Source organism: Streptomyces sp. NPDC005728 (genome assembly GCF_040630895.1).
In the GTDB taxonomy this organism is placed as follows: domain Bacteria; phylum Actinomycetota; class Actinomycetes; order Streptomycetales; family Streptomycetaceae; genus Streptomyces.
The window spans coordinates 1-56,099 of sequence record NZ_JBEXYL010000047.1 but is presented as its reverse complement, the minus strand read 5'-3'; the positions used below and the strand labels follow the sequence as shown (position 1 = coordinate 56,099).

The following is a 56,099-nucleotide window of genomic DNA, read 5'->3' as shown; positions in this document are numbered from 1 at the left end:
ACTGCGTACGCGCTCCGCATCCCCCGTCGGAGCGACAGACCGACGCCGGGCAGCTCCCCCCGTGGCTGCTCGGCGTCGCCTTGTTTGCACCCGCTTTGTGACTCGAATCCGTGCGAGACGAACCTGTGAGTGAGACGCCGATCTGTTCCGCCAAGGGCTGCCGTGCCGACGCCGTGTGGGTGCTGGCGTGGAACAACCCGAAGATTCATACGCCGGAGCGGCGGAAGACGTGGCTCGCCTGCGAGGAACACCGCGAGCATCTCTCGCAGTTCCTCGGGGTTCGGGGGTTCCTGAAGGACGTGGTGAAGTTCGAGGACTGGGAAGCTCCCGAAGGGGCCTGAAGCTCCCGAAGAGTCCCGGCTAGCCTCCGATCGCCGACATCGGTCGGTCCGGCTGGACGAACGACGGGTCGTCCAGGCCCGCGCCCGCCTTCTTGCCCCACATCGCCAGGCGCCAGATGCGGGCGATCTCCTCGTCGGGGGCGTCGGAGCGCAGGGCCGCGCGGAGGTCGGTCTCCTCCGTGGCGAACAGGCAGGTCCGTATCTGGCCGTCGGCGGTGAGCCGGGTCCGGTCGCAGGCCGCGCAGAACGGACGGGTGACCGAAGCGATCACGCCGACCCGCTGCGGGCCGCCGTTCACCAGCCAGCGCTCCGCCGGTGCCGAGCCACGCTCGTCCGTGCCCTCGGGGGTGAGGTCGAAGCGGGTGCGCAGGGAGGCCAGGATGTCGCCGGCGGTGACCATGCCCTCGCGCTTCCAGCCGTGCTGGGCGTCCAGGGGCATCTGCTCGATGAAACGCAGCTCGTACTTGTGCTCGAGCGCCCAGGCCAGCAGGTCCGGGGCCTCGTCGGCGTTCAGGCCCGGCATCAGGACGGTGTTGACCTTGACCGGGGTGAGGCCGGCCTCGCGGGCGGCGAAAAGGCCCTCGATGACGTCCTTGTGGCGGTCGCGGCGGGTGAGGGCCTTGAAGACGTCCGGACGGAGGGTGTCCAGGGAGACATTGACCCGGTCCAGGCCCGCGGCCTTCAGGGCGGAGGCGGTGCGCTTGAGGCCGATGCCGTTCGTCGTGAGCGACATCTGCGGGCGGGGGGCCAGCGCGGCGACGCGCTCGACGATGCCGACCAGGCCGGGGCGCAACAGGGGCTCGCCACCGGTGAAGCGGACCTCCTCTATGCCGAGCAGGCGGACCGCGATGTCGATGAGGCGGACGATCTCGTCGTCCGTCAGCAGATCGGGCTTGGCCAGCCACTGCAGGCCTTCCTCGGGCATGCAGTAGGTGCAACGCAGATTGCACCGGTCGGTCAGCGAGACCCTCAGGTCGGTGGCCACTCGGCCGTAGGTGTCGATGAGCACGTGGGCCCCCTCCCTCGATTCGCAGCACACTTGTTCCGTCACCAGCGAGCCTACGTGACACCGCTGACAACGACAGCGGCCTGATCCCACGAGGTGGGACGCGGCCGCGTCGTAGGACCGTACAGTCCTGGACGACGCGGCCGTCCGTAGGAAGCTCAGTGTGCTCCCGTCCCGGTCAGCGACCGCACCTCCAGCTCCGCGTACTTGCCGGCGTCCGGGACCTCCTTCGACAGCAGGGTGCCCAGGGCGCCCAGCAGGAAGCCGACGGGGATCGAGATGATGCCCGGGTTCTCCAGCGGGAACCAGTGGAAGTCGACGTCGGGGAACATCGAGGTCGGCTTGCCGGACACCACCGGCGAGAACAGCACCAGGCCGACCGCGGTGACCAGGCCGCCGTAGATCGACCACAGGGCGCCCGAGGTGGTGAACCGCTTCCAGAACAGGCTGTAGAGGATGGTCGGCAGGTTGGCGGAGGCGGCGACCGCGAAGGCCAGGGCGACCAGGCCCGCGACGTTCAGGTCGCGGGCGAGGGCGCCGAGGACGATCGAGACCGCGCCGATGCCGACGGTGGCGTAGCGGGCCGCGTTGATCTCCTGCTTCTCGGTGGCCTGCCCCTTCTTGATGACGTTGGCGTAGATGTCGTGGGCGAAGGAGGAGGACGAGGCCAGGGTCAGACCCGCGACGACCGCGAGGATCGTGGCGAACGCGACCGCCGAGATGGTGGCCAGCAGGATCGCGCCCCAGTTGGAGTCGACGCCGCCGAGGTGGAGGGCGAGCAGGGGTGCCGCGGTGTTGCCCGCCTTGTTGGACGCGATGATCTCGTCGGGTTTGATCAGTGCGGCCGCACCGAAGCCGAGGGCGAGTGTCATCAGGTAGAAGGCGCCGATCAGGCCGATCGCCCAGATCACGGACTTGCGGGCGGCCTTGGCCGTCGGGACCGTGTAGAAGCGGATCAGGATGTGCGGCAGGCCCGCGGTGCCGAGGACCAGGGCGATGCCGAGCGAGATGAAGTCCAGCTTGGTGGTGCCGGTGGCGCCGTACTTCAGGCCGGGCTCGAGGAAGGCGGAGCCCTTGCCGCTGTTGTCGGCGGCCTTGCCGAGCAGGTCCGAGATGTTGAAGTGGAACTTCATCAGTACCAGGAAGGTCAGCAGCAGGGCGCCCACGATCAGGAGCACCGCCTTGACCATCTGGACCCAGGTGGTGCCCTTCATGCCGCCGATGGTGACGTACACGATCATCAGGACGCCGACCAGGGCGACGATGCCGATCTTGCCGCCGTCGCTGGTGATGCCCAGGAGCAGGGAGACCAGGACGCCCGCGCCGGCCATCTGGGCGAGCAGGTAGAAGATCGAGACGACGATCGTGGAGGTGCCGGCGGCCGTGCGGACGGGCCGCTGCCGCATCCGGTAGGCCAGCACGTCGCCCATCGTGTAGCGGCCGGAGTTGCGCAGCGGCTCGGCGACCAGGAGCAGGGCGACGAGCCAGGCGACGAGGAAGCCGATGGAGTAGAGGAAGCCGTCGTAGCCGAAGAGGGCGATGGCGCCGGCGATACCGAGGAAGGACGCGGCGGACATGTAGTCGCCGGAGACGGCGAGGCCGTTCTGGAATCCGGTGAACTGGCGGCCGCCTGCGTAGAAGTCGGCCGCGTCCTTGGTCTGCCGGCCCGCCCAGACGGTGATGACGAGGGTTGCGGCGACGAACACCGCGAACAGGGTGATGATCAGCGTGCGGTGCTCGCTCGCCTCGCCGGCGGCCAGCAGGGTGTGCTGTGCGGGGCTCATGCTCCGCCCTCCATCCGGGACTTGATGGCCTCGGCCTTGGGGTCGAGCTTGGCGGCGGCGTGCCGCGCGTACCACCAGGCGATGAGGAACGTGGTGAGGAACTGGGCGAGGCCCAGAACGAGGGCCACGTTGATGTTGCCGGCGACCTTGGTGCCCATGAAGTCGCCCGCGTAGTTGGAGAGCAGGACGTACAGCAGGTACCAGGCGATGAAGGCGATCGTCAGGGGGAAGGCGAAGGAGCGGTGGGCGCGGCGCAGTTCACCGAACTCCGCGCTCTGCTGCACCTCGGTGAACTCCTCGGTGGAGGGAAGGTGGACTTGGGGTTTCGCGGGCGGCGGTGTCTCGGTAGCCACGGAGTCTCCTCGCGTCACGGACATGCGCTTACTGACTTCACAGGGACGAGATCACATTACAGGGAGTCACCGACTGACTCCTGCAGGTGATTCCGGGTGAGGGCCGCGATCCTGATGGGCCCTCCGTCCACGGTCACGGCGCCACGTGCGGGGCGGTTCAAGTCCGCCTGGCCCTTTCGGAGATCAGTCCCGGGAGATAGCTTCGCCCTGCACCACCCGTCATGTACCTGCCCGAGCAGCCACCTGTGTCTCGGGCGGTTTCGTATCCGGATGATGTGGAGATCCCATGGCTCATCTGCGCTCCAGACGGCGGCTCGCGCTCGCCGTGCCGGTCGTGCTGTCGCTGACCGCCTCGCTCGGCTTCCTGCCGGCGGCGGCCTCGGCGGCGACCCCGGCGGCCACGGCGGCGCGGGCGGCGGACGGCCCCAGCCTCGCGTACGTGGTCAACACCAGGACGGACCACCACACGATCGAGTCGGTGCAGCGGGCGATCACACGCAACGGCGGTACCGTCGTGGCGAGTTACGACCGTATCGGTGTGATCGTCGTCCACTCCGCGAACCCCGACTTCGGCCCGCAGATGCGTGCCGTCCGCGGTGTGCAGTCGGCGGGTGCCACGCGTACCGCTCCGTTGACGCCGGCGGGCACGACGGACGAGGGCGCGGTGCAGGTCCTGTCGAAGGCGGAGGTCGCGAAGATCTCCAAGAGCGCCGCAGCGGGCGAGGAGCCCCTGGAGGCGGACCAGTGGGACCTGCGGGCGATCGGCGCCGACAAGGCCGCGACGATCAACCCGGGCAGCAGGAACGTGACGGTCGGTGTGATCGACACCGGCGTCGACGACACGCACCCGGACATCGCCCCGAACTTCTCCGCGTCCCAGTCGGCGAACTGTGTGAGCGGCAAGGCGGACACGACCTACGGTGCCTGGCGGCCGGTGGACGCCGACCACTACCACGGCACGCATGTGGCGGGCGAGATAGCCGCGGCCCGCAACGGCACGGGCGTGGCGGGTGTGGCGCCGGGCGTGAAGGTCGCGAGCATCACCGTGGCCCAGCCGGACGCGAACTCGCTGTTCTTCCCCGAAAGCGTGGTCTGCGCCTTCGTGTTCGCCGCGGACAACGGCATCGAGATCACCAACAACAGCTACTACGTTGACCCGTGGCTGTACAACTGCATGGACGACCCCGATCAACGTGCCATCGTTGACGCGGTCAACAGGGCCCAGCTGTACGCACAGCGCAAGGGCACGCTCAATGTGGCCTCCGCCGGCAACTCCAACGACGACCTCGACGCGGACGCGATCGTGGACGACTCCAGCCCCGACGACTCCACCCCCGCGCCCCGGACGGTCGACCCGCACGAGTGCTTCGACGTGCCGACCCAGCTGCCCGGTGTGGTCACCGTGAGCGCGGTGGGCGTCAAGGGCACCAAGTCGTACTACTCCAGCTACGGCCAGGGCGTCGTCGACGTGGCGGGGCCGGGCGGCGACAAGTACCAGATCCCGGACACGCCGTCGAAGAACGGCCGCATCCTGTCCACGCTGCCGAACAACCAGTACGGCTTCCTCCAGGGCACGTCGATGGCGTCCCCGCACGTGGCCGCCGTGGCCGCACTGCTGAAGTCGGCCCACCCGCACGCCACCCCCGCCCAGCTGCAGGCCCTCCTGAAGGCCCAGGCGGACAACCCGGGCTGCCCGGCCGAGCCCTACGACGGGGACGGCGACGGGGTCGTGGACGCGACCTGCGCCGGCGGCAAGCGCGTCAACGGCTTCTACGGCTTCGGGATCGTCGACGCGCTGCGCGCGGTCCGGTAGACGCCCTCGGCACGGCTTCCCGCACGACACGCTCGTATCGCGAACGAACTGGAGAGACAGACACATGACAGCGCCCCAGCCGCGCTACCGCCGCGCCATGGCGATCCCCGTCGGGATGGCCATGGCCACGGCCCTCGCGTTCCTTCCCAACGTCACGGCGTCCGCGGCCGACGCCACGAGCACCACGAGCACCGCGGCCACCGACGGCCCCTCGCTCAGCTACGTCGTCAACGTCCGCCCCGGGTACGGCGTTTCGGACCACGTACAGAAGGCCGTCGCCCAGGCCGGCGGCTCGGTGGTGATCGCGTACGACCGGATCGGCGTGATCGTCGTCCACTCCTCGAACCCGGACTTCGCCAAGGAGATCCGCAAGGTGCGCGGGGTCGACTCGGCCGGCGCCACGCGCAACGCTCCGCTGCCCGCCCAGTCCACCACCGACGTCGGCACGCCGAAGGTGCTGAGCGCCGAGGAGGTCTCCGACGCGAAGGCGACCGACGGGCAGGACCCGCTGGAGCCGCTCCAGTGGGACCTGCCGGCCATCAAGGCGGACAAGGCGCACGAGAAGACCCTGGGCAGCCCGGACGTGACGGTCGCCGTCATCGACACGGGCGTCGACGACACCCACCCGGACATCGCACCCAACTTCGACCGTGACGCCTCCGCCAACTGTGTGTCGGGCAAGCCGGACACGACCGACGGAGCCTGGCGGCCGAGTGCGTCGGAGAGCCCGCACGGAACGCACGTGGCGGGCGAGATCGCGGCCGCGAAGAATGGCGTGGGCGTCACGGGTGTGGCGCCGGGCGTCAGGGTGGCGGGCATCAAGGTCGCCAACCCGAACGGGTACTTCTACACGGAGTCCGTGGTCTGCGGTTTCATGTGGGCGGCCGAGCACCACGTCGACGTGACCAACAACAGCTATTACACCGACCCCTGGTACTTCAACTGCACCACCGACCCGGACCAGAAGGCGCTCGTCGACGCCATCACCCGGGCCTCTCGGTACGCGGAGAAGAAGGGCACGGTGAACGTCGCGGCGGCGGGCAACGAGAGTTACGACCTCGCGTCCGACTCGATCACCGACCCGGTCTCCCCGAACGACGCCACCCCGTCGGACCGGGTGATCGACCCGCACGAGTGCTACGACATACCGACCCAGCTGCCGGGTGTGGTGACCGTGGCGGCGACCGGGGCGAAGGGCCTGAAGTCGTCCTTCTCCAACTACGGCCTCGGCGTGATCGACATCGCCGCCCCCGGCGGCGACTCGACGGCCTACCAGAAGCCGGAGCCCCCGGCGACCAGCGGTCTCATCCTGGGCCCGCTGCCGGGCGGCAAGTGGGGCTACATGGCCGGTACGTCGATGGCGACGCCGCATGTCGCCGGCGTCGCCGCATTGATCAAGTCAACCCACCCGCACGCCCCCGCCGCCCTGGTGAAGGCCCTGCTGTACGCCGAGGCCAACGCCACGCCGTGCACGGATCCGTACGACATCAACGGTGACGGCAAGGTCGACGCGGTGTGCGAGGGCTCGAAGAACTACAACGGTTTCTACGGCTGGGGCACGGCGGACGCGCTGGCCGCGGTGACCAAGTAGACGGGTAGGGGTTTCCGAGTAGACGGGTAGAGAGACTCCCGTCCATATATTGATTTAGTCAATACTGCATAGTGCAGTCATGACTGACATCAAGTTCGCATGGTCGGCCCTGGGTGGCGATCCCGCCCTGGCCGAACGAGCCACCACCGTGATGCGGGAGGGCGCGCTTGCGGCGCGCCTTCCCGTACGGCAGCTGGCGCGCGGGTGCGTCGGCGCGTGTGCGCTGGCCGCGGCCGAGCTGGCGGCGCGGCGGGCCGGGCGTGCCGAGGTGCCGGCCGTCGTGGTGGACGACGGTGCGGTCGCCGCCGCCTTCCACAGTGAACGGGTGCTGCAGATCGACGGGCGCACACCGGTCGGCTTCGCACCGCTGTCGCGATTCTGGCGGACGGCCGACGGCTGGCTGCGCACCCACGCCAACTACCCGCACCACCGGGCCCGGTTGCTCGGCGCGCTGTCCCTGCCGGCGGACGCCTCGGTGGAGGAGGTGGCCGGTCGACTCGCCGAGCGCTCCGCCCTGGAGGCGGAGGAGACGGTGTACGGCGCCGGAGGCCTCGCCGTGGCCTTGCGCACCCCGAAGGAGTGGTCGGCGCACGAGCAGGCCGCCGAGGTGGCCGCCCGGCCCCTGGTTGAGCGTGAGCGACTGGACACGGCACGCGCGCGCGTGCTCCCGCCGCTCGATCCGGCCGCCGCTCCCCTGTCGCCGGCCGCCGGGCTCCGCGTGCTCGACCTGACCCGGGTGCTGGCCGGTCCGGTCGCCACCCGGACGCTGGCCCTGCTCGGCGCGGACGTCCTGCGCGTGGACGCACCGCAGCTGCCCGAACTCGCCGACCAGCATGCCGACACGGGCTTCGGGAAGCGGTCGGCGACCCTCGACCTCGCCGCCGACCGGGACACCTTCGAGGAACTGCTGGCCGCGGCGGACGTCGTGGTCACCGGCTACCGGCCCGGCGCCCTGGACCGGTTCGGGCTCTCCCCGCAGGCGCTGGCCGAGCGGCGCCCCGGCCTCGTCGTGGCGCAGGTGTCGGCGTGGGGCGCGTACGGGCCCTGGGACGGGCGGCGCGGCTTCGACAGCCTCGTGCAGGTCGCCACCGGCATCGCGGTGACCGAGGGCTCGGTGGCAGAGCCGGGCGCGCTGCCCGCCCAGGCGCTGGACCACGGCACGGGGTATCTGCTGGCGGCGGCCGTGCTGCGGGCGCTGACCGAGCAGTCGTACGACGGACACGGCCGGCTCGTCCGGCTGGCCCTCGCCCGGACCGCGCACTGGCTGACCGACGGAATCCGGCCCAACCCGGCCACGGGCGGCGCCCCGTACGAGGGTCCGGACGCCTGGCTGGCCGAGACGGGCAGCGCCCTCGGCCGGCTGCGGTACGCCCGGCCGCCGGTCTCGTTCGCGGGCGGCCCCGCCGACTGGGCACGGCCCCCGGTCCCGTGCGGTTCGGATCCGTCCTCCTGGAGGTGAGCACACAGGCGGCCGGAAACGTACGTATGGGTGGAATGCCGTAACACCAGCTGTTTTCCTTGAGTTGCCCGGTTCTGCGACGGCTGGTGAGGATCACGGGGTGGCCTGCACACGACCCACCGACGAGGTTGCCGACGGCCACGACCCGGCCCCGCGGTCCGGCACCGGACGGGCCGTCGCCGTTCTCGTCCTGGTGGCCCTGGCCGCCCTGATCCCGCTGTTCGGACCGTCCGCCGCCCTGCACGGCACCGGAGAGGCCGCCGCGCCCGGCGCGGGCGGCATCGCACTGCTGCGCGGGGTGCTGTTCGCCGCCCTGTGCGTCCCGCTGGGCGAGCTGTTCGTGCTCCGGCTCGCCCGGCGCCTGCCCGGAGCCCCGCCCGAACGGCCGCGCAGCTGGGCGCCGTCGGCCACCTGCGCGGGCCTCGCGGCCGCGCTGGGCCTAGCCTCGGTGGTCTCCACCGGCAACCTGGTCCCGCACAGCCTCGGCCAGATCGATGTCGGCGGCCTGTACGACTCCCGCGACGGCAGGCTGGCACTGCTGGAGGTCAACGCCTTCCTGCTGGCGGCGCTGTGCGCGATCGCGCGCCGCCCGGCGGCCCAGGTGTGGCCGCCGGTCGCGGTGGTGGTCGCGGAGGCGCTGCGTGCACACCCCACGACCGAGCACGGCCCGTCGGCCGGCTCGGTTCTGACGCTGGTGCACCTGACCTGTGCGGCCCTGTGGGCAGGCGGGCTGCTGCACGCGCTGCGGACCCTCAGGCTGTGGCGCGGGGACCCGGCCGGGGCCGCGCTGCTGGGGCTCTACGCGCGCGTGGCCGCTGTTCTGCTCGCGGCTCTCACCGCGACCGGGGTGTGGAGTTCGCTGCGGCGCATGCCGGCGGCCACGGTCCTGGACCAGCTGACGACGACGGCGTACGGACGCACCCTGCTGGCCAAGGTGCTCCTGGTCTCCGTCGTCGCCGTGCTCGCCCTGTGGGCGCGGATCCGGCTGAGCCGGGCGGCCGACCCGCTGACCGCGTACGCCCCCGCGCGGGCCGAGGTGATCGCCCTGGGCGCGGTGGTCGCGGTCTCGGGTCTGCTCACGGCGCTGCCGCTGCCGATCCGCTGGTCGTAGGGCCGGTCACTGGTCGTTGGTGACGAGCACCTTGAGGGCGGTGCGCTCGTCCATCGCCTTGTAGCCGTCCGGCACGCTCTCGATGCCGACGCTCATGTCGAAGACCGGCGAGGGGTCGATCGTGCCGTCCAGGACGTCGGGCAGCAGGTCGGGGATGTAGGCACGGACCGGCGCGACACCGCCGCGCAGGGCGATGTTCCGGTCGAACATGACGCCGAGGTCCAGGCCGGTGCCGCTGCCGTGGGGCACGCCGACGAAGCCGATCGCGCCGCCGTCGCGGGTGATGTTCACTGCCGTCCGCATGGACTGCTCGGTACCGACCGCCTCGACGACGGCGTGCGCGCCCTGGCCGCGGGTGAGGGCGCGGACGGCCTCGACGGCCGCCTCCCCGCGCTCGGCGACGACGTCGGTGGCGCCGAAGCGGCGCGCGATGTCGGTGCGGACCTCGTGGCGGCCCAGCGCGATGATCCGCTCGGCGCCCAGCCGCTTGGCGGCCAGCACAGCGCACAGGCCCACCGCGCCGTCGCCGACCACGGCGACCGTGGCGCCCGGGCGGGCGCCCGCACCGAGGGCGGCGTGGTGGCCGGTGCCGAGCACGTCGGAGAGGGTCAGCAGGGCGGACAGCAGATGGTCGTCGGAGGCCGCCTCCTTGGGCAGCTGGACGAGGGTGCCGTCGGCGAACGGCACGCGCACGGCCTCGCCCTGGCCGCCGTCGTAGCCGACGGAGCCCCAGAAGCCGCCGTGCTCGCAGGACGTCGTCAGGCCCTCGCGGCAGTAGTCGCAGACGCCGTCGGACCACATGAAGGGGGCGACCACCAGGTCACCGCGCCGGACGGCCGACACCTCGGAGCCGGTCTCCTCGACCACGCCGAGGAACTCGTGCCCGATGCGCTGCCCGGGCTGCCGGGCCGCCTCGCCCCGGTACGCCCACAGGTCGCTGCCGCAGATGCAGGCGCGCAGGACCCGTACGACGGCGTCGGTGGGCAGCTGCACCACGGGCTCGGGGACGTTCTCCACGCGCATGTCGTACGGGGCGTGGATGGTGGTGGCGCGCATGGCGAGGATCCTTCTCGTGCGGGGTGTCGTGCGGTGTGCTCAGGGGGTGGTCGAGCGCACTTCACGGTACGCCGTCGCCACTGCGGGACGCTCGGCGAGGGTGCCTCGGACCAGCGGGTACGGCGCGGCGGCCGCGCTACACCCCGGCCGCGCCGAGCAAGCTCCCCACCCCGTACGTCACCCCCATCGCGAGCGCCCCGCCCACCACGTTCCGCAGCATCGCGCGCCTCGGGTCGGCCGCGCCCAGCCGGGCGCTGCTCCAGCCGGTCAGGACGAGCGCGGCCAGCACGGACACCACGGTGACCGGGAGCCGCCACCCGGCCGGCGGCAGGACGATGGCCAGCAAGGGGAGCAGCGCGCCCACCGTGAAGGACAGGAGACTCGCCCAGGCCGCGTGCCAGGGGTTGGCCAGCTCGTCCGGGTTGATGCCCAGCTCCACGCGCGCGTGCGCCTTCAGCGCGTCCCGCGCGGTGAGCTGTTCCGCGGCCTCCCGGGCCACGTCCGCGGACAGGCCGCGCGTGCGCAGCAGTTCGGCCAGTTCCTCCAGTTCGGCCTCCGGCTGCTCCTTCAGTTCCCGTTTCTCCACGGCCAGCGCGGCCACCTCGGAGTCACGCTGGGTGGAGACCGAGACGTACTCGCCCGCCGCCATGGACATCGACCCGGCGAGCAGACCGGCGAGTCCTGCGGTGAGCAGGGCGGCCCGGTCCTGGGTCGCGCCCGCCACGCCGACGACGAGGCCCGCGGTGGAGACGATGCCGTCGTTCGCGCCCAGCACGGCCGCGCGCAGCCAGTTCAGCCGGGAGCCGAGCGCGCCGCCGTGCGCCTCGTCGTGGGTTGCTTCCTCCGTCACACGACGGAGGATCGCACCCCGGGAGTGACCGGGCGCGCACCGACGCCCCGCACCTCACCGCACCCGCACCCGCACCCGCACCCGCACCCGCACCCGCACCCGCACCGAAATCCCCGCCTCACCACACCCGCACCCTCGCCCCCCGCGCGAACACCGGGCTCGTCGCATCCGCCGGCGGCTCCTCCAGGGGCTCGGCGATCTCCTCCACCGTCGGGCCCACCTTCGCCGCGATGGGGTCCAGGAGGTCCAGGTCGAAGCCGTAGACGCGGGCCGCGTTGCCACCGAGCACGGCCGCCAGCTCCGCGCGCGGGACGCCCGGAAAGGCGAACCGCAGGCCTTCGCGGGTGTACGGGTAGGTGCCCTCGTCGTGCGGGTAGTCGCTGCCCCACATGATCTTGTCGATGCCGATGCGGTCGCGCAGCGGGACCTCGTGCGGGCGCATGAAGCTCGCGCCGACGTAGCAGTGGTCGCGCCAGACCCGGGACGGCGCCTCGCCCATGCTCTGGGCCAGGCCGGCCCCGAACTTGGCCTCGGCGGTGTCGGCCTTCGAGGCGGCCGCGACCAGACGGCCGTGGTAGTAGTCCAGCATGTCGAGGACCCCGGGGATCCAGCCGGAGCCCTGCTCGGTGAGGACCAGCTGCAGTCCGGGGTGGCGGCGGAAGACACCGCCGAAGACCAGGTGCCACAGCGCTCGGTGGGAGAACCAGGTCGTCTCGACCATGAAGACCGCGCGGGCGGCCGGTTCGTCGCCGAGCGGCGGGGAGGCGGAGCCCGCGTGGTGGTTGACGGGGACGCCGAGTTCCGCGCAGACGGCCCAGACCGGGTCGTACGCGCGCGAGTACAGCTCGGGCAGGCCGGAGCCCGGCGGGGTGCCGGGCAGCATCAGGCCGCCCCTGAGGCCCGCCGAGGCGGCCCGGCGGATCTCCCTGACCGCCTCCTCGACGTCGCCCAGGAGGATCTGGAAGACACCGGCCCTGCGGCCGGGCGCGGCCGCGCAGAAGTCCGCCAGCCAGCGGTTGTGGGCGCGCAGGCCGGCCCAGCGCCGATCGAGGTCCTCGCCGGTCGGGGCCGGGGCCATCAGGGAGCCGGACGGGAAGAACGGCGGGATGGTGTTCGGGAAGATCACCTCCGCGACGATCCCGTCCGCCTCCAGCTCCGCGAGGCGCCGCTCGGAGTTCCAGTTCCGGTCGGCCGAGTCGGCGAGCAGGTCCTCGTGGGGGTTGACGTAGGTGGCCGCCCAGACGTCGAACTCGTCGTGGTAGCGCTTCTCCAGGTACGGCTTGTAGTCGAGGAGATCGGCTCCCGCATGGCAGTCGGCGGAGATCACCGTGTACCGGTCGCTCACTGCGTCACCCCCAGCGTCGGGAAGTCGTGGTCGGTCAGCCAGTGCCGGCCCACCTCGCGCGAGCGCGCCCAGGAGGCCTCCACGGCCGTCTGGTCGGCCGGCTGGCCGAGGTCGGCCGGTGTGGGGCCGATGCGTTCGGCCAGGGGCGTCAGCCGGCGTACGTCGAAGCCGAAGGCCTCCGCCGCGGCCAGGCCCAGCATCCGGCGCGTCTCGCTCACCGGGATGTCGTGGAAGGTGCGCCGCAGCCACGCGCGCGTGTCGGGCCAGGTGCCCTCGGGATGCGGGAAGTCGCTGCCCCAGAGGATGTTGTCGACGCCGATCTCGTACCGCTGGGCCAGCTCGCGCCGCTTGGTGTTGGTGGCGCAGACGAAGACCTGCCGGTCGAGGTACTCGTGCGGAGGGCGCTTCAGCTCCTGGAACGGCGAGAGCTTCTTGCCGCCGTGCGCCCCGAGGTAGAGGCGGTCCATGAACCACAGCAGGTTGGGCAGCCACCAGCAGCCCGACTCCGCGACCCCGAACCGCAGTCCGGGATGGCGTTCGAAGACCCCGGACCAGAGCAGGAACCACAGCGGCCGGGCGGGCCACCAGGTCACCTCGCTGACGTAGATACCGAGGTGGTCGCCGTACTCCTCGCGCGGGGCGGCGCCGGAGTGGGTGAGCACCGGCATCCCGCACTCGGCGGCGGCCGCCCACACCGGGTCGTAACGGCGGTCGTGGTAAGGCTCCCGGCCGGCCCACATGGCGGGGATCATCAGGGCGCCGAGGCCGGACTCCTTGGCCCGGTACACCTCGGCGACCACCTTGCCGGTCTCACCGGTGACCGGCAGCAGGGCCACTCCGCAGTGCCGTTCGGGGTGCTCGGACACGAACTCCGCGAGCCAGCGGTTGTGCGCCTGGGCGCCCGCCATGCCGAGGTCCGGATCCTGGTCGCCGGAGAGGCCGAGGCCCACGCCGAAGGGTGCGGCCGTCCGGCTGTCCACGGCGTCGGCGTCCGGGAAGACCACCTCGGCGGCCACGCCGTCCCCGTCCAGCTCCTTCACGCGCTGTGCGCTGTCCCAGCCGCCGCGCAGGCCCTCCTCGTTGTCGTGGAACCACTTGGCCGCGAACGTCTCGTTGCGGATGCCGAGCCGGGTCATCTCCTCGCGGCGCCGGTCGCGGCCCGCGAGGAACGCGTCGAAGTCCCGGTGGAAACGGGACTCCAGGTAGGGCCGGTACTGCTCGGTGGGCAGCCCGGCGTGGCAGTCGGAGGAGATGATCAGGTACGGGTCCTGGCTGGTCACAACAGCCTCCCGGTCAATCGAGTACGAAGCTTTCGAGGTACGTCGGGTTCGCGCGGTCCAGCATCGAGCGCGCCCGGGCGCGGATCTGGCCGTCGCTGTGCTCGCTCGCCGGCAGCAGCCAGAAGCGGTCGGCGCGGATGCCGTCCACGACCAGCCCGGCGACCTCCTCGACGGGCGTGAAGCGGACCTCCCTGCCGGCGTCGCGCATCGCCGCCTCCCACTGGCCGAGGCTGCGGTACGGCGTCTTCCGGGGCCGCTGTTTGGCGTAGCGGGCGGGCCGGTTGCGGTGCGACTCCCACAGGCCGGTGCGCAGCATGTGCGGTCCGGGGAAGAGCACCGAGGCGCCCACGCGCGCGTGCTCCGCCTTCAGGTGGGCGTACAGGGACTCGGTCATGGTGACGACTGCCGCTTTGGTGACCGCGTACACGGAGGCGGTCGGCAGGGGCGCGATACCGCCGTCACCGGAGGACGTGTTGACGACATGACCGGGTTGACCGGACTTGATCATCCGTGGCAGGAACGCCTGGACACCGTGGAAGACGCCCCACACGTTGACGGCGAAGGCCCACTGCCAGTCGTTCGGTTCGTGCTCCCACATGCGCCCTTCGGCGCCCGAGCCGACCCCCGCGTTGTTGCACAGGACGTGCACGGCGCCGTAGGTCTCGTACGCCGACTCGGCCAGCTCCACGACCTGTTCGCGCACGGCGACGTCGACCACGCGCGCGTGCACGTCGGCGCCCTCCGCGCGCAGGTCCGCCGCGGCCTTGTCCAGCGCCGCCGCCTCGACGTCGGCGAGGACGACCTTCAGGCCCTCGGCCGCGAACCGTCGTGCCATCGCCAGCCCGATCCCGCTCGCCGCCCCGGTGACGACGGCAACCTGTCCTGCCCTCAGGTCCATCACACGCTCCCTTCGGGAGGCCCGTCATGGATCTGCAGCGGGTCGTCGTAGCGCTGGTGGACGTACGGCAGCAGGGCCTGTGCGTCGACCCGTTCGACGACCCGGCCGCTCTGGTCGCTGGTCTTCTCGCCGAGGGTGATCTCCCGCAGACGCAGCACGGGGAGGTCGGCGACGGGGTCGTACAGGGACTCGCGCAGCACGACGTCGCCGGTGACGCGCTCCAGCCTGCGCACCCTCTCGTGCCGTACGCAGTGCACCAGCACGGGGTCGGCGTCGAATCCCGAACCGTCCACCGCGGGAAGGAACTTGAAGTAGAAGTCGGTCTTGCGGGACGGTTCCGGGAGGGGCAGGTCGCCGCTCACCGCGCCGCGCACCTCCACGAAGGCGATGCCGTACCGGGCCAGCGACGCCCGTACGAGGAGGCCCTCGCGTTCGACGGTCACCTCGCCGAGCTTCTTGGGCTCTCCGAAGACCTCACGGCCGCCGGTGAGGGCGCGCTCGTGGGTCATCGGCATCACCAGCGGGTACCAGCCCTCGACGCCGCCGTGCGCTGCGGCGACCGCGAAGGAGCCCGCGCCGAGCGGGTACCCGGGCAGGTCGACCTTGCTGATGTTCACCCGGACGAGCGGGCTGCCCGTGGGTTTCAGGGGTGGTGGCAGCACCGCCGCGACCGCGTCCGGGTCGGTCTCCCAGACGGCCACCACTCCGGTGGACCAGATGTCGGGGAGCCGCGCGCTCGCGGTGCTTGTGGCGGCGATCTCCCGCTCGGTCCGTGCTCCGTACCGTACGCGTGCCATGCGCCCTACCGCCCTTCTCCTGACGGGCCGTCATCTGTAACACAGTTACAGCAGCCGGGGTGCGGGGTAAATATGCGTGCACCGACGGGAGTTGGGAGGATCATGCCGAAAGGGACGCTCAGCCGGGAGGAGGTCCTGGAGGCCGCCGCCGACCTGGTGCGGCAGCACGGCCCGGACGCGCTGACCATGCGGGGGCTCGCCGCCGAGCTGGGCACCGCCGTCACCTCGATCTACTGGCACGTCGGGGGCCGTGAGGCCCTGCTGGACGCCCTGGTGGAGCGGACCGTGGCCGGCCTGGGCGAGATCCGCCCCCTGGGGCGCACGCCCGAAGAGCGGGTCGTCTCCGTCGCGCGCGCCTTGCGCCGGCAGTTGCGCGACCGCCCGCACCTGGTGGCCCTGGTGCACGAGCGCGGCCTGACCGAGCGGATGTTCCTGCCCGCCCAGCAGGCCCTGGTGCGCGAGGCACACGCGGCGGGCCTGCGCGGCTCCCGGGCCGCCGAGTTCGTGCGGGCGGTGCAGTTCCAGGTCGTCGGTCATGTGCTGGTCGAGCGCAACCGCGAGCGCGCCCCGGTGCAGCGGCCCGACGAGGAGGAGCTGTGGGGCGCGGAGGCCGCCGGCGACGACCCCGCCCTGGCCCGCGCGCTGGCCCGCCCGGTGGACGCCGAGCGGCTGTTCGTCACCGCCGTGCGGGCGCTGGTGGGGGCGCTGCTCGCACCGCACGGAGCATGCCCGGCGCCGGAATCCCGCCGGTGACGGCGCCGAGGTGACGCCCGGCCGGCGCCCCGAACCGTCCTGCGGGTCCGCCGCATTGCGGGCACGCACGCGCGTGCGGCGATCGAGCAGGGGGCCGCATGCGAGGAGCGGGGCGGGCCCCTGAGGGACAGCGCTGTCAGTCACGGCCCGTATCCTCAGTGACCATGCTCGAAGACCGTGCGACCGCAGTGTCCTCCCCCACCCAGTGGCCGGCCGCGTATCCGAAGGGATACGCGGTCGTTGACGTGGAGACCACCGGCCTGGCCCGGGAAGACCGGATCATCTCCGCGGCCGTCTACCGGCTGGACGTGCGCGGCGAGGTCGAGGACCACTGGTACACCCTGGTCAACCCGGAGCGCGATCCGGGCCCCGTGTGGATACACGGTCTGACGAGCGAGGTGCTGGCAGGGGCGCCGCTGTTCGCCGACGTCGCCGAGGAGTTCGCCGCGCGGCTCGACGGCCGAGTGCTGGTCGCGCACAACGCGGTCTTCGACTGGCAGATGATCGCGCGCGAGTACGCGCGCGCACAGCGCGAGGCGCCGGTGCGTCAGCGGCTGTGCACCATCGCGCTGTCCAAGGAGCTGGCGCTGCCGCTGCCCAACTTCAAGCTGGAGTCGCTGGCGGCGCACTTCGGGGTCGTACAGCAGCGTGCGCACCACGCGCTGGACGACGCGCGCGTGCTCGCCGAGGCGTTCCGGCCCAGTCTGCGGGCCGCGGCGGCGGGCGGTGTACGGCTGCCGCTGCTGGAGTGCCGGCCGCTGACGGAGTGGTCGGACTCGCCCCGGATCGGTCGACAGGCGAGCGGGGGTTACGGCGGCTACCGGCAGTCCGGTTGGCGGCCGTCCCGGAAGCGGCCCGCCTGCCCCTATCCCAACCCGGGGCGGTACGAAGACGGCAAACACCTCAAACAGGGCATGCGGGTGGCGTTCTCCGGGGACACCTCCACCGAGCGGGAGATGCTGGAGGACCGGGCGACCGACGCCGGGCTGCACGTGGCGACGAGTCTGTCCCGGCTGACCAGCCTGCTGGTCACCAACGACCCCGACTCGGGCACCTCGAAGGTGGTCAAGGCGAAGCAGTTCGGCACGCCGGTCGTCGACGAGGCCGCGTTCGGCCAGTTGCTGCGGGATGTCGAGCCCGCCGACGAGTGACGCCGCAGGCAGATGACCGTACAAACGGGTGATTCCCCGCGACTCGCCCGGCGCCCGTCGACCCACGGCGAGGGCGACGGCTCACCCTGTGGCGCATGGCGAACTGCGAAGTCTGCGGAAATGACTACGGGATGACCTTCGAGGTCCACGCACAGGGTTCTGTACACGTGTTCGACTGCTTCTCCTGTGCGATCCACCGCATGGCCCCCATCTGCGAGCACTGCAAGGTCTCGATCATCGGCCAGGGCGTGGAGGCGGACGGCGACTTCTACTGCGGCGCGCACTGCGCCCGCGCCGAGGGAAAGGTGGGAATTGTCGACCGCGTGTGACGCGGTACCCGCCTGAAGGCACCCCACGGCCCGGAGGTAACGTCGTGGGGTGCACCGCTACCGCTTCCTGCTGACCCGCCAGTGGGTGATCCTCACCCTCTTCGCGATCGCGCTGATCCCGACGATGATCCGGCTCGGCTTCTGGCAGCAGCACCGGTACGAGGAGCGCACCGCCCGCAACGACCTGGTCTCCCGGGCGCTGCACGCCGATCCGGTCCCCGTGGAGCAGCTCACCTCCCCCGGGCACACCGTGACCCACACCGAGAAGTACCGCACGGTCACCGCGACCGGCACCTTCGACACCTCCCGGGAGGTCGTGGTCCGGCGCCGGACCAACTCCGACGACGAGGTCGGCTTCCATGTCCTGACCCCGCTCGTCCTGTCCGACGGCAAGGTGCTGCTGGTCAACCGCGGCTGGATCCCGGCCAACGGCGTGCAGACCGCGTTTCCCAAGATCCCCGCGCCGCCCGCCGGACGCACCACGATCACCGGGCGGCTGAAGGCGGACGAGACCACCGCGGCGAGCGGCATCAAGAACGTCAAGGGCCTGCCGGACCGGCAGATCATGCTGATCAACAGTGCGGAGGAGGCGCGGCGGCTCGGCGCGAAGGTGCTCGGCGGCTACGTCGAGCAGACGGCCCCCGAGCCCAAGGGCGGCTCCCCGGAGCAGATCTCCGACCCCGGCCGCGAGGACGCCCCGCTGAACTACGCCTACATGATCCAGTGGTGGCTGTTCGCCGCAGCCGTCCCGGTCGGCTGGTGGTCCCTGGTCCGGCGCGAGATCCGTGACCGCGAGGAGGCCGCGGCCGAGGAGCAGCCGGAGGAGACGGAACCGGCCGCCGTGTGACCCCGGGCAGGTCCCGGGCCGCCGTCACTCCCCCGGCGCACCACCTGGTTGGCCCCCAGGGCCGCCGGGAACCCGCATCCCGTGAACGCGCGCATCGAGGACTACGCCCTCATCGGCGACGAACAGACCGCGGCACTGGTCGGCAGGGACGGCTCGATCGACTGGCTGTGCCTGCCCCGCTTCGACTCCGGTGCCTGCTTCGCACGGCTCCTGGGCGACGAGGACAACGGCCACTGGAGGATCGCGCCGAAGGGGGCGGACACCTGTACGCGCCGCGCCTACCGGCCCGACACCCTCGTCCTCGACACCGAGTGGCAGAGCGCCGAGGGGACGGTACGCGTCACCGACCTGATGCCGCAGCGCGACCGCGCCCCCGACGTCGTACGCATCGTGGAGGGCGTCAGCGGGCGCGTCACCGTCCGCAGCACGCTCCGGCTGCGCTTCGACTACGGGTCCGTCATGCCGTGGATGCGGCGCTCCGACGGCCATCGGGTGGCCGTCGCCGGACCGGACTCGGTGTGGCTGCGCACCGAGCCCCATGTGCACATCTGGGGCGAGGACTTCGGCACCCACGCGGAGTTCACGGTCGCCGAGGGCGAGCGGGTCGCGTTCGTGCTCACCTGGCACCCCTCGCACGAGCCGCGTCCCCGGCTCGTCGACCCCTATGACGTGCTGAGCACCAGCGTCCGGGACTGGCGGCGGTGGACGTCCCACTGCCGCTACGACGGGCCGTACCGGGACGCCGTCGTACGGTCCCTGATCACGCTCAAGGCTCTCACGTACGCCCCGACGGGCGGCATCGTCGCCGCGGCCACCACCTCGCTGCCCGAGGAGCCGGGCGGTGTGCGCAACTGGGACTACCGCTACTGCTGGCTGCGCGACTCCACCCTCACCCTCGGCGCCCTGCTCGCCGCCGGCTACCACAAGGAGGCCGAGGCCTGGCGCGACTGGCTGCTGCGCGCGGTCGCGGGCGCCCCGGCGGACCTGCAGATCATGTACGGGCTCGCGGGTGAGCGGCGGCTGCCGGAGTGGGAGCTGCCCTGGCTGTCCGGCTTCGCCGGGTCCACGCCCGTACGCGTCGGCAACGGCGCCGTCGAGCAGCTCCAGCTGGACGTGTACGGCGAGGTCATGGACTCGCTGTCGCTGGCGCGCCGCGCGGGCCTGCCCACCAAGCCGCACATGTGGTCGCTGCAGTGCGCGCTGATGACGTTCCTGCAGTCGGCGTGGCGGCAGCCCGACGAGGGCCTGTGGGAGGTGCGCGGCGGCCGGCGCCAGTTCGTGCACTCCAAGGTGATGGTGTGGGTGGCCGCCGACCGCGCCGTCCGGACGCTGGAGAAGTACCACGAGCTGAAGGGCGACCTGGAGGGCTGGCGTGCGATGCGCGACGAGGTGCACCGGGAGGTGTGCGAGCAGGGCTACGACCCCCGGCGCAGGACCTTCACCCAGTACTACGGCTCGCGCGAGCTGGACGCCTCCCTGCTGCTGATCCCCCGCGTCGGCTTCCTGCCGCCCGACGATCCGCGCGTGATCGGTACGGTCGACGCGATCCGCGCGGACCTGGGCCACGGCAGTTTCGTGCGCCGCTACGACACCGACGCGATCGGGGTCGACGGGATGCCGGGCGGCGAGGGCTCCTTCCTCGCCTGCTCGTTCTGGCTCGCGGACGCCCTGCACATGACGGGCCGCACGGACGAGGCCCGGGAACTGTTCGAGCAGCTGGTGAGCCTGACCAACGACGTGGGGCTGCTGGCCGAGGAGTACGACCCCGGCCTGGGCCGCCAGGTGGGCAACTTCCCGCAGGCGTTCAGCCACATCGCGCTGGTGAACACCGCCCTCACCCTGTTCGGGGGCGGCGGGACCACAGAGGCCGGGCACGGGGCAGGATAGGGGCCATGGATCTTGGACTGAAGGACCGGGTGTACATCGTCACCGGCGCCACGCGCGGACTGGGCAACGCCGCCGCGCGGGAGCTGGTGGCCGACGGGGCGAAGGTGGTCATCACCGGCCGGGACGAGAAGCGGGTGGCCGACGCCGCCGCCGAACTGGGCCCGGACGTGCTCGGCGTGGCCGTCGACAACGCCGACGCGAGCGCGCCCGAGCGGCTCATCGCGGCCGCCCGGGAGCACTTCGGCGGCTTCCACGGAGTCCTCGTCAGCGTCGGCGGCCCGCCGCCCGGGTTCGTCGCCGACAACACGGACGAGCAGTGGCGGGACGCGTTCGATTCGGTGTTCCTCGGCGCGGTGCGGTTCGCTCGCGCGGCGGCGGCCGAGCTGGAGCCGGGCGGGGTCATCGGGTTCGTGCTGTCCGGCTCGGTGCACGAGCCGATTCCAGCGCTGACCATCTCCAACGGGCTGCGGCCCGGGCTCGCCGGGTTCGCCAAGTCGATCGCCGACGAGCTGGGGCCGCGGGGCATTCGGGTGGTGGGGCTGCTGCCGGCTCGTATCGACACGGATCGCGTGCGCGAACTCGACGGGTTGTCCGCGGATCCCGAGGCCACCCGGGCGGCGAACGAGTCCCGGATTCCGTTGCGGCGGTACGGGAAGCCGGAGGAGTTCGGTCGGGTTTCTGCGTTTCTGTTGTCTCCGGCGGCTTCCTATTTGACGGGGATCATGGTGCCTGTGGATGGGGGGATGCGGCACGGGTTCTGAGGGTGCGTTCTGGGTGCGGCGGCGTGGGGGCTGGTCGCGCAGTTCCCCGCGCCCCTAGGTCAAGCCACCCTTTCCGCCCGGTGTTTGACTGCTCGTAGTCGCACCTCCGCCGGAAGTGATGCCAAGCCCGCCGACTCTCGTGCGTGGGTCAACGCCTGGGCCGTGAAGTCGGCCAGTGCCGTCCCCGGATCCACATCCGGCTCCAGTCGAAGCCAGGCCCGTACCGCGGGAGTCGTACGACGACCCGTCAACAGGGTCTCGATGTGGGACACGCCCTGCCCGCGGGCCGCGTCCTCGGCCAGGACGGACTCCAGGGCCTTGCCGCGCAGCAGGGCGCCCTCGCCGTCGCCGGTGTCCACCAGGACCTCGGTCAGGCGGCGCCGGCGCAGGACCGAGGTGAGCCACCACAGGGCGAGCAGCACGAGGAGGGCCAGGGCGGCGATGACTGTCGGCCACCACCAGTCGGCGTCCCGCCAACGGGTGCGCTCGGCGCTGCTGAGCAGGACGTCGTGCGGGCCGGTGTGCAGCCACCAGTGCGGTGGCGGTGCGCCCAGACCCACGGCCAGTACCGAGCCGCCCAGGGCGAGCAGCAGCAGGCCCGCGATTGCGAGCAGAACGCGGTTGACGGCACCGCCGCGCATCCGCCTCACCCCTTCCGTGCGGGGCGCCGGACCCGCACCGACAGCGCGGGCGGACGGCTCACTCCGAGCCCCCGGACCGCGTCGGCGAGCACGGCGTCCAGGTCGGCGTGCACCTCGTCCAGGTCGCGGAAGTGGGAGACCGCGCGGACGTCGGCCCGCTTGCGGCGCATCCGCACCCGTACCGCCCGCACGCCGGAGACCTCCATGGCCCGGTCGCGCAGCACCTGGGCGGCCGCCTCGCGCCGGAGTCCGGCGCGGACGTCGGGGTGCGGGCGCCGCATGGGGAGCAGGTCCCGCAGGCCCGGGGTGACGGCGAGCACGATCAGCCACAGGCCGAGAGCGGCGGCGACACCCGCGCCGGCCAGCACCCAGGTGTTGTCCAGGGGCCGCTCGGCGAGCTGCTGTGCCAGTGCGCGGCGCCAGTGCATCGCGGGACGGTGGGCGCGCACGGCGGCGATGTCGTACAGGAGGACGCCCGCGCCGACGAGGAGGAGCAGGGCGACGACGCCCGCCGGGACACGGCGCGCCGACCAGAATCGGCCGCTGCCCTCGGGAAGCAGGGACGGTGGGGCGTCGTCGGTCTTGTCGAGGTCGAGGACGGGTGGCCGGGGTTCGCTCATGGCGTCCTCCCGTGGGACGCGCCGGGTGCCGGTGTCAGATGCAGTCGCTCGACCTGGACGGCGACCTCCGGCACCTCCATGCTCACCAACACGCCTACCCGCTCCGCGACATGGCGACGCACGGCGGCGCAGCGCGCGCCCACGTCGCACGGATAGCCGAGTTCGAGATGGACGCGGACACGGGCCGTCTCGATGGGGGTCCCCCCGCTCGAGCGAAGCCGAGAGTGGGGGCGTACGACGACCGTGGCGTGCGGGGCCGCGGCGCCTTCGGGCAGCGGGGCGAGCGCCTCGCGGGCGGCCTGGGCTGCGATCTTCGCGACCACCCGGTCGGCGATCCGGGTGGCACCGCGCTCGCCGGGCGGCACGAGGTCCAGGGGCCGGCGGGTCGGGCCGGTCTCCGTGCTCACGGCGGTCACCGCCGCCGGTCGTGCCGGTCGCCGCGGGTACGGAAGAAGTCACCCAGCTCGAGATCGCCCTCCAGGAACCGGCCGGCGACGAACCCGACGGCACCCAGCGCCGCCACCAGCAGGAAGGCTCCGAACCCGCCGAAGTACCCGGCGAACCCCAGGGCCATTCCGGCGATCATGCCGACCACGGCCATGTTCATGCAGCGCTCCTCTGTTCGTCGGGTGTGCGGGGGTCGGCGGCCCGGCTCCTCACTGGATCCGGGGCGCCTCGGGCTCCTCTTCCTCTTCGTCGGGGAGCTTGACGTCGCTCACCGCGATGTTGACCTCGACGACTTCGAGTCCGGTCATGCGTTCCACGGCGGCGATCACGTTCTCCCGGACCGCGTGGGCCACATCGCCGATGGACACGCCGTAGTCCACGACGATCTCCAGGTCGAGCGCCGTCTGCACCTCGCCGACCTCGGCCTTCACACCCCGGGTCACCGACTTCGTACCGCCCGGCACCCGGTCGCGCACGGCCCCGAACGTACGGGCCAGCCCGCTGCCCATGGCGTGCACGCCGAGCACGTCCCGGGCGGCCAGGCCGGCGATCTTCTCCACGACACCGTCGGCGATGGTCGTCCGCCCTCGGGTCGCCGGGTCTCCTCCGCCGCGTTTGGTGGCCTTGCGGGTCGACACCTGCGGCTCGCTGCCACCATCCGGGGTCGTCGTCATCTCGGTCATCGCCGCACGTCCCTCTCGGTAGTCGTCCTGCCACCACCGTAAGCAAGGATGCTCGGTCCCGCGCCGGGTGTGCGGCAGGCTGGAGGAATGACGGCGGATCGATGGGCACAGGCAGTAGGGCGGCAGCTGGGGCTGGGCAGGCTGCTTCCGCTCGGCGGCCCGCGCGACGGGGCGTGGATCACGGAGGCGGCGGCCGTGGCGGTCCTGGGGCGTGCGGTGGCTTCCGGGGTTCCGGGGGTGCGCCTCGGCGCACTGCGCATCACGCTGGCCGATCCGGAGGATGTCCGCGAACCCGTCGTACCGCCTCCGCCGAGCGCCCTGCCTCCGGGCGCGCTCCGGGTGACGGCGGACTTCGCGGCCACGGCCGCCGAGCCCCTGCCGGAGACGGCGTCCCGCCTGCGGCAGACCCTGGCGACGGCCGCGACGGACCTTCTGGGCCTCACGGTCCCGGTGGTCGACCTCCGGGTGACGGACCTGTGGGACCCGGCGGACGGGCAGGGGGCCGCGGTCCGTGCACCGCAGCCGCCGCCCGCCAGGGAGACCACGGACCCGGACGAGTCCCGCGTGGTCGCCGCGGCGCTCTCCGTCCCCGGGGTGTCCCGCTTGACGGGCTCCCTGGGGGGACTGGGCCGAGCGGTGCACATCGAGCAGCGCGCGGGGGACACGTCGCTGTCCCACCGCCACGTCCGGGTGGAGGTGGCGGTGGGGACGGACTACCGGGCCGTGGAGGTGGCCCGGAAGGTGCGTGCGGCGGTACGGCACGCACTGGGGGATCATCCGACCGTGGCGGTGCTGGTCACGGAAGTCGGCTGACCGCGCGGCTCATTCGCCGACGCCGGCCAGGTCCCGCAGTCGGCGTCCCTGGGCAGCCCGCTCGGCAGCGCGCTGCTCGTCGTACGTGCGGTCGGCCGCGCCCCGCAGCAAGGCCTTGGTCTCCACCACCGCGTCCCGCGGCGCAGCCAGGAGCGCCGCGGCCAGGTCCCGTACCGCACCGTCCAGTTCCCCTCCGGGCACCGCGAGGTTGGCCAGCCCGGCCGTCACCGCTTCCTCCGCCCCGACGAACCGCCCGGTCACACAGATTTCGAGCGCGCGGGCGTACCCGACCAGGCCGACCAGGGGATGCGTGCCGGTCAGGTCGGGGACGATGCCGAGGGCGGTCTCACGCATGGCGAACTGCACGTCGTCGGCGACGACCCGCAGGTCGCAGGCGAGCGCCAGCTGGAACCCGGCGCCGATGGCGTGCCCCTGGACAGCGGCGATGGACACGACGTCGTTCCGCCGCCACCAGGTGAAGCCCTCCTGGAATTCGGCGATGGCCGCGTCGAGCCCGGCGTCGTCACGGCGCGCGAGATCGGTGAAGGTCGGCTCGCCCGGGATCCCCTCCGGGGTGAACATCTGCCGGTCCAGCCCGGCGGAGAAGGACTTGCCCTCGCCGCGCAGCACGACAACACGGACGGAGCCCGGCAGCAGCCGGCCGGCCTCGGCGAGCGCCCGCCACAGAGCGGGGCTCTGTGCGTTGCGCTTGGCCGGATTGGTCAGCGTCACCGTGGCGAGCGCGTCGTCGACGGTGAGCCGTACGCCGTCCTTGTCGAGTACAGGAGCGAGGTCCTGGTCGGGCGAAGCCATGGGGCGCCTCCGATGAGTGCGGTCATCACGCATTGCCATGACGGCATGCTAAGTGACTGCACAGTAACCACCCGGTCGATCAGCCGACCGACCGGGTGGCCACCATCGAAGCCGATGGGCCGCCCGAAGTCAGGACGCCGCGGCCTTCTTGCCCCGCGTCGCTCCGCCACGCCCACGAAGCGTGACGCCCGACTCGCTGAGCATCCGGTGTACGAAGCCATACGAGCGGCCGGTCTCCTCGGCCAGCGCCCGGATGCTCGCACCGGAGTCGTACTTCTTCTTCAGGTCTGCCGCGAGCTTGTCGCGCGCGGCGCCGGTCACCCGGCTGCCCTTCTTCAGAGTCTCGGCCACCCGTGCCTCCTCATGGGAAGTGCGCTCTGGTCTCCTCATGATCACCCCTCCGGGGCGTGATGGCCACCCATTCGGCAAGGTCCGTGAGACATCGTTGTGACGACAGGAGCACACCCCCACATACGGAATCTGTGATTCCACAGTGATGTGTCCACAGGGCCGAACGAGTGGATTCGCGAAGTGCCAGGTCAGGGACGCGAAGCGGCCGATCCCTTGGGAGCCAAGGGATCGGCCGCGAAATCGATGTACGACACACCTCGATACGAGGAGATCTCACACAGATGATGGATCACGGATCCGCCGAATGATCCATACGCAGTGGATCAGGCTTTCGATCAAGCCAGGGCGACGAGATCCGCGTAATCGGCGCCCCACAGGTCCTCGACACCGTCCGGCAGCAGAATGATCCGCTCCGGCTGGAGCGCCTCGACGGCGCCCTCGTCGTGGGTGACGAGGACGACCGCGCCCTTGTAGGTGCGCAGGGCGCCGAGGATCTCCTCGCGGCTGGCGGGGTCGAGGTTGTTGGTCGGCTCGTCCAGGAGCAGGACGTTCGCGGAGGAGACGACCAGGGTCGCCAGGGCGAGACGGGTCTTCTCACCGCCGGAGAGGACCCCGGCGGGCTTGTCGACGTCGTCGCCGGAGAACAGGAACGAGCCCAGCACCTTGCGGACCTCGACGAGGTCCATGTCGGGGGCGGCCGAGCGCATGTTCTCCAGGACCGTGCGCTCGGCGTCCAGGGTCTCGTGCTCCTGGGCGTAGTAGCCGAGCTTGAGGCCGTGGCCGGGGACGACCTCGCCGGTGTCGGGCCGCTCCACCCCGCCGAGCAGCCGCAGCAGGGTGGTCTTGCCGGCGCCGTTGAGGCCGAGGATGACGACCCGCGAACCCTTGTCGATGGCGAGGTCGACGTCGGTGAAGATCTCCAGGGAGCCGTACGACTTCGACAGGCCCTCGGCCGTCAGCGGGGTCTTGCCGCAGGGCGCGGGCTCCGGGAAGCGGAGCTTGGCGACCTTGTCGGACTGCCGGACCGCCTCCAGACCGGAGAGCAGCTTGTCGGCGCGGCGGGCCATGTTCTGCGCGGCGACCGTCTTGGTGGCCTTGGCGCGCATCTTGTCGGCCTGCGCGTTCAGTGCCGCGGCCTTCTTCTCGGCGTTCTGCCGCTCGCGCTTGCGGCGCTTCTCGTCGGCCTCGCGCTGCTGCTGGTAGAGCTTCCAGCCCATGTTGTAGACATCGATCTGGGAACGGTTGGCGTCCAGGTAGAAGACCTTGTTGACGACCGTCTCGACCAGGTCGACGTCGTGGGAGATCACGATGAAGCCGCCGCGGTAGGTCTTCAGGTAGTCGCGCAGCCAGATGATCGAGTCCGCGTCGAGGTGGTTGGTCGGCTCGTCCAGGAGCAGGGTGTCGGCGTCCGAGAAGAGGATGCGGGCCAGCTCGATACGGCGGCGCTGACCGCCGGAGAGGGTGTGCAGGGGCTGGCCGAGCACGCGGTCGGGCAGGTTGAGCGCGGCGGCGATGGTGGCGGCCTCGGCCTCGGCGGAGTACCCGCCCTTGGTGAGGAACTCCGTCTCCTGGCGCTCGTACTGCTTCATGGCCTTGTCGCGGGTGGTGCCCTTGCCGTTGGCGATGCGCTCCTCGTTCTCGCGCATCTTGCGGATCAGGACGTCGAGACCGCGCGCGGACAGGACGCGGTCGCGGGCGAGCACGTCGAGGTCGCCGGTGCGGGGGTCCTGCGGGAGGTAGCCGACCTCTCCGGAGCGGGTGACGTTGCCGCCGGCGGGGACACCTTCGCCGGCGAGGACCTTGGTGAGGGTGGTCTTGCCTGCGCCGTTGCGGCCGACGAGGCCGATGCGGTCGCCCTTGGCGACACGGAAGGTGGCGTTCTCGATGAGAATGCGCGCACCGGCGCGCAGCTCGATACCGGAGGCGGAGATCACGGACAGACTCCAGGGCGTACGGGATTGGCGGGCGGGCGGCTGAGGAACTTCCCGCCGTCTAATGCGCGAGGAGAATGGCCATGGGCCAAGTCTAACGGGGCGATGCAAGCGCTTTTTCTGTGTACCCGTGTTCGATCACGGTCCGGCCCCGTTCGCACCCCGTCGACCGGCGGGTGAGGATGTCGTCAGAGGTACAGGGGGTGACGCGAGCGGAGGCGGTACCCCATGCAGTTCGACGACGACGCGAACCTGGACACCTCCGAGGTGCAGGATGTGCGCGGGAGCCGGATTCCGGGCGGCAAGGCGACCGTGGGGGGCGGCATCGTGGGGCTGATCGCCCTGCTGCTGGCGCTCTTCCTCGGGATCGGCCCGGACCAGCTGGGGCTGTCCTCGGGCGGCGACTCGGCCGCACCCACCTCCTCCTCGTTGGCGCAGGTCCAGCAGTCCTGCCGGACCGGGCGGGACGCGAACGCCCGGGACGACTGCCGGATGGTCGCGGTGGTCAACAGCGTGCAGGACTACTGGTCGCAGGAGTTCCGCGACCGTCGGGACACCTACACCCCCTCGCCGACCGTCTTCTTCAGCGGCCGGGTCGGCACCGCGTGCGGCGCGGCAACCGCGGCGGTCGGGCCGTTCTACTGCCCCGGGGACCGGAAGGTCTATCTGGACCTGGGCTTCTTCGACGATCTGCGGACGAAGTTCGGGGCGAGCGGCGGGGCGTTCGCGCAGGCCTACGTCGTGGCGCACGAGTACGGACACCATGTGCAGGACCTGCTGGGCACGCTGGGCCGCACGCAGGACGGGCTGACGGGCGCGAACAGCAACTCCGTGCGGACGGAGCTGCAGGCGGACTGCTACGCCGGGGTGTGGGCGCACCACGCGACGACGACACCGGACGAGTCGACGGGGCGGCCGCTGATCACCAGCCTGACGGCGGCGGACATCCGGGACGGGCTGGACGCGGCGGCGGCCGTGGGCGACGACCGGATCCAGGAGCGGTTCCAGGGGCGGGTGACGCCGGAGGCGTGGACGCACGGGTCGGCACAGCAGCGGCAGGAGTGGTTCCAGCAGGGGTTCCGGACCGGGGACCCGGACCGGTGCGACACGTTCCGGTGAGGCGTGTCAGTGGTGGCTGCAAGACTCGATGCCACGGCGAACCGACGCACGAAGGAGTGATCGGCATGGCAGGCACGGGCGGACGGCCGAGCATCTACCCGTCGCTGCTCTACGCGGACGCGAAGGCGGCGATCAGGCAGCTCACGGAGGCCCTCGGCTTCACCGAGCTGTCGGTGTACGAGACGCAGGACGGCATGGTGATGCACGCCGAGCTGGTCCAGGGCCACGGCGCGGTGATGGTCGGCTCCAAGGGCCGCGGCGGCCGGTTCGACGCGGCCATGAAGGACGCGGGGCCCGTGGGGGTGTACGTCGTCGTGGACGACGTGGACGCCCACCACCAGCGGGCCGTGGAGCACGGCGTGGAGATCCTGATGCCCCCGACGGACCAGGACTACGGCTCACGGGACTACATGGCCCGGGACGCCGAGGGGAACATCTGGAGCTTCGGCACGTACGCCCCCGAGATCGGCGGCTGAGCGTCCCGGTCCCGCGGTCCGCCGGCTATCCGCCGGTGTGCACCTGGAAGGCGGCCCGGCGGACGGCCTTGGCCAGGGCCGGGTCGGGGTGGGCGGCGGCCAGGGCGACCAGGACCTGCACGGTGCGCGGGTGGCCGACGGCGCGGACCTCGTCCAGCAGTACCGGGACGGTGGGCTGCACGGCGGCCTCCAGGTGCCGTACCAGCATCTCCGTCTCGCCGTGGTCGGAGACGGCGGCGGCGGTGTCGACCCACAGCCAGGTGGCCTCCTCGCGGGTGAGGACCTCGTGGGCGTCCTCCGGGTCGATGCCGTCGTGCTCGGCGAGCCAGAGCAGGGCGTACGGGCGCAGGGCCGACTCGTCCACCACGGCGCGTACGTCGGGCTCGGCGGGGGCGCCGACGACGCGCAGCGCCTCGAAGGCGAGGCCGCGCAGCAGGGCGTCCTCGCCGCGGGCGGCGCCGAGCAGTTCGGTGACGGCGCTGCCGACGGGACGGGCGGCGAGCCAGGCGCGGTACTCGGCGCGGGCCGCGTTGGGGCGGAGCTGGGCACAGCCGCGGAGCATGTCCTCGGCGGACTGCTCGATGTTCCCGGCGGGGCTCTGCGCAGCCACGCAGATCTGCTCCAGCTTGACCCAGACCGCCCAGCTGCCCAGCGGGGTGAGCGTGGCCTGGGCGTCGCCGTAGGTGAGGGCGCCGACGGAGGCGAGGGCCTGGAGAGCCCAGTCGAGCAGGGGGCCGAGCGGGGTGTCCCCGGCGGGTGCGGGCTCCGCCGGTCCGAGGGGCCCTGCGGACTCGGCGGAGCCGGCCGCGTAGGAGACCTCGCAGCGCTCGGTGCGCAGTTCGGTGACCCGCTGCTGGAGCAGGTCGAGCAGCTGCTCGACCGGGACGGGACCGGCGGAGAGCTGGAGGAAGGAGAGCACCTGGGGCAGGGCCGAGACGACCTCGGCGACGGCGGCGGGCTCGTGGTCCGCGGGTTCCGGGCAGGCGAGCGACCAGGCGTCGAAGAGGGCGACCCAGCCGCGCAGCACGGCGCTGTCGTCGCGGTCCCAGGCGCGCAGGCGCCAACCGGGGCGCGCGCTGTCCCCGTGCACCTCGACGAGTCCGGCGAGGCGGGCGGTGTCCCAGTCGGCGCGGACCTGAGCGGCGCTCAGGCCCAGGTCGGCGGCGGCCCGTTCCGTGGTCGCGTCGGAGAGGGTGGCCTTGCCGTCGGTGGTCGCACCGTCGCGACCGGGACCGAGGGCGGTATCGGCCCAGCGGGCGATGCGGACCGCGCCGGCCAGACCCGTACGCGCCATTCTGGCCAGTTCGGAGGGGGCCGGGGTGCCCTCCGGCGGCCGGGGTGCGGGGCGGCGTGGGCGCCGCTGGTTCACAGCTGTGGGGGCGGCGGCCAGGGGTCGCGGTCGGACGAGTCGAAGCCTGGAGTCGCGCGGGATACGGGACGTCACGGGGTGCAGTCTTCCGGTTGACGGTCCGAAAACCCAAACGGAATGTCACGGGGGGCGACGGGGCTGGCCAACGCACCGGTTCCGATGCCGGGCACGGAGTCACGATCAGGCCAGTCGTACGCCCTTGAACGGAATGAAAGGAACCGGGGCTTCCGGCTTGTGCGGGGGCGGCCGGGGCCGTCCTCACATCAGCGGGGTCAGGAACCGGCGCAGCCGTTCCTCGTACTCCTCCGGGTCGGCGTTCCACATCGCCGCGTGCGGGGCCTGCGGCACGGTGTGCAGGGCGACGCGGTCGGGGCGGCGGGCGGCGAGGCGGCGGGAGTACTCCCAGGGCGCGACCGTGTCGTCGGGGCCGTGGACGATCAGGGTGGGGACGGCGAGCCGGGCGGTCTCGGCGGTCCGGTCGGCGTCCAGCCCGGCCCGGCCCTGCGCGGCCCGCACCGCGAGCGGCAGCAGGGGTTCCGGGGTGTGGCGGGCCTGGGCGAGGGCGCGCAGCGTGGCCTGCCAGCTGAGCACCGGCGAGTCGAGGACCAGCCCGGCGATCCGGTCGCGCACGGGGGAGCGCTCGGCGGCGCGCAGGGCCATGGTGGCGCCGGTGGACCAGCCGAGGAGGACGACCCGGCCCGCGCCGTAGCGGACGGCGTAGCGGATCGCCGCGTCCACATCGCGCCACTCGGTCTCGCCGAGGTGGTTCAGGCCGTCCGGCGGGCGCGGGGCGCCGAGGTCGCCGCGGTAGGCGAGGGCGAGGACCGGCAGGCGGCGGGCGTGCAGGAACTCCATGAGGTTCATGGCCTGCTCGCGGGTGGTGCCGAGACCGTGCACGGCGATCACCCAGGTGTCCCTGGCCCCGGGCACGAACCAGGCGGGCAGGGAGCCGAGTTCGCCGGGCACGTCGACGTCCGCGTGGTCGAGGCCGAGGGCGGCGCCCGGGTTGCCGACGTACACGTTCGGGGTGAGCCAGACGGCGTCGCCGGATTCGAGGGTGCCGTGCGTGACCCGTATCAGGCGGCGTACGACGGTGTCGGCGGTGTGCTCGGCCGCCTCCAGGACGGGGCCGACGACCGCGTGGGAGCCGTCGCCCGCCAGGCCGTAGGTGCCGGGGCGCAGGGAGGCCAGGTCGCGGGTGAGGGTGATCCGCCCCGCGGCCGTGCCGTGCACGGTGAGCCGGGGTTCGGTGGGCAGCGGACGGCCCGGGGGCGCCTTCAGCGCGGCGTCACTGGCCAGGCGCCCGGCGGCCACGGATGCCGCGCCGGCGGCCAGGACCGCGGTGAGTGCGGCGGCGGTCGCTTTGACTGTGCGCACGGGTCCAGTGTCGTGGGGGTCGGCCCTGCCGGCCAGCGGAGGGCGAGCGGCGATCAGCGGAACAGGCACGAGAGGTGGCGGGTCACTTCTGTTGGCCGTACCCCTTCAAGCGCGTCCCGGCCTCGGTCATCTGGGCGTCGGTCAGCAGGGAGGGGGTCAGGCCAGGTACGGAGGATGCCGTCAGCCACAGGCGGCACATCCACTCCAGCTGGGCGGTGCGATCGTAGGCCTGGTCGAGGGTGCTGCCGTAGGTGATCGTGCCGTGGTTCTGCAGGAGGCAGCCGGAGCGGTCGGCGAGGGCGCGGAGTATGTTCTCGGCCAGCTCGTCGGTGCCGTAGGTCGCGTAGGCGGCGACACGAACGCGGCCGCCGAGGGCGCCGGCCATGTAGTGGACCGGGGGCAGCTCGCTCACGAGGGTGGAGACGGCCGTGGCGTGCACGGCGTGGGTGTGGACGACGGCGCGGGCGTCGGTGGTGCGGTAGACGGCGAGGTGCATGGGCAGCTCGCTGGTGGGCACGAGCGTGCCGAGCACCTGCCGGCCGCCGAGGTCGACGCCGGTGATGTCGTCCGGGGTCAGCCGGTCGTAGGGCACGCCCGACGGGGTGACCAGCACGAGGTCCCCGACGCGCGCGGAGACGTTGCCGGAGGTGCCGACGACCAGTCCGTCGGCGACGGTCCGGCGGGCCGTCGCGACCAGCGCCTCCCAGGCCTGCGCCGCTTCCCGTTCCGCGTCCCGCCGCTCTTCAGTCATGCCGCGATCCTGCCAGCCGCCCGGCGCGGAACGGCCCTTCCGCGTGCGTCGGACCGGAACGCGTACCGCGACCCCTGCAGTACGGCGCCGGGGGGCGGCCTGCCGGGTGACCGGAATCTCTTCGACGGGCCGCCGGGGCGGCTGCGGACCGTCGTGCGGGACCGGCAGCCAAGCGGCGCTTGAGGCGTCAGCCTCGAACGAAACCACCACCCCCCATTGACGACACCCTGACGCCCGCCCCAGTTCACCTTCCGTTCACTCAGGTTGCCTACGGTCCAACAGCCAATGACGTCGAACGATTGCCTGGGTAAATGGAAAACTTCTCGCTGATCCTCGCGATTGTGGTGGTAACCGCACTCGCGTTTGATTTCACGAACGGTTTCCACGACACCGCCAACGCGATGGCCACGACCATCTCGACCGGTGCGCTCAAGCCCAAGGTCGCGGTGGCCATGTCCGCCGCCCTCAACCTTGTGGGGGCTTTCCTGTCGGTGGAGGTCGCCAACACGATCTCCAAGGGTCTCGTCGACGAGACCGGCATCCGTCCCGAGGTCATATTCGCCGCCCTGGTCGGCGCGATCCTCTGGAATCTGCTGACCTGGCTGGTGGGACTGCCCTCCAGCTCCTCGCACGCCCTGATGGGTGGTCTGATCGGCGCCACCGTCGCCTCCGCCGGCTTCGGTGCCGTCCACGGTGAGGCTCTGGTCACCAAGGTGCTGCTGCCGGCGGTCGCCGCGCCGATCGTGGCCGGTCTCGCGGCGATGCTCGCCACCCGGTTCTCCTACGGCATCGACAGGAACGGCGACAGCGAGTCCACCCGCAAGGGCTACCGCGCCGGCCAGATCGCCTCCGCCGGTCTGGTCTCCCTCGCCCACGGCACCAACGACGCCCAGAAGACGATGGGCATCATCACCCTCGCCCTGGTCGCCGGCGGCTCCATCGCCCCCGGCTCCAACCCTCCCACCTGGGTCATCCTCTCCGCGGGTCTGGCCATCGCGCTCGGCACCTACATCGGCGGCTGGCGCATTATCCGCACCATGGGCAAGGGCCTGACCGACCTGGAGCCGCGCCAGGGCTTCGCCGCCCAGACCAGCGCGGCCACGGCCATCCTGGCCTCCTCCCACCTCGGTTTCTCCCTCTCCACCACCCACGTCGTCTCCGGCTCCGTGATGGGTGCGGGCCTGGGCCGCAAGGGCGGTGTGGTCCGCTGGTCCACCGCGACCCGCATGTTCGTCGCCTGGGCGCTGACCCTCCCGGCCGCCGCGCTGGTCGGCGCGGGCGCCGAGTCCGTCACGGACCTGGGTGACTGGGGCACCGCGCTCGTCGCCGTCTTCCTGATCGGCGCCAGCGCCGCGATCTGGAAGATCTCCCGCCGCGAGGTCGTCGACCACAGCAACGTCAACGCGGTCGACGACACCGCCGAGCCGGCCGGCGTGGTGACCACCGCCATGGCCGCGGTGACCCCGCCCCCCGCGGGCGCCGTCCCCGAGGACCTGACGGCCACCATCCCGGCCCCGACCGCTCCCGAGCCGGCTCCGGCGACGCCGCCGGCCGCCACGGTCTGACCCCGAATCCGGACACTGAAGGAAGCAACCCCATGAAGATCGACTGGGCGGCCCTCGGCTCCGTCTTCGGCGTCAGCCTCGTGGTGACCGTGGGCCTGGTGGCCCTGTTCACCCTCGGCGTCACCGCACTCTCCCGCCGGGAGAAGGCCGCGGCCCAGGGCAACTCCGCGGCGCTGGCCGTGACGAGCGCGTACGTCTGCTTCGCCGCCTGCGCGGCCGCGGTGGCCTACGGGATGTATCTGATCGTGGCCAAGGCCTGAGGGCCTGGACTCCGACGTCCACCTCCGCCCTGCCGGGCCGGCGTAACAGCCGGAGCGGCAGGGCGGACTTGTGTCCGCGGCGCGTGGAGCGGCTCGCCGGGCTCGGGGAGTTCCCTCAGGACGGACGTATGCGCCCTGGCGGATGATCACCGTACGTGAAGGCGCGGGGGAGCACCGAGTGCCGCCCGCGCGCGTGGAATTCGGCGCCGCACGGTCGTTCCCGCAGCGCCCGATGGGCCGGCAGTGTGGGCCTCAGCACAGTCCGGCGTCCCAGGTCAAAGGCAAGTTGACGGCCCTTCCGGGCGCGTGGTGGACTGCCCGGGCCATGTACGGCGGTAGGAGAGGAAGCCGGTGCGAATCCGGCGCGGTCCCGCCACTGTCACCGGGGAAGGAATCCCGGGAGCCAGGAACTCTCACCGCCGGTCTCGTCGAACCAGGGCGTGGACACCCTGAGTGAGGACATATCGCCATGCGCGGCTGCCGTTCGAGGTCGAGTCACCAGGTCCTGTCTGCCCCCACGGCCGGCTGAGCCGATGGGTGCCGATCGCTCCTACGCGTACGGCGCCGCCGCCGGCCTTCTCGGCGACCTGCTCCTCGGTGACCCGCACCGGGGGCATCCGGTCGCCGTGTTCGGACGGGCGGCCGCAGCCGTGGAGCGCGCGCTGTGGCACGACCACCGCGGCTGGGGCACGCTGCACACCGCCGTGTGCGCCGGCGGTGCCGTCGCCCTGGGCGTCGTGGCCGAGCGGGCCGTACGCCGCTCACCGGTCGCTTCCGTCGCGCTGGCCGGTGCCGCCACCTGGGCCGTCGTCGGGGGTACTTCGCTGGCCCGCGAGGCCCGGACCGTCGGGCGCGCCCTGGAGGCCGGGGACGTCGAAGCGGCACGGGCACGGCTGCCGCATCTGTGCGGGCGGGATCCGCAGGCCCTCGACGTCGACGGGATCGCGCGGGCCGTCGTGGAGTCCGTCGCCGAGAACACCTCCGACGCCGTCGTGGGCGCGCTGGTGTGGGGAGCCGTGGGCGGGGTGCCGGGGCTGCTCGGCTTCCGGGCCGTCAACACCCTGGACGCGATGGTGGGACACAGGTCGGCCCGCTACCGGCGCTACGGCTGGGCCTCCGCCCGTCTGGACGACGTCGCGGGGTGGCCGGGGGCGCGGCTGACCGCCGTGCTGGCCACGCTCGCAGGGCCCGATCCGCGCGGCGCGGTACGGGCATGGCGGGCGGACGCGGCCCGGCACCCGAGCCCCAACGCCGGGCCCGTAGAAGCCTCGTTCGCGGGCGCCCTGGGCGTGCGGCTGGGCGGGACGCTCTCCTACGGCGGGCGCGTCGAACACCGGCCGGTGCTCAACGGGGGCGCCGGGCGGGCCGTCCGGGTCACCGACATCGACCGGGCGGTACGGCTCTCCCGCCGCGTCGGACTGCTCGCGCTCGGCGTCACGGTCGCCGCGCGCCGACTCGTGAAGGGACGTGGGAAGTGAACGGTGGTCTCCTCGTCGCCGGCACCACCTCCGACGCCGGCAAGAGCGTCGTGACGGCCGGGATCTGCCGGTGGCTGGTGCGCCAGGGCGTCAAGGTCGCGCCCTTCAAGGCGCAGAACATGTCCCTCAACTCCTTTGTCACACGGGAGGGTGCCGAGATCGGGCGGGCGCAGGCCATGCAGGCCCAGGCCTGCCGCGTCGAACCGACCGCGCTGATGAACCCCGTGCTGCTCAAGCCCGGTGGGGAACAGAGCAGTCAGGTCGTGCTGCTCGGCAAGCCCGTGGGCGAGCTGAGCGCACGCGGGTATCACGGGGGGCGCCAGCAGCGGCTGCTCGGCACCGTGCTGGACTGTCTCGCCGAGTTGCGGGGCACGTATGACGCGGTGATCTGTGAGGGGGCCGGTTCGCCCGCGGAGATCAATCTGCGGCGGACCGACATCGTGAACATGGGGATCGCGCGCAATGCCCGGCTCCCTGTGCTCGTCGTGGGTGACATCGACCGGGGCGGTGTCTTCGCCTCCTTCTTCGGGACGGTCGCCCTGCTCTCCCCGGAGGACCAGGAACTGGTCGCCGGGTTCCTGGTGAACAAGTTCCGCGGCGATGTCACCCTGCTGGAGCCGGGGTTGGACATGCTGCACGGGCTCACCGGGCGGCACACCTACGGCGTGCTGCCGTTCCGGCACGGGCTCGGCATCGACGAGGAGGACGGGCTGCGGGTCTCCCTGCGGGGCACGGTGCGGGAGTCCACTGTCGCCCCGCCGGTCGGGGAGGACGTGCTGCGGGTCGCCGTCTGCGCGATTCCGCTCATGTCCAACTTCACCGACGTGGACGCGCTGGCCGCCGAACCGGGTGTCGTGGTGCGGTTCGTGGACCGGCCGGAGGAGCTGGCGGACGCCGACCTGGTGGTGATTCCGGGGACCCGCGGGACCGTACGCGCGCTGGAGTGGCTCAGGGAGCGCGGGCTGGCCGAGGCTCTCGTGCGCAGGGCCGCCGAGGGGCGGCCGGTCCTGGGCATCTGCGGCGGTTTCCAGGTGCTCGGCGAGCACATCGAGGACGAGGTCGAGTCGCGTGCCGGCGCCGTCCCGGGGCTCGGCGTGCTCCCCGTACGGGTGCGGTTCGCCCGCGAGAAGACCCTGACCCGGCCGGTCGGGGAAGCCCTCGGGGAACACGTCGAGGGGTACGAGATCCACCACGGGGTTGCCGAAGTGACCGGTGGTGAAGCGTTCTTCTCCGATGACGAAGGACACAGCCTGGACGGCTGCCGGGTCGGCCACACCTGGGGCACGCACTGGCACGGCTCCCTGGAGTCGGACGGTTTCCGGCGGGCCTTCCTGCGCGAGGTGGCCGCCGCCGCGGGCCGCCGCTTCGTGCCGGCCCCCGACACCTCGTTCGCCGCGCTGCGCGAGGAGCAGCTCGACCGGCTCGGCGACCTGATCGAACAGCACGCGGACACGGACGCGCTCTGGCGGCTCATCGAGTCGGGCGCGCCGCAAGGACTGCCTTTCATTCCACCGGGAGCGCCCGTATGAGCACAGTGTTGTTGTTGTCGACCGCCGACACCGATCTGCTGGCGGCCCGGGCCTCCGGCGCCGCGTACCGGATCGGCAATCCGACCCGCGTCGACGTGGCCGGCGAGCTGCCCGGGCTGATCGAGGGCGCGGACATCGCCGTCGTACGGCTGCTGGGCGGCAAGCGTGCCTGGGAGGACGGGCTGGCCGCGCTCCGGGCGTCCGGCGTGCCGACCGTGCTGCTGGGCGGCGAGGCCGTGCCGGACGCCGAGCTGATGGCCGAGTCCTCCGTCCCGGCGGGTGTCGTGGCCGAGGCCCTGAAGTACCTGGTCGAGGGCGGGCCCGAGAACCTGACCGAGCTGGCCCGGTTCCTCTCCGACACCGTGCTGCTGACCGGCGAGGGGTTCGAAGAGCCGCGGAAGATGCCGGAGTACGGGGTGCACGGCTCGTACGAGGTCCGGGACGGCCGGCCGACCGTGGGCGTGCTCTTCTACCGGGCGCACGAGCTGAGCGGCAACACCGCCTTCGTGGACACGCTGTGTGCGGCGATCGAGGACCGGGGCGCCAACGCGCTTCCCGTGTACTGCGGTTCGCTGCGCGGCGCGGACGCCGGGATGTACGAACTGCTCGGCAGGGCCGACGCCCTGGTCGCCACCGTCCTCGCCGCCGGCGGTACGCACGCCTCGCAGGCCTCGGCGGGCGGCGACGAGGAGTCCTGGGACATCGGAGCGCTCGCCGACCTCGACGTGCCCGTTCTGCAGGGGCTCTGCCTGACCTCCTCGAAGAACGCCTGGGAGGAGTCCGACGCCGCCCTCTCCCCCATGGACGCGGCGATGCAGGTGGCGATCCCGGAGTTCGACGGCCGGCTGATCACCGTGCCGTTCTCCTTCAAGGAGCAGGGTCCGGACGAGGTCCCGGTGTACGTCGCCGACCCGGAGCGGGCCGCGCGGGTGGCCGGAATCGCCCTACGGCACGCGCAGCTGAAGTACAAGCCGAACGCGGACAAGAAGATCGCGCTGGTCTTCACCGCCTACCCGACCAAGCACTCCCGGGTCGGCAACGCGGTCGGCCTGGACACGCCCGCCTCGGCGGTACGGGTGCTGGACGCCCTCAAGGAAGCCGGCTACGGCCTCACCGCATACCCCGACAACGGCGACGAGCTGATCCACCGGCTCATCGAGGCCGGCGGGCACGACGTGGAGTGGCTGACGGAGGAGCAGCTGGCGTCCGCGCCCGCGCGGGTGCCGCTCGCCGACTACCGGGCCTGGTTCGACCAGCTCGACCCCGAGCTGCGGGACGCCATGCTGGAGGCGTGGGGCGAGCCGCCGGGCGGCCTGTACGTGGACGGCGACGAGATCGTGCTGGCCTCCCTGCAGTTCGGGAACGTCGTCGTGATGATCCAGCCGCCGCGCGGCTTCGGCGAGAACCCGATCGCGATCTACCACGACCCCGACATGCCGCCCTCGCACCACTACATGGCGGCCTACCGCTGGCTGGACAACAGCTTCGGCGCGGACGCGATCGTGCACATGGGCAAGCACGGCACGATGGAGTGGCTGCCGGGCAAGGGACTCGGGCTGAGCGCCGGTTGTGCCCCTGACGCCGTCCTCGGTGAACTCCCCCTGATCTACCCGTTCATCGTCAACGACCCCGGCGAGGGCACGCAGGCCAAGCGGCGCGGGCACGCCACGGTGGTCGACCATCTGGTACCGCCGATGGCGCGGGCCGACACCTACGGCGACCTGGCCAAGCTGGAGCAGCTGCTGGACGAGTACGCGCTCGTCTCCGACCTGGACCCGGCCAAGGCACCGGCCGTGCGGGCGCAGATCTGGACGCTGGTCAAGGCGGCCGAGCTGCACCACGACCTGCATGTGGACGCGCAGCCGGACGACGACGACTTCGACGAGTTCGTCATGCACATCGACGGCTATCTGTGCGAGATCAAGGACGTGCAGATCCGGGACGGCCTGCACATCCTCGGCGGCGGGCCGGTCGCCGAGCCCCGTGTGAACCTCGTCCTGGCCGTGCTGCGCGCCTCCCAGGTGTGGGGCGGGCAGGCGAACGCGCTGCCCGGTCTGCGGGCATCGCTGGCCGCCCATTTCGGGCTCGTCGAGAAGGAGCTGCTCGCCGAGCCGGGTGCGCCGGTGAAGGTGCCGGTGGAGCTGACGGACCTGGTCGACGGCCCGTCCCGCTCGGCAGCCGACGCGATCGACCTGCTGGAGCAGCTGTGCCGGCGGATCGCGGAGGGCATGGAGGCCCGCGGCTGGGCGGTGGCCGAGAGCGCGCCGCTCGTCCGCGAGGTCCTGGGCACCGAACTTGCGGACGCCGTCGCCGTGCTGGAGTTCGCCTGCACCGAGGTGGTCCCCCGGCTCGCCCGTACGACCGACGAGATCGGCCACATCCTCAAGGCGCTGAACGGCGGTTACGTCCCGGCGGGTCCCTCCGGCTCCCCCACCCGCGGCCTGGTCAACGTGCTGCCGACCGGCCGCAACTTCTACTCCGTCGACCCCAAGGCCATTCCCTCCCGGCTGAGCTGGGAGGTCGGCCAGTCGCTCGCCGACTCGCTCGTGCAGCGGTATCTGCAGGACACCGGGGAGTACCCGAAGTCGGTCGGTCTGACGGTGTGGGGCACCTCGGCGATGCGCACCCAGGGCGACGACATCGCCGAGATCCTGGCGCTGCTGGGCTGCCGTCCGGTGTGGGACGAGGCCTCGCGCCGGGTGACGGGGTTCGAGGTGATTCCCCTGGCGGAGCTGGGCCGGCCGCGCATCGACGTCACGGTCCGTATCTCCGGCTTCTTCCGGGACGCGTTCCCGCACGTGGTCGGGCTGCTCGACGACGCGGTGCGGGCGGTGGCGGAGCTGGACGAGCCGGCCGAATCCAACTACGTGCGGGCGCACGTGGAGGAGGACGCCGCGGAACACGGTGACCGGCGGCGCGCCACGGCCCGTATCTTCGGCTCCAAGCCGGGCGCGTACGGGGCCGGTCTGCTGCCGCTGATCGACGCCCGCAACTGGCGCAGCGACGCCGACCTCGCCGAGGTGTACGCGGTGTGGGGCGGTTACGCGTACGGGCGCGGGCTCGACGGGCGGGCGGCGCGCGGGGACATGGAGACCGCGTTCAGGCGGATCGCGGTCGCCGCGAAGAACGTCGACACCCGCGAGCACGACCTGGTCGACGCCGACGACTACTTCCAGTACCACGGGGGCATGGTCGCCATGGTGCGGCATCTGACGGGCGCCAACCCCGAGGCGTACGTCGGTGACAGTGCCGTACCGGACCAGGTGAAGACCCGCACGCTCGGCGAGGAGACCCACCGCGTCTTCCGGGCCCGGGTGGTCAACCCGCGCTGGATGGCGGCCATGCGCCGGCACGGCTACAAGGGCGCCTTCGAGATGGCGGCGACCGTGGACTACCTGTTCGGCTACGACGCCACTGCGGGCGTGGTCGACGACTGGATGTACGAGAAGCTCAGCGCTGAGTACGTCTTCGACCCGGAGAACCGGGACTTCATGAAGAAGTCCAACCCGTGGGCGCTGCGCGGGATCACCGAGCGGCTGCTGGAGGCGGCGGACCGCGGGCTGTGGGCCGAGCCGGACGCGGAGACGCTGGAGCGGCTGCGCGCCACCTACCTGGAGCTGGAAGGCGACTTGGAGGGCGACCAGAAGTGAGTACCCCGTTTCCGTTCACGGCCGTCGTCGGCCAGGACGACCTGCGGCTCGCGCTGCTGCTGAACGCCGTGTCGCCGGCGGTCGGCGGTGTGCTGGTGCGCGGCGAGAAGGGCACCGCCAAGTCGACGGCCGTACGGGCCCTTTCGGCGCTGATGCCGGAGCTGGACGTGGTGGCCGGGTGCCGGTTCTCCTGCGACCCGGACTCCCCCGACCCGGCCTGCCCGGACGGGCCGCACGAGCCGGGGGCGTTCGAGACCCGGCCCGCCCGGATGGTCGAGCTGCCCGTCGGCGCTTCCGAGGACCGGCTGGTGGGCGCGCTCGACATCGAGCGGGCGCTGGCCGAGGGCGTGAAGGCGTTCGAGCCGGGCCTGCTCGCGGACGCGCACCGCGGGATCCTGTACGTGGACGAGGTCAACCTGCTCCACGACCACCTGGTGGACCTGCTGCTGGACGCGGCGGCGATGGGCGCCTCGTACGTCGAGCGCGAGGGCGTCTCCGTACGGCACGCGGCCCGGTTCCTGCTCGTCGGCACCATGAACCCCGAAGAGGGCGAGCTGCGGCCGCAGTTGCTCGACCGGTTCGGGCTGACCGTGGAGGTCGCGGCCTCACGGGAGCCGGACCAGCGCGTGGAGGTCGTACGGCGGCGGCTCGCCTACGACGACGACCCGGCGGGCTTCGCCGCCCGGTGGGCCGGAGAGGAGGCCGGCGTACGGCAGCGGATCGTCGCGGCACGGGAGTTGCTGCCGCAGGTGCGGCTGGGGGACGGGGCGCTCCGGCAGATCGCGGCGACGTGCGCGGCCTTCGAGGTGGACGGCATGCGCGCCGACATCGTGATGGCCCGTACGGCGACCGCGCTGGCCGCGTGGGCCGGACGGACGGACGTGCTCGCCGAGGACGTCCGGCAGGCCGCGCTGCTCGCGCTGCCGCACCGCCGTCGGCGCAATCCGTTCGACGCGCCGGGCCTGGACGAGGACAAGCTGGACGAGACGCTGGAGCAGTACTCCGGGGACGACGCGGACGGCGACGAGGATCCCGACCCCGACGGGCCCGGTGGCGGCGGTGGGCAGCCGGCGCCCGACAGCGGCCCTCAGGGTGACGGCGGCAGCGCCGCGCAGCCCGAGGCCGGTGAGGGCGGGCAGCCGCAGGCCTCCGGCGCACAGGAGCAGTCGGCCGTGCGGGCCGCCGAGCCGTTCCGTACGAAGGTGCTGAGCGTGCCCGGGATCGGCGAGGGTGCCGCCGGGCGACGCTCGCGCGCGCGGACCGAGCACGGGCGGACGACCGGGGCCCGGCGGCCCCGGGGAACGCTCACCAAGCTGCACCTGGCGGCGACCGTCCTGGCCGCCGCCCCGCACCAGCGGGCGCGCGGACGGTCCGGGCCGGGGCTGGTGCTGCGCCGGGACGATCTGCGGCAGGCGACGCGGGAGGGCCGCGAGGGAAACCTCGTGCTCTTCGTCGTGGACGCCTCCGGGTCGATGGCGGCACGGCAGCGGATGAGCGCCGTGAAGGGTGCCGTGGTGTCCCTGCTGCTCGACGCCTACCAGCGGCGGGACAAGGTGGGCCTGGTGACCTTCCGGGGCACCTCGGCCGATGTCGCCCTGCCGCCGACCTCGTCCGTGGACGCGGCGGCGGCCCGGCTGGAGTCGCTGCCGACGGGCGGTCGTACCCCGCTCGCGGCCGGGCTGCTCAAGGCGCACGAGGTGCTGCGCGTGGAGCGGCTGCGGGATCCGGCGCGGCGGGCGCTGGTCGTGGTGGTGACCGACGGACGGGCCACGGGCGGCCCCGAGCCGGTCGCACTGGCGGGGCGGGCGGCCCGGCTGTTCGCGGCCGAGCAGGTCGCGTCGGTGGTCGTGGACTGCGAGTCGGGTCCGGTGCGGCTGGGGCTCGCCGGGCAGCTCGCGGGTGAGCTGGGCGGTACGGCCGTCACGCTGGACGAGCTGCGGGCCGACTCGATCGCCGGTCTGGTCAGGGACGTGCAGGGGACTTCGAGGAGGGCGGGGTAATGCCTCAGGGACAGCCGAGTGTGGTTCCGGACGACGGGCTGACGACCCGGCAGCGGCGCAACCGGCCGCTGGTCGTCGTGCACACGGGCATCGGCAAGGGCAAGTCGACCGCCGCGTTCGGTCTGGCGCTGCGCGCCTGGAACCAGGGCTGGCCGATCGGGGTGTTCCAGTTCGTCAAGTCCGCGAAGTGGAAGGTCGGCGAGGAGAACGCGCTGCGCGTGCTCGGCGCCTCCGGCGAGGGCGGCACCGTCGACTGGCACAAGATGGGCGAGGGCTGGTCCTGGGTCCAGCGGGATGCCCAGATGGACAACGAGGAGAAGGCCCGGGAGGGCTGGGAGCAGGTCAAGCGTGACCTGGCGGCGGAGACGTACCGCCTGTACGTGCTGGACGAGTTCGCGTACCCGATGCACTGGGGGTGGGTGGACACGGACGAGGTCGTGGAGGTCCTGCGGAACCGGCCCGGTACGCAGCATGTGGTGATCACCGGGCGGAACGCGCCGGAGAAGCTGGTGGACCTCGCGGATCTGGTGACCGACATGTCCAAGGTCAAGCACCCCATGGACGCGGGGCAGAAGGGCCAGAAGGGCATCGAGTGGTGACGTCCGTTCCCCGGCTGGTCATTGCCGCGCCGTCGTCCGGCAGCGGCAAGACCACCGTCGCCACGGGGCTGATGGCCGCGTTCGCCGCGCGGGGGCTCGCCGTGTCCCCGCACAAGGTGGGGCCGGACTACATCGACCCCGGGTACCACGCGCTCGCCACCGGGCGGGTGGGGCGGAACCTGGACGCCTATCTGTGCGGGCCCGCCTTGATCGGGCCGCTGTTCGCGCACGGCGCGCGGGGGTGTGACCTCGCCGTCGTCGAGGGCGTGATGGGGCTGTACGACGGGGCCGCGGGCGAGGGTGAACTCGCCTCCACGGCCCATGTCGCCAAGCTGCTGCGGGCGCCGGTGGTGCTGGTCGTGGACGCCTCGTCGCAGTCGCGGTCGGTGGCGGCGCTGGTGCATGGGTTCGCGTCCTGGGATCCGGAGGTCCGGGTCGGGGGCGTGATCCTCAACAAGGTCGGGTCCGATCGGCACGAATCGCTTTTGCGGGAGGCGCTGGATGCCTCCGGGGTACCGGTGCTGGGTGTGTTGCGGCGGGTTCCTCAGGTGGACACGCCGTCGCGGCATCTGGGGTTGGTGCCGGTTGCCGAGCGGCGCGCCGCTGCGGTCGAGGCTGTGGCTGCGATGGCTGCGCAGGTGGCCCGTGGTTGTGACTTGGCGGCGTTGGAAGCACTTGCCCGTGCTGCTGGTGCCGTACCAGGGGGCTCCGCCCCCTGGACCCCCGAGTCGCCCACTCACGACCACCCGACTCGGTCGGCCGAGAAGCGGAGGCCCGTGGTCGCCCTTGCCGGCGGCGAGGCGTTCACCTTCTCCTATGCCGAGCACACCGAGCTGCTCACCGCCGCCGGTGCCGACGTCGTCACCTTTGATCCGCTTCGGGACGAGGAACTGCCCGAAGGGACAGCAGGGTTGGTCATCGGGGGCGGTTTCCCCGAGGTGTACGCCAGTGAGCTGTCCGCCAACGAACCCCTGCGCAAGGCCGTCGCCGAACTGGCACTGAGCGGCGCGCCCGTCGCCGCCGAGTGTGCCGGACTGCTCTACCTCTGCCGTGAGCTGGACGGCCGGCCCATGTGCGGGGTCCTGGACGCCACCGCCCGGATGACGGAACGGCTCACCCTCGGCTACCGGGACGCGGTGGCCGTCGGGGACAGTGTGCTGGCCGCCGCGGGGACGCGGATGCGCGGGCACGAGTTCCATCGCACGGTCGTCGAGCCCGGCGCCGGTGCCGCTCCCGCCTGGGGTGTGCGCACCCCGGTCCGGCGGGTCGAAGGTTTTGTACAGCAGGGCGTGCACGCGAGTTATCTGCACACGCACTGGGCCTCCGAGCCCGGTGTGGCCCGTCGGTTCGTGGAAAGGTGCCGGACGTCATGAGCAGCAGGCTGGTCGGTGTCGGAGTCGGTCCCGGTGACCCGGAGCTGGTGACCGTCAAGGGGGTCAACGCGCTGCGCGCGGCCGACGTCGTCGTCGTACCGGTGATGGACACCGGGGAGCAGGGACGGGCCGAGGCGACCGTGTTGCACTACGTGCCCGTGGAGAAGGTCGTCCGGGTGGTGTTCGCGCTGAACGAGCGGACCGACCGGGCGCGCCGGGAGGCCGCCTGGGACGCGGCGGGCGACCGGGTCGCCGCGCTGCTGCGCGCGCACGGGTCCGTCGCCTTCGCCACTATCGGTGATCCGAACGTGTACTCGACGTTCACGTATCTCGCGCAGACGATCGCGGAGCTGGTGCCGGGTGTCGCGGTGGAGACCGTGCCCGGGATCACCGCGATGCAGGATCTGGCGGCACGCTCCGGGGCGGTGCTCACGGAGGGCACCGAGCCGCTGACGCTGGTGCCGGTGACGGCGGGGGCCGCCGTGCTCAAGGAGGCGCTGGCCGGGCCGGGGACCGTCGTGGCGTACAAGTTCGGGCGGCAGGCCGCCGAGGTCGCCGAGGTGCTGCGGGAGACCGGGCGGATCGGGGAGGCCGTGTGGGGCTCGGCGCTCGGGCTGCCGGAGGAGTCGGTGCGGCCGGCCGCCGAGCTGGACGGGGCGCCGCTGCCGTACCTCTCCACGCTGATCGCGCCCCCGCGGCGGGACGGCGGGCGGGGCGGGAAGCTGTGAGGAGGCGGGTCCGGTCAGCCGCCGGAGATGCCGACCACCAGCCAGATGAAGGCCGCGCCCGCCACCGTGCACAGCAGGGTGGAGCGGGCGGGGTGTTCGTGGTGGGCCTCGGGGAGGATCTCGGCGGCGGCGAGATAGAGCAGGACGCCGCCGAAGAGGCCGAGATAGCCGCCGAGCACCGGTTCCGGGATGTGGAAGAAGGCGGTCGACAGGGCGCCGACCAGGGGTGCGCAGGCGTCGGCGACGAGCATGCCTATCGCCCGGCGGCGCGCGTTGCCGTACAGGCTCGTGAGGGTGAAGGTGTTGAAGCCGTCGGCGAAGTCGTGCGCGATCACGGCGAGCGCGACGGAGGTGCCCATGCCGCCGCCCACCTGGAAGGCCGCGCCGATCGCCACGCCGTCCATGGCGCTGTGGCCGACCATCGCGGCGGCCGCGGTCAGACCCACCTCGGGTGCCCGGTGGTTGTGCTCGTCGGCGCCGTGCGCGGCCTGCCGGGCGGCGAGGAGCCGTTCCACCAGATGGGCCAGCAGGAAACCGGCCACGAACAGCAGCAGGGCCGCGGGCACACCGAAGATCTCGCGGTCCGCCGCGTGCAGCGCCTCCGGCAGCAGGTCCAGGCCGACCACGCCCAGCATCAGGCCGCCGGCCAGCCCCAGGACGAGATGGCGACGGTCGGTCACGCGCTGTGCCGTCCAGCCGCCGGCCAGCGTCATCAGGAACGCGCCGAGCGCGACGAAGACCGCCATAGGCCCTTGCTATCCGATGGAGGTGCCTTCGCGCACATCCGGCACCGCGCACACTCCCCCAGACCCTGACATTTCACCCACTTCTGACCTGCGTTTCTGTATGAGAGGACCTCTTCCCATGGCCGATGCCCCCACCGGCAAGGTGACGTTCGTCGGTGCCGGCCCCGGCGCCGCCGATCTGCTGACGTTCCGTGCCGCGCGTGCGATCGCGGACGCCGACGTGGTGATCTGGGCGGCGAGCCTGGTCCAGGCGGAGGTCCTGGAGCACGCGCGTGCGGACGCCGAGATCCTCGACTCGGCGACCATGTCCCTGGAGGACGTCGTGGCCGTGTACGAGCGGGCCCGCGCCGAGGGCCTGAAGGTGGCACGTATCCACTCCGGCGACCCCGCGCTGTGGGGAGGCACCCAGGAGCAGGTCGACCGGTGCGCCGAGATCGGGATCGAGACGGAGATCGTGCCCGGCGTCTCGTCCTTCTCCGCCGTCGCCGCGCTCGCCCGGCGCGAGCTGACCATCCCGGAGGTCGCCCAGTCGGTGGTGCTGACCCGGCTGGGCGGCGGCAAGACGCCGATGCCGCCCGGCGAGGAGGTCCGCGAGTTCGCCCGGCACGGGACCACCATGGCGATCTTCCTGTCGGCGGCGCGCAGCGGCCAGCTGGTGCGGGAGCTGCTGGAGGGCGGCTACCCGACGGACACCCCCGTGGTCGTCGCCTACCAGGCGACCTGGCCGGAGGAGCTGGTCGTGACGTGCACGATCGGCACGCTGGAGGAGACGGTCAAGGAGCACAAGCTCTGGAAGCACACGCTCTTCCTGGTCGGCCCGGCGCTGGACGCCCGCGGGACGCGTTCGCACCTGTACCACCCCGGTCACTTCCACGGGTACCGCAAGGCCGACCCCGAGGCGCGGCGGGCACTGCGCGAGCGGGGGGCGAGCAGTTGATCACGGTCATCGGTACGGGGACGGGGGCGCCGGTTCCCGAGGACGTGCTCGCCGGGGCCGCTCTGGTCGTCGGCGGGCGGCGCCACCTGGACGCCGTACGGCTGCCCGAGGGCGCGGAGCGGATCGTGCTCGGGCCGCTGGCGCCCGCCCTGGAGACGATCGGGGAGTACGTCGGCAAGGAGCTGCCGGTGTTCGTGCTGGCCTCGGGCGATCCCGGGTTCTTCGGGATCGTGCGCGTGCTGGCCGAGCGGTTCGGGTCCGGGCGGCTGGACGTACGGCCCGGGGTGTCGTCGGTGGCGACCGCGTTCGCGCGGGCCGGGCTGCCCTGGGACGACGCGGTCGTGGTGAGCGCGCACGGGCGTGACCTGCGGACGGCCGTCAACGTGTGCCGGGCGCACCCGAAGGTGGCCGTGCTGACCGGGCCGGGAGCCGGGCCGGCCGAGCTGGGAGCCGCGCTCGGCGACGGCCGTGTCCTCCTCGTGGCGAGCGCGCTCGGCGATCCGGAGCGCGAGCGCGTGGAGCGGGTGACACCTGCCGAGGCCGCGGCGAAGGACTGGGGTACGGCGGTGAGCGTGGTGCTGTGCCTGGACGAGGCGCGGGCGCTCGGTGCCGTGCGCACGGTCGCCGGGGTGCCCGCGCGGCCCGACCGCTGGGCCCTGGACGAGAGCGAGTTCGCGCACCGCGACTCGATGATCACCAAGTTCGAGGTGCGGGCGCTGGCGCTGGCCCGGCTCGGGCCACGCCTGGGCGACCTGGTGTGGGACGTCGGGGCGGGCTCGGGTTCGGTGGCCGTGGAGTGCGCGCGGCTCGGCGCGGCCGTCGTCGCCGTCGAGAAGGCCCCGGACGGGGTCGAGCGGATCCACGCCAACGCGCGGGCGCACGGTGTCGACGTGCGCGTGGTGCACGGCTCCGCGCCGGACGTGCTCGACGAACTCGACGATCCCGACGCCGTGTTCGTCGGCGGCGGTGGGCGCGAGCTGCCCGCCGTCGTCGGCGCGTGCGCGCGGCGGGCGCGGCGGACCGTCGTAGTCGCCATGGCTGCCCTCGACCGGGTACCGGCGGCGCGCGAGGCGCTGACGCGTGCCGGGTTCACCTGCGACGGGGTGCTGCTGCAGTCGTCGCGGCTGGCGCCGCTGCCGGGTGACGTGACCCGGCTTGCGGCGACCAATCCCGTTTTCCTGCTGTGGGGCGTCAGAACCCCGGCGTCTAGTGAAGGAGTTGCACAGTGATCGGCCTCATTTCCGCCACCGCGGCGGGGGCGGCGGCGCGCGACCGGCTGGCCGCGGCCTGGCCGGACCGTGCGCGGGTGTACGACGGTCCCGTCGGGGAGGCCGTCCGGGCCGCGTTCGCCGAGTGCGAGCAGCTGGTGTGCTTCCTGGCCACGGGCGCGACCGTACGCCTGCTCGCGCCGCTGCTCGGCGACAAGGCGGCGGACCCGGGTGTGGTGTGCGTCGACGAGGGCGGCCGGTTCGCGGTGTCGCTGGTCGGCGGGCACGGCGGCGGCGCCAACGAACTCGCCCGTGAGGTGGGCGCGTTGCTGGGGGCCGAGCCGGTCGTCACGACCGCGACGGACGCCGTGGGGCTGCCGGGTCTGGACACCCTCGGGTTCCCGTACGAGGGATCGGTGGCGACGGTGTCGCGGGCCCTGCTGGACGGCGAGGCGGTCGTCCTGGAGGCCGAGGTGCCCTGGCCGCTGCCTCCGCTGCCGACCGCGCCGCAGGGGCCGTACACCGTCCGGCTCACGGATCGCGCCGTCGAGCCAGGCGAACGGGAGGTACTGCTCAGGCCGCCGTCCCTGGTGGTCGGGGTCGGCGCCTCCAAGGGTGCGCCGGTCGAGGAGGTGCTCGGGCTGGTCGAGGGCACGCTGCGGGAGGCGGGGCTCTCGCCGAAGTCGGTGGCCGAACTCGCCACTGTGGATGCCAAGTCGGAGGAGCCCGGCCTTGTCGGCGCCGCCGAGCGTCTCGGGGTGCCTCTGGTGACGTACCCGGCCGAGGAGCTGGCGGCCGTGGAGGTGCCCAACCCGTCGGACGCCCCGCTCGCGGCCGTCGGCACCCCCTCCGTCGCCGAGGCGGCCGCGCTGGTGCGCGGCGGTGAACTCCTCGTGCCCAAGCGGAAGTCCGAGCGTGCCGACGGGCAGCCGGCCATGGCGACCTGTGCCGTCGTACGACGTCCGGGGCGCGGGCGGCTCGCGGTGGTCGGGCTCGGACCCGGCGCCCGGGACCTGGTCACCCCGCGCGCGGCGGCGGAACTGCGCCGGGCCTCCGTGCTGGTGGGGCTCGACCAGTACGTCGACCAGATCCGCGACCTGCTGCGGCCCGGCACCCGGGTGCTGGAGTCGGGGCTCGGCGCGGAGGAGGAGCGGGCCCGTACGGCGGTCGCCGAGGCCCGCAAGGGGCATGCGGTGGCGCTGATCGGCAGCGGGGACGCGGGCGTGTACGCCATGGCCTCCCCCGCGCTCGCCGAGGCGTCCGACGACATCGACGTGGTCGGTGTGCCCGGTGTGACGGCCGCGCTGGCCGCCGGGGCGATCCTGGGCGCGCCGCTGGGCCACGACCATGTGTCGATCAGCCTGTCCGACCTGCACACGCCGTGGGAGGTCATCGAGCGGCGGGTGCGGGCGGCGGCCGAGGCGGACCTCGTGGTCACCTTCTACAACCCGCGCTCCCGGGGCCGCGACTGGCAGCTGCCCAAGGCGCTGGCGATCCTCGCCGAGCACCGGGAGCCGGCCACGCCCGTCGGTGTCGTACGCAACGCCTCGCGGCCGGACGAGTCGAGCCGGCTGACGACTCTGGCCGCGCTCGACCCGGCGACGGTCGACATGATGACGGTCGTGACCGTGGGCAACACGGCGACCCGGAACATCGCCGGGCGCATGGTGACCCCGCGCGGCTACCGCTGGCAGGCATCGCAGGAGGGCGCCAAGTGAACCGTGTGGTCCCCCCCATCGAGCAGGAGTCCTTCCGGCGGCTGCGCGCCCGCCTGGACACCTCGCACTTCCCGCCGCTGACCCGGGCGGTGGTGGAGCGGGTCATCCACTCCGCCGCCGACCTGGAGTACGCGACCGACCTCGTCACGGACGAGGGCGACCTGGTCAAGGCGCATGCCGCGCTGCACGCCGGGGCGCCCGTCGTCGTGGACGTGGAGATGGTCGCGGCCGGCATCACCCGGCGGGAGACCGTGTGCCGGCTGAAGGACGCCGAGGCCGGGCCGGGGCTGACCCGTTCGGCGCACGCGATCCGGCTGGCGTACGAGGAGGTCGGGCCCGGCGCCCTGTGGGTGATCGGCTGTGCGCCGACCGCCCTGGAGGAGCTGCTGACCCTGGACGCCTCCCCCACGCTCGTCATCGGCCTGCCCGTCGGCTTCGTCGGCGCGGCCGAGTCCAAGGAGGCGTTGCGCGCGAGCGGGCTGCCCGCCGTGAGCAACGTCTCCGAGAAGGGCGGGTCGGCCGTGGCCGCGGCCGCGCTCAACGCCCTGCTGTACCACCCCGTTTCACATCCCGAGGAGAAATCGTGACCACCCCGCCGCCCGCCCTGCTCATCGCCGGTCATGGCACCCGGGACGAGGCCGGAGCCGAGGCGTTCCGTGACTTCGTACGGGAGCTGAGCCGACGCCACCCCGACCTGCCCGTCGCGGGCGGTTTCATCGAGCTGTCCCCGCCGCCGCTGGGCGAGGCCGTCACCGAGCTGGTCGAGCGGGGCGTACGGCGGTTCGCGGCCGTGCCGCTGATGCTGGTGTCCGCCGGGCACGCCAAGGGCGACATCCCGGCCGCGCTGGCCCGCGAGAAGGAGCGGCACGCGGGGATCTCGTACACCTACGGCCGTCCGCTCGGCCCGCACCCGTCGCTGCTGAACGTGCTGGAGCGGCGGCTGGACGAGGCCCTCGGGGGCACGGCCCGTACGCCCGAGGACCGGGCCGACGTGACCGTGCTGCTGGTCGGGCGCGGCTCGACCGACCCGGACGCCAACGCCGAGGTGTACAAGGCGGCCCGGCTGCTGTGGGAGGGGCGCGGGTACGCCGGTGTGGAGACGGCGTTCGTGTCGCTGGCGGCGCCGGACGTGCCGAGCGGCCTCGACCGCTGTGTGCGGCTGGGGGCGCGCCGGATCGTCGTGCTCCCCTACTTCCTGTTCACCGGCATCCTGCCGGACCGGGTGCGGCAGCAGACCGAGGGGTGGGCGGCCGCGCACCCGGAGGTCGAGGTGCGCTCGGCGGACGTCATCGGGCCCGAGCCGGAGCTGCTCGATCTGGTGATGGAGCGGTACGAGGAGGCCGTCAAGGGCGACCTCAGGATGAACTGCGACTCGTGCGTGTACCGGATCGCGCTGCCGGGCTTCGAGGACAAGGTGGGGCTGCCGCAACAACCGCACTTCCACCCGGACGACGACGGCCACCACCACGGGCACCACCATCACGGGGGGCACACACACAGCCATGCGCACTGAGGACTCCGGGGACACCGGGCACGATCTGCGTCATCACGGGGACGCCGAGGTGCGTGACGACGGGGCCGCACTGGTCGACCTCGCCGTCAACGTGCGCGCGGACACGCCTCCGGTCTGGCTGCGGGAGGAGATCGCCGGGTCGCTGTCGTCGCTCGCGGCCTACCCGGACGGGCGGGCCGCGCGGGCGGCGGTGGCGGCACGGCACGGGCTGCCGGTGGAGCGGGTGCTGCTGACGGCCGGGGCGGCGGAGGCGTTCGTGCTGCTGGCGCGGGCGCTGAAGGTGCGCCGGCCGGTCGTCGTGCACCCGCAGTTCACGGAGCCGGAGGCGGCACTGCGGGATGCGGGGCACACCGTGGACCGGGTGCTGCTGCGGGAGACGGACGGCTTCCGGCTGGATCCTGCGGCCGTGCCGGAGGACGCCGACCTGGTGGTGATCGGGAACCCGACCAATCCGACGTCGGTCCTGCACCCGGCCGCCGCGATCGCCGGACTCGCCCGTCCGGGGCGGACGTTGGTGGTCGACGAGGCGTTCATGGACGCGGTGCCGGGTGAGCGGGAGGCGCTCGCGGGGCGGACCGATGTGCCCGGGCTGGTCGTGCTGCGCAGTCTGACCAAGACCTGGGGGCTGGCCGGGCTGCGCATCGGCTATGTGCTGGCCGCGCCGGAGACGATCGCCGAGCTGGAACGGGCTCAGCCGCTGTGGCCGGTGTCGACGCCCGCGCTGGCCGCGGCCGAGGCGTGTGTGGCGCCGCGGGCGCTGGCGGAGGCGGCGCACGCGGCCCACCGGATCGCGGCCGACCGGGCCCACCTGCTGGCAGGGTTGGCCGGCCTCGCGGACCGTGGAGTGCGGGTGGTCTCGCCCGCGCAGGGGCCGTTCGTGCTGGTCGGGATGGACGGGGCTGCCGTGGTACGACGGCGCCTGCGCGAGCTGGGATACGCGGTGCGGCGTGGGGACACGTTTCCCGGACTGGGTGCGGAATGGGTACGGGTGGCGGTACGGGACCGGGCCACGGTGAGCGGGTTCCTGCGGGCCCTGTCGGCCGTACTCCCGTAGCCCTCCCCCCGCCCACCCGACCCGGTCGGCCGGAAGAGCGCCGCGTCAGCTCTTCCGGCGTCGTGCCACCGTCACCGCTCCGCCGCCCACCAGCACCAACGCCAGCGCGCCGCCCGCGATGTACGGCGTCGCCGAACTGCCTCCCGTCTGCGCGAGGTCGGCGCGGCCGCCCTGGGACTTCACGTCGGATGCCGGGTCGTGGCTCGGCACCGGGTGCCCGGTCGGCGGGACCATCGGTGACTCGCAGGTCGCCTTGGCCAGAGTGATCGTTCCTTCTACCTCGGCCACGTTGAGCTTCAACGGGTTGACGGAGACCTTGAGTTCGAGGGCCGTCGCGGCTGCCGTGCGGGTCGTGGCGCTGCGCCGGGAGAGGTCGAGGCGGACCTCTCCGACGCCGGGCACCTTCACCTCGGTCGGGCCGCCGGCGGTCAGTGTGACGCGCTTGCCGAGGACCGTGACGGCGCCGAGGACGTTCGCGGCGGCCACCGGCCGCTTCCCCACCGCACAGGTCGCCTTCGCGGTGACCGTGCCGACCTCCACGAGGGAGAGCAGGGGCAGGCCCGGGACGTGCAGTCTGGCGTGGGCGACGCGGACCGATCCCTCGGCGAGCTCGCCGGTCACCGTGGCTCCGGCCGACGCGGCCTCCGCGCCGAGGACCGTGAACGGCCGGCCGCCGTTCACGCCGTCGAGCCGGGCCGTCAGCGCGGTCTTCTCGGCGCTCTGCGGTGCCTGGACCTCGTTGAGGGTGACCGCGAGCGGGACGTTCACGGTCTTGTCGAGCAGGGACACGTCGAGTCCGGTGCGGAGCACGACGGCGGAGGCGCGACCGTGGTCGGTGGTCGCGTGCGCGGCGCCCGCGCTCAGGACCGCGGGACCTGCGGCCAGGGCGGTGACCGTCGCGAGCGTGGCGAGACGGCATGCGGGCATGCGGAAGTTGTTGCTGTTCAAGGCGGGGGACCCCCAGACGGGACATGCTTGGGACCCGTCAACTTTTACGCACTGTGGGTGAACGGTCAGCAATCCTGCGTTACTTCACTCCATCGTGGAGATTCCGCACTGGCTTTCGGATCGTTGGGCACACGCGTCCGTTACGCCACCGCTACCCCACCACCTGCCCGTTCAGCACCACCCGGCGCGGTGCCGCCAGCACCCGGACGTCCGCCCGCGGGTCGGACTCGTACACCACCAGGTCGGCCGGTGCGCCCTCCTCCAGGCCGGGGCGGCCCAGCCAGGCCCGGGCGCCCCAGCTGGTCGCCGACAGCGCGTCGACGGGCGGGATGCCCGCGGTGACGAGTTCGGCGACCTCCCCCGCCACCAGGCCGTGGGCCAGGGAGCCGCCCGCGTCGGTGCCGACGTACACCGGGATCCCGGCGTCGTAGGCGCCGCGCACGGTGTCGTAGCGGCGCTCGTGCAGCCGGCGCATCCGGGCCGACCAGCGCGGGTACCTGGTCTCGCCGCCGGCCGCGAGCTGCGGGAAGGTGGCGATGTTGACGAGGGTCGGGACGATCGCGACGCCGCGCTCGGCGAACAGCGGGATCAGGTCCTCCGTGAGGCCCGTGGCGTGCTCGATGCAGTCGATGCCCGCCTCGACCAGGTCGCGGAGCGAACTCTCGGCGAAGCAGTGCGCGGTGACACGGGCACCGAGGCGGTGGGCCTCGGCGATGGCGGCCTCGACCGCCTCGCGCGGCCAGCAGGCGGAGAGGTCGCCGAGGTCGCGGTCGATCCAGTCGCCGACCAGCTTGACCCAGCCGTCGCCGCGCCGGGCCTCCTGGGCGACGTAGGCGACGAGTTCGTCCGGTTCGATCTCGTGGGCGTAGTTGCGGATGTAGCGGCGGGTGCGGGCGATGTGCCGGCCGGCCCGGATGATCTTCGGAAGGTCGTCGCGGTCGTCGACCCAGCGGGTGTCGGAGGGCGAACCCGCGTCGCGGAGCAGCAGGGTGCCGGTCTCCCGGTCGATGAGCGCCTGCTTCTCGGCGGTGGCCGCGTCCACCGGGCCGTCGGCGCCGAGGCCGACATGGCAGTGCGCGTCGACCAGGCCGGGCAGCGCCCAGCCCTCGACGGTCCGGATGTCCCGGGCCCCGGCGGGGCGGTCGTGGGCGACGCGGCCCCCGACCACCCACAGCTCGTCGCGGACGTCTTCGGGCCCGACCAGGACCCGGCCCTTCACGTGCAGCACCGCGTGATCGCTCATGTACCGCAGCTTAGTGAGCCAGGGCGGTTCCCTTACATGGGTGCGGGCGGTGGCCCCAGGGGTGTGCCATAGCACCCCTGGTACCACCGCCCTGGCGTGGCATCGGTCACCACGCGGTCCCGTGCCGACGGTGAGCGGTCCGGCCGACCCACCGGACGCCTGCCGTGCCGCCGCATTCCGCCGTCAAGGGAGACTGAACCGGCCCGTTACCCGGCCTTGTTGTTGCAGCCCATGGTCGACCCGATGTGGGTGCTCTGGGCACCCGGGTCACCCTCGCCGTTGAGCGCGTTGCCCAGCAGGCCGTTGAGAATCCCGACCTCGCCGAGGAGGTCGAGGTTCAGGTCGTGGTCCTTGCAATTGGAGCTCTGCATGACGCCGTCACCGCCGTGCTCGCCGGCGTGGGCGGTGCCGGCAGTCAGGAGCCCGACACTGCCGAGAGCCGCGACCAGAACGGCAGCCTTGCGAAGCTTGTGCATGTCATCTCCGTGGAGTGAGTGTGGATGCGATCCGTCACGGATCAAACTCTTACCGTCACGAAGACTAGTATGAAAATACTCCAAAGCGGACAGCGACACGCCGGTTTCGTGATCGCGTTGCGGCAGCACCTGATCGCGCCCTCGGACGCTCCCCCCGGAGCGTCCTCCGGCTCACCCGGTCACTTGCGGTATCCGAGGATGGTCATCATGCCGCTCTCGGAGTGGTACTGGTTGTGGCAGTGGAGCATCCAGAGGCCGGGGTTGTCGGCGT

The 56,099-nt window shown here is 72.6% G+C and carries 54 protein-coding genes and 1 riboswitch; of the genes, 29 read left to right on the top strand and 25 right to left on the bottom strand.

Annotated features, from left to right (window positions below; genetic code table 11):
* Nucleotides 1-125 precede the first annotated feature (125 nt).
* Nucleotides 126-341: a hypothetical protein gene (locus ABZ471_RS27970; RefSeq protein WP_359070065.1), complete on the top strand. Its 216-nt coding sequence runs from the start codon at nt 126-128 to the stop codon at nt 339-341.
* A gap of 19 nt (nt 342-360) precedes the next feature.
* Here the strand turns inward: ABZ471_RS27970 and moaA are convergent, their stop codons facing one another.
* From moaA to ABZ471_RS27955, 3 genes are all read right to left on the bottom strand, one after another.
* The gene (gene moaA / locus ABZ471_RS27965; protein WP_359070063.1) at nt 361-1,350 is read right to left on the bottom strand and encodes a GTP 3',8-cyclase MoaA; all 990 of its coding nucleotides are present in this window, start codon (nt 1,348-1,350) and stop codon (nt 361-363) included.
* 155 nt (nt 1,351-1,505) lie between these two features.
* Nucleotides 1,506-3,131, bottom strand: a complete 1,626-nt coding sequence (locus tag ABZ471_RS27960; RefSeq protein ID WP_359070061.1) for a cation acetate symporter — start codon at nt 3,129-3,131, stop codon at nt 1,506-1,508.
* Nucleotides 3,128-3,484, bottom strand: a complete 357-nt coding sequence (locus ABZ471_RS27955) for a DUF485 domain-containing protein (protein ID WP_359070059.1) — start codon at nt 3,482-3,484, stop codon at nt 3,128-3,130. Before ABZ471_RS27955 ends, ABZ471_RS27960 begins: the two co-directional genes overlap by 4 nt.
* 286 nt (nt 3,485-3,770) lie before the next feature.
* Here ABZ471_RS27955 and ABZ471_RS27950 point away from each other — a divergent pair, with 286 nt between their 5' ends.
* The 4 genes from ABZ471_RS27950 to ABZ471_RS27935 all read left to right on the top strand — a co-directional run bounded on the left by ABZ471_RS27950 (nt 3,771) and on the right by ABZ471_RS27935 (nt 9,458).
* On the top strand, nt 3,771-5,297 hold the full coding sequence (locus ABZ471_RS27950) for a S8 family serine peptidase (protein ID WP_359070057.1): 1,527 nt from the start codon (nt 3,771-3,773) through the stop codon (nt 5,295-5,297).
* A gap of 64 nt (nt 5,298-5,361) precedes the next feature.
* The gene (locus ABZ471_RS27945) at nt 5,362-6,888 is read left to right on the top strand and encodes a S8 family serine peptidase (protein ID WP_359070055.1); all 1,527 of its coding nucleotides are present in this window, start codon (nt 5,362-5,364) and stop codon (nt 6,886-6,888) included.
* Nucleotides 6,889-6,967: 79 nt separating this feature from the next.
* A complete protein-coding gene (locus ABZ471_RS27940; protein WP_359070053.1) occupies nt 6,968-8,347 on the top strand; it encodes a CoA transferase in 1,380 nt (459 codons plus the stop codon).
* Nucleotides 8,348-8,447: 100 nt separating this feature from the next.
* Nucleotides 8,448-9,458 carry a CopD family protein gene (locus ABZ471_RS27935; protein WP_359070052.1) on the top strand — a complete coding sequence of 337 codons (1,011 nt, stop codon included), beginning with the start codon at nt 8,448-8,450 and terminating at the stop codon, nt 9,456-9,458.
* Between the two features lie 6 nt (nt 9,459-9,464).
* Here the strand turns inward: ABZ471_RS27935 and ABZ471_RS27930 are convergent, their stop codons facing one another.
* The 6 genes from ABZ471_RS27930 to ABZ471_RS27905 form a co-directional block, all read right to left on the bottom strand.
* Nucleotides 9,465-10,514 (bottom strand): zinc-dependent alcohol dehydrogenase family protein, encoded by a 1,050-nt coding sequence (locus ABZ471_RS27930; protein WP_359070051.1) that lies wholly within the window; start codon nt 10,512-10,514, stop codon nt 9,465-9,467.
* A 136-nt stretch (nt 10,515-10,650) separates the two neighbouring features.
* A complete protein-coding gene (locus tag ABZ471_RS27925) occupies nt 10,651-11,364 on the bottom strand; it encodes a VIT family protein (RefSeq protein WP_359070050.1) in 714 nt (237 codons plus the stop codon).
* A 118-nt stretch (nt 11,365-11,482) separates the two neighbouring features.
* Nucleotides 11,483-12,709, bottom strand: coding sequence for an amidohydrolase family protein (locus tag ABZ471_RS27920; protein WP_359070048.1), 1,227 nt, complete (start codon nt 12,707-12,709; stop codon nt 11,483-11,485).
* The gene (locus ABZ471_RS27915; protein WP_359070046.1) at nt 12,706-13,989 is read right to left on the bottom strand and encodes an amidohydrolase family protein; all 1,284 of its coding nucleotides are present in this window, start codon (nt 13,987-13,989) and stop codon (nt 12,706-12,708) included. Before ABZ471_RS27915 ends, ABZ471_RS27920 begins: the two co-directional genes overlap by 4 nt.
* A gap of 13 nt (nt 13,990-14,002) precedes the next feature.
* A complete protein-coding gene (locus ABZ471_RS27910; RefSeq protein ID WP_359070045.1) occupies nt 14,003-14,887 on the bottom strand; it encodes an SDR family NAD(P)-dependent oxidoreductase in 885 nt (294 codons plus the stop codon).
* Nucleotides 14,887-15,684, bottom strand: a complete 798-nt coding sequence (locus tag ABZ471_RS27905; protein ID WP_359070044.1) for an acetoacetate decarboxylase family protein — start codon at nt 15,682-15,684, stop codon at nt 14,887-14,889. Before ABZ471_RS27905 ends, ABZ471_RS27910 begins: the two co-directional genes overlap by 1 nt.
* Before the next feature lie 102 nt (nt 15,685-15,786).
* Here ABZ471_RS27905 and ABZ471_RS27900 point away from each other — a divergent pair, with 102 nt between their 5' ends.
* The 6 genes from ABZ471_RS27900 (at nt 15,787) to ABZ471_RS27875 (ending at nt 21,412) form a co-directional block, all read left to right on the top strand.
* Nucleotides 15,787-16,437: a TetR family transcriptional regulator gene (locus ABZ471_RS27900; protein WP_359070043.1), complete on the top strand. Its 651-nt coding sequence runs from the start codon at nt 15,787-15,789 to the stop codon at nt 16,435-16,437.
* A 164-nt stretch (nt 16,438-16,601) separates the two neighbouring features.
* Nucleotides 16,602-17,588 carry a DEDDh family exonuclease gene (locus ABZ471_RS27895; protein ID WP_359070041.1) on the top strand — a complete coding sequence of 329 codons (987 nt, stop codon included), beginning with the start codon at nt 16,602-16,604 and terminating at the stop codon, nt 17,586-17,588.
* Between the two features lie 95 nt (nt 17,589-17,683).
* The gene (locus ABZ471_RS27890) at nt 17,684-17,917 is read left to right on the top strand and encodes a hypothetical protein (RefSeq protein WP_359070040.1); all 234 of its coding nucleotides are present in this window, start codon (nt 17,684-17,686) and stop codon (nt 17,915-17,917) included.
* A gap of 49 nt (nt 17,918-17,966) precedes the next feature.
* Nucleotides 17,967-18,764 carry an SURF1 family protein gene (locus tag ABZ471_RS27885; RefSeq protein ID WP_359070038.1) on the top strand — a complete coding sequence of 266 codons (798 nt, stop codon included), beginning with the start codon at nt 17,967-17,969 and terminating at the stop codon, nt 18,762-18,764.
* An 81-nt stretch (nt 18,765-18,845) separates the two neighbouring features.
* Nucleotides 18,846-20,651, top strand: a complete 1,806-nt coding sequence (locus ABZ471_RS27880) for a glycoside hydrolase family 15 protein (RefSeq protein WP_359070037.1) — start codon at nt 18,846-18,848, stop codon at nt 20,649-20,651.
* A gap of 5 nt (nt 20,652-20,656) precedes the next feature.
* The gene (locus ABZ471_RS27875; RefSeq protein ID WP_359070036.1) at nt 20,657-21,412 is read left to right on the top strand and encodes an SDR family oxidoreductase; all 756 of its coding nucleotides are present in this window, start codon (nt 20,657-20,659) and stop codon (nt 21,410-21,412) included.
* A gap of 59 nt (nt 21,413-21,471) precedes the next feature.
* On the opposite strand, the gene amaP is transcribed toward ABZ471_RS27875, so the two are convergent.
* The 5 genes from amaP to ABZ471_RS27850 are packed head-to-tail and all read right to left on the bottom strand — an operon-like array spanning nt 21,472 to nt 23,803.
* Entirely contained in the window at nt 21,472-22,053 is a 582-nt protein-coding gene (gene amaP / locus ABZ471_RS27870; protein WP_359070034.1) for an alkaline shock response membrane anchor protein AmaP, read from the bottom strand.
* Between the two features lie 5 nt (nt 22,054-22,058).
* Nucleotides 22,059-22,673 carry a DUF6286 domain-containing protein gene (locus tag ABZ471_RS27865; RefSeq protein WP_359070032.1) on the bottom strand — a complete coding sequence of 205 codons (615 nt, stop codon included), beginning with the start codon at nt 22,671-22,673 and terminating at the stop codon, nt 22,059-22,061.
* Nucleotides 22,670-23,080: a hypothetical protein gene (locus ABZ471_RS27860; RefSeq protein WP_359070031.1), complete on the bottom strand. Its 411-nt coding sequence runs from the start codon at nt 23,078-23,080 to the stop codon at nt 22,670-22,672. The genes ABZ471_RS27865 and ABZ471_RS27860 overlap by 4 nt, the downstream gene beginning before the upstream one ends.
* Nucleotides 23,081-23,085: 5 nt before the next feature.
* Nucleotides 23,086-23,280: a hypothetical protein gene (locus tag ABZ471_RS27855; protein WP_359070030.1), complete on the bottom strand. Its 195-nt coding sequence runs from the start codon at nt 23,278-23,280 to the stop codon at nt 23,086-23,088.
* 49 nt (nt 23,281-23,329) lie between these two features.
* Complete coding sequence (locus ABZ471_RS27850) at nt 23,330-23,803, bottom strand: Asp23/Gls24 family envelope stress response protein (RefSeq protein ID WP_359070029.1); 474 nt, start codon at nt 23,801-23,803, stop codon at nt 23,330-23,332.
* An 87-nt stretch (nt 23,804-23,890) separates the two neighbouring features.
* Here ABZ471_RS27850 and ABZ471_RS27845 point away from each other — a divergent pair, with 87 nt between their 5' ends.
* Nucleotides 23,891-24,616, top strand: a complete 726-nt coding sequence (locus tag ABZ471_RS27845) for a nucleopolyhedrovirus P10 family protein (protein ID WP_359070027.1) — start codon at nt 23,891-23,893, stop codon at nt 24,614-24,616.
* A gap of 9 nt (nt 24,617-24,625) precedes the next feature.
* Here ABZ471_RS27845 and ABZ471_RS27840 read toward each other — a convergent pair whose 3' ends face one another.
* The 3 genes from ABZ471_RS27840 to ABZ471_RS27830 all read right to left on the bottom strand — a co-directional run bounded on the left by ABZ471_RS27840 (nt 24,626) and on the right by ABZ471_RS27830 (nt 27,714).
* Entirely contained in the window at nt 24,626-25,429 is an 804-nt protein-coding gene (locus ABZ471_RS27840) for an enoyl-CoA hydratase/isomerase family protein (RefSeq protein ID WP_359070025.1), read from the bottom strand.
* A 129-nt stretch (nt 25,430-25,558) separates the two neighbouring features.
* On the bottom strand, nt 25,559-25,780 hold the full coding sequence (locus ABZ471_RS27835) for a helix-turn-helix domain-containing protein (protein WP_018533414.1): 222 nt from the start codon (nt 25,778-25,780) through the stop codon (nt 25,559-25,561).
* Nucleotides 25,781-26,115: 335 nt separating this feature from the next.
* On the bottom strand, nt 26,116-27,714 hold the full coding sequence (locus ABZ471_RS27830; RefSeq protein WP_359070024.1) for an ABC-F family ATP-binding cassette domain-containing protein: 1,599 nt from the start codon (nt 27,712-27,714) through the stop codon (nt 26,116-26,118).
* 225 nt (nt 27,715-27,939) lie between these two features.
* On the opposite strand from ABZ471_RS27830, the gene ABZ471_RS27825 reads away from it, so the two are divergent.
* Both ABZ471_RS27825 and ABZ471_RS27820 read left to right on the top strand, forming a co-directional pair.
* Nucleotides 27,940-28,830, top strand: coding sequence for a neutral zinc metallopeptidase (locus ABZ471_RS27825; protein WP_359070023.1), 891 nt, complete (start codon nt 27,940-27,942; stop codon nt 28,828-28,830).
* A 65-nt stretch (nt 28,831-28,895) separates the two neighbouring features.
* Nucleotides 28,896-29,306 carry a VOC family protein gene (locus ABZ471_RS27820; RefSeq protein WP_359070022.1) on the top strand — a complete coding sequence of 137 codons (411 nt, stop codon included), beginning with the start codon at nt 28,896-28,898 and terminating at the stop codon, nt 29,304-29,306.
* Nucleotides 29,307-29,331: 25 nt separating this feature from the next.
* On the opposite strand, the gene ABZ471_RS27815 is transcribed toward ABZ471_RS27820, so the two are convergent.
* The 3 genes from ABZ471_RS27815 to ABZ471_RS27805 form a co-directional block, all read right to left on the bottom strand.
* Nucleotides 29,332-30,750, bottom strand: coding sequence for a hypothetical protein (locus tag ABZ471_RS27815; protein WP_359070020.1), 1,419 nt, complete (start codon nt 30,748-30,750; stop codon nt 29,332-29,334).
* Nucleotides 30,751-30,933: 183 nt separating this feature from the next.
* On the bottom strand, nt 30,934-32,052 hold the full coding sequence (locus ABZ471_RS27810; protein ID WP_359070018.1) for an alpha/beta fold hydrolase: 1,119 nt from the start codon (nt 32,050-32,052) through the stop codon (nt 30,934-30,936).
* 82 nt (nt 32,053-32,134) lie between these two features.
* The gene (locus ABZ471_RS27805; protein WP_359070016.1) at nt 32,135-32,803 is read right to left on the bottom strand and encodes a class II aldolase/adducin family protein; all 669 of its coding nucleotides are present in this window, start codon (nt 32,801-32,803) and stop codon (nt 32,135-32,137) included.
* 311 nt (nt 32,804-33,114) lie between these two features.
* Here ABZ471_RS27805 and ABZ471_RS27800 point away from each other — a divergent pair, with 311 nt between their 5' ends.
* The 9 genes from ABZ471_RS27800 (at nt 33,115) to cobI (ending at nt 45,985) form a co-directional block, all read left to right on the top strand.
* Nucleotides 33,115-34,368, top strand: coding sequence for an inorganic phosphate transporter (locus tag ABZ471_RS27800; protein ID WP_359070015.1), 1,254 nt, complete (start codon nt 33,115-33,117; stop codon nt 34,366-34,368).
* 32 nt (nt 34,369-34,400) lie between these two features.
* Nucleotides 34,401-34,628: a hypothetical protein gene (locus ABZ471_RS27795; RefSeq protein WP_359070014.1), complete on the top strand. Its 228-nt coding sequence runs from the start codon at nt 34,401-34,403 to the stop codon at nt 34,626-34,628.
* A 292-nt stretch (nt 34,629-34,920) separates the two neighbouring features.
* Nucleotides 34,921-35,062: riboswitch (cobalamin riboswitch) on the top strand.
* A gap of 99 nt (nt 35,063-35,161) precedes the next feature.
* Nucleotides 35,162-36,106 (top strand): cobalamin biosynthesis protein, encoded by a 945-nt coding sequence (locus ABZ471_RS27790; protein WP_359070012.1) that lies wholly within the window; start codon nt 35,162-35,164, stop codon nt 36,104-36,106.
* Nucleotides 36,103-37,635: a cobyric acid synthase gene (locus tag ABZ471_RS27785; RefSeq protein ID WP_359070011.1), complete on the top strand. Its 1,533-nt coding sequence runs from the start codon at nt 36,103-36,105 to the stop codon at nt 37,633-37,635. The genes ABZ471_RS27790 and ABZ471_RS27785 overlap by 4 nt, the downstream gene beginning before the upstream one ends.
* Nucleotides 37,632-41,285 (top strand): cobaltochelatase subunit CobN, encoded by a 3,654-nt coding sequence (cobN, locus tag ABZ471_RS27780; protein WP_359070009.1) that lies wholly within the window; start codon nt 37,632-37,634, stop codon nt 41,283-41,285. Before ABZ471_RS27785 ends, cobN begins: the two co-directional genes overlap by 4 nt.
* A complete protein-coding gene (locus tag ABZ471_RS27775) occupies nt 41,282-43,285 on the top strand; it encodes a putative cobaltochelatase (RefSeq protein ID WP_359070008.1) in 2,004 nt (667 codons plus the stop codon). The genes cobN and ABZ471_RS27775 overlap by 4 nt, the downstream gene beginning before the upstream one ends.
* Entirely contained in the window at nt 43,285-43,884 is a 600-nt protein-coding gene (gene cobO / locus ABZ471_RS27770) for a cob(I)yrinic acid a,c-diamide adenosyltransferase (RefSeq protein ID WP_359070006.1), read from the top strand. Before ABZ471_RS27775 ends, cobO begins: the two co-directional genes overlap by 1 nt.
* Complete coding sequence (locus ABZ471_RS27765) at nt 43,878-45,257, top strand: cobyrinate a,c-diamide synthase (protein WP_359070004.1); 1,380 nt, start codon at nt 43,878-43,880, stop codon at nt 45,255-45,257. Before cobO ends, ABZ471_RS27765 begins: the two co-directional genes overlap by 7 nt.
* Entirely contained in the window at nt 45,254-45,985 is a 732-nt protein-coding gene (gene cobI, locus ABZ471_RS27760; protein ID WP_359070003.1) for a precorrin-2 C(20)-methyltransferase, read from the top strand. Before ABZ471_RS27765 ends, cobI begins: the two co-directional genes overlap by 4 nt.
* 14 nt (nt 45,986-45,999) lie before the next feature.
* Here cobI and ABZ471_RS27755 read toward each other — a convergent pair whose 3' ends face one another.
* Entirely contained in the window at nt 46,000-46,731 is a 732-nt protein-coding gene (locus tag ABZ471_RS27755) for a ZIP family metal transporter (protein WP_359070001.1), read from the bottom strand.
* 118 nt (nt 46,732-46,849) lie between these two features.
* Here ABZ471_RS27755 and cobM point away from each other — a divergent pair, with 118 nt between their 5' ends.
* From cobM to cobC, 6 genes are read left to right on the top strand one after another with little or no spacing between them, the layout of a single operon-like run.
* Complete coding sequence (gene cobM, locus ABZ471_RS27750) at nt 46,850-47,668, top strand: precorrin-4 C(11)-methyltransferase (protein ID WP_359070000.1); 819 nt, start codon at nt 46,850-46,852, stop codon at nt 47,666-47,668.
* Nucleotides 47,665-48,897, top strand: coding sequence for a precorrin-6y C5,15-methyltransferase (decarboxylating) subunit CbiE (gene cbiE / locus ABZ471_RS27745; RefSeq protein ID WP_359069998.1), 1,233 nt, complete (start codon nt 47,665-47,667; stop codon nt 48,895-48,897). The genes cobM and cbiE overlap by 4 nt, the downstream gene beginning before the upstream one ends.
* Nucleotides 48,894-50,594: a precorrin-3B C(17)-methyltransferase gene (cobJ, locus tag ABZ471_RS27740; protein WP_359069996.1), complete on the top strand. Its 1,701-nt coding sequence runs from the start codon at nt 48,894-48,896 to the stop codon at nt 50,592-50,594. The genes cbiE and cobJ overlap by 4 nt, the downstream gene beginning before the upstream one ends.
* Nucleotides 50,591-51,181, top strand: a complete 591-nt coding sequence (locus ABZ471_RS27735; RefSeq protein ID WP_359069995.1) for a precorrin-8X methylmutase — start codon at nt 50,591-50,593, stop codon at nt 51,179-51,181. The genes cobJ and ABZ471_RS27735 overlap by 4 nt, the downstream gene beginning before the upstream one ends.
* Nucleotides 51,178-52,107 (top strand): sirohydrochlorin chelatase, encoded by a 930-nt coding sequence (locus tag ABZ471_RS27730; protein WP_359069994.1) that lies wholly within the window; start codon nt 51,178-51,180, stop codon nt 52,105-52,107. The genes ABZ471_RS27735 and ABZ471_RS27730 overlap by 4 nt, the downstream gene beginning before the upstream one ends.
* The gene (gene cobC / locus ABZ471_RS27725; protein WP_359069993.1) at nt 52,097-53,161 is read left to right on the top strand and encodes an Rv2231c family pyridoxal phosphate-dependent protein CobC; all 1,065 of its coding nucleotides are present in this window, start codon (nt 52,097-52,099) and stop codon (nt 53,159-53,161) included. Before ABZ471_RS27730 ends, cobC begins: the two co-directional genes overlap by 11 nt.
* A 45-nt stretch (nt 53,162-53,206) precedes the next feature.
* Here cobC and ABZ471_RS27720 read toward each other — a convergent pair whose 3' ends face one another.
* From ABZ471_RS27720 to ABZ471_RS27705, 4 genes are all read right to left on the bottom strand, one after another.
* Nucleotides 53,207-54,109 (bottom strand): SCO1860 family LAETG-anchored protein, encoded by a 903-nt coding sequence (locus ABZ471_RS27720; protein WP_359069992.1) that lies wholly within the window; start codon nt 54,107-54,109, stop codon nt 53,207-53,209.
* Nucleotides 54,110-54,260: 151 nt separating this feature from the next.
* Entirely contained in the window at nt 54,261-55,352 is a 1,092-nt protein-coding gene (locus tag ABZ471_RS27715; protein ID WP_359069991.1) for an amidohydrolase family protein, read from the bottom strand.
* A gap of 206 nt (nt 55,353-55,558) precedes the next feature.
* Complete coding sequence (locus ABZ471_RS27710) at nt 55,559-55,828, bottom strand: hypothetical protein (RefSeq protein ID WP_359069990.1); 270 nt, start codon at nt 55,826-55,828, stop codon at nt 55,559-55,561.
* Between the two features lie 179 nt (nt 55,829-56,007).
* A partial coding sequence (locus tag ABZ471_RS27705; RefSeq protein WP_359070086.1) for a multicopper oxidase domain-containing protein occupies nt 56,008-56,099 on the bottom strand: 92 nt, incomplete at its 5' end.

Excerpts from the sequence above, each read along its gene's own strand:
- ABZ471_RS27845 (WP_359070027.1), top strand. The coding sequence starts at position 23,891 with ATGACGGCGGATCGATGGGCACAGGCAGTAGGGCGGCAGCTGGGGCTG.
- ABZ471_RS27755 (WP_359070001.1), bottom strand. The coding sequence starts at position 46,731 with ATGGCGGTCTTCGTCGCGCTCGGCGCGTTCCTGATGACGCTGGCCGGC.
- ABZ471_RS27875 (WP_359070036.1), top strand. The coding sequence starts at position 20,657 with ATGGATCTTGGACTGAAGGACCGGGTGTACATCGTCACCGGCGCCACG.
- ABZ471_RS27805 (WP_359070016.1), bottom strand. The coding sequence starts at position 32,803 with ATGACTGAAGAGCGGCGGGACGCGGAACGGGAAGCGGCGCAGGCCTGG.
- ABZ471_RS27825 (WP_359070023.1), top strand. The coding sequence starts at position 27,940 with ATGCAGTTCGACGACGACGCGAACCTGGACACCTCCGAGGTGCAGGAT.
- ABZ471_RS27840 (WP_359070025.1), bottom strand. The coding sequence starts at position 25,429 with ATGGCTTCGCCCGACCAGGACCTCGCTCCTGTACTCGACAAGGACGGC.
- ABZ471_RS27715 (WP_359069991.1), bottom strand. The coding sequence starts at position 55,352 with ATGAGCGATCACGCGGTGCTGCACGTGAAGGGCCGGGTCCTGGTCGGG.
- ABZ471_RS27710 (WP_359069990.1), bottom strand. The coding sequence starts at position 55,828 with ATGCACAAGCTTCGCAAGGCTGCCGTTCTGGTCGCGGCTCTCGGCAGT.
- ABZ471_RS27790 (WP_359070012.1), top strand. The coding sequence starts at position 35,162 with ATGGGTGCCGATCGCTCCTACGCGTACGGCGCCGCCGCCGGCCTTCTC.
- ABZ471_RS27795 (WP_359070014.1), top strand. The coding sequence starts at position 34,401 with ATGAAGATCGACTGGGCGGCCCTCGGCTCCGTCTTCGGCGTCAGCCTC.
- amaP (WP_359070034.1), bottom strand. The coding sequence starts at position 22,053 with ATGCGCGGCGGTGCCGTCAACCGCGTTCTGCTCGCAATCGCGGGCCTG.
- ABZ471_RS27940 (WP_359070053.1), top strand. The coding sequence starts at position 6,968 with ATGACTGACATCAAGTTCGCATGGTCGGCCCTGGGTGGCGATCCCGCC.
- ABZ471_RS27865 (WP_359070032.1), bottom strand. The coding sequence starts at position 22,673 with ATGAGCGAACCCCGGCCACCCGTCCTCGACCTCGACAAGACCGACGAC.
- cobC (WP_359069993.1), top strand. The coding sequence starts at position 52,097 with ATGCGCACTGAGGACTCCGGGGACACCGGGCACGATCTGCGTCATCAC.
- cobM (WP_359070000.1), top strand. The coding sequence starts at position 46,850 with ATGGCCGATGCCCCCACCGGCAAGGTGACGTTCGTCGGTGCCGGCCCC.
- ABZ471_RS27945 (WP_359070055.1), top strand. The coding sequence starts at position 5,362 with ATGACAGCGCCCCAGCCGCGCTACCGCCGCGCCATGGCGATCCCCGTC.
- ABZ471_RS27850 (WP_359070029.1), bottom strand. The coding sequence starts at position 23,803 with ATGACCGAGATGACGACGACCCCGGATGGTGGCAGCGAGCCGCAGGTG.
- cobN (WP_359070009.1), top strand. The coding sequence starts at position 37,632 with ATGAGCACAGTGTTGTTGTTGTCGACCGCCGACACCGATCTGCTGGCG.
- ABZ471_RS27820 (WP_359070022.1), top strand. The coding sequence starts at position 28,896 with ATGGCAGGCACGGGCGGACGGCCGAGCATCTACCCGTCGCTGCTCTAC.
- cobO (WP_359070006.1), top strand. The coding sequence starts at position 43,285 with ATGCCTCAGGGACAGCCGAGTGTGGTTCCGGACGACGGGCTGACGACC.
- ABZ471_RS27960 (WP_359070061.1), bottom strand. The coding sequence starts at position 3,131 with ATGAGCCCCGCACAGCACACCCTGCTGGCCGCCGGCGAGGCGAGCGAG.
- ABZ471_RS27900 (WP_359070043.1), top strand. The coding sequence starts at position 15,787 with ATGCCGAAAGGGACGCTCAGCCGGGAGGAGGTCCTGGAGGCCGCCGCC.
- ABZ471_RS27855 (WP_359070030.1), bottom strand. The coding sequence starts at position 23,280 with ATGAACATGGCCGTGGTCGGCATGATCGCCGGAATGGCCCTGGGGTTC.
- ABZ471_RS27890 (WP_359070040.1), top strand. The coding sequence starts at position 17,684 with ATGGCGAACTGCGAAGTCTGCGGAAATGACTACGGGATGACCTTCGAG.
- ABZ471_RS27895 (WP_359070041.1), top strand. The coding sequence starts at position 16,602 with ATGCTCGAAGACCGTGCGACCGCAGTGTCCTCCCCCACCCAGTGGCCG.
- ABZ471_RS27910 (WP_359070045.1), bottom strand. The coding sequence starts at position 14,887 with ATGGACCTGAGGGCAGGACAGGTTGCCGTCGTCACCGGGGCGGCGAGC.
- ABZ471_RS27800 (WP_359070015.1), top strand. The coding sequence starts at position 33,115 with ATGGAAAACTTCTCGCTGATCCTCGCGATTGTGGTGGTAACCGCACTC.
- ABZ471_RS27930 (WP_359070051.1), bottom strand. The coding sequence starts at position 10,514 with ATGCGCGCCACCACCATCCACGCCCCGTACGACATGCGCGTGGAGAAC.
- cobI (WP_359070003.1), top strand. The coding sequence starts at position 45,254 with ATGAGCAGCAGGCTGGTCGGTGTCGGAGTCGGTCCCGGTGACCCGGAG.
- ABZ471_RS27905 (WP_359070044.1), bottom strand. The coding sequence starts at position 15,684 with ATGGCACGCGTACGGTACGGAGCACGGACCGAGCGGGAGATCGCCGCC.
- ABZ471_RS27950 (WP_359070057.1), top strand. The coding sequence starts at position 3,771 with ATGGCTCATCTGCGCTCCAGACGGCGGCTCGCGCTCGCCGTGCCGGTC.